This window comes from Burkholderia sp. YIM B11467, from assembly GCF_052952715.1.
In genome coordinates this window covers 1-55,127 of the sequence record NZ_JBQVSQ010000014.1, presented here as the reverse complement: position 1 = coordinate 55,127, position 55,127 = coordinate 1, and the positions used below count along the sequence as shown (strand labels likewise).

The following is a 55,127-nucleotide window of genomic DNA, read 5'->3' as shown; positions in this document are numbered from 1 at the left end:
CATCCGCCTCTTGCATCGCACCACGCATGCGCTGCGGCCGACCGAGGCCGGGCAGTTGCTGTACGGGCGCGCGACGCGGATGCTGGCCGAGCTGCGCGGCCTGCAGGAAGACCTGCACAGCCAGCACGACGAGCCGAGCGGCCTGCTGCGCGTCGACTGTCCGGCGCCGTTCGGCCGGCTGCACCTGATGGCCGCGCTCGCCGCGTTCATGCAGCATCATCCGGCGCTGCAGGTCGACCTGATGCTGACGGACAGCATGGTCGACCTGCAAGGCGCACGGCTCGGCTCCGACGTCGATCTCGCGGTGCGCATCGGCCCGCTCGAGGACACGCGTTTCGTTGCGACCGTGCTGGCGCCGCAGCGGCGCGTGCTGTGCGCGAGCGCGGCCTACCTCGCGCGGCGCGGCGAGCCCGATTCGCCCGACGCCCTCGCCGGGCACGACTGCCTCGCGTGGCAGGGCGCACCGCCGCCGGGCGCGTGGCACTTCGGCGACCGTCGGCACGCGCCGGCGCAGCCGCGGTTTCGCAGCAATCATTCGGAGGCGTTGCTTGAAGCCGCGATCGATGGTCTCGGGCTCGCGCACCTGCCGACCTGGCTTGCGGGCGACGCGCTGCGCGACGGACGGCTGCGCGCGGTGCTCCCGCAATACGCGGCGGTGCCCGAGCCCGCGACGATCCACGTATTGCGCCAGCAGGCGCGCGGCAGCGCCCGCGCATCGCGGCTCGTCGCGTTCCTGGCGACGTGGTTCGCGCAGCCGGCGTGGGACGCCGCATGGGCGTGACGGCGAGCGGGCGCGTGGGGCGCGGCGACGGGGCCGTGCGGAAATAAAAAAGGGCCTCGCTCGCGAGGCCCGTCAAAGGTCGGGGAGACTGGTACGCCGGCCGGCGCCGCAAGTTGGGCGGCACCGGCCGGGCGCAACCCGTTACTGCGTCACTACCTTGCGCGGCTTGAAGATGCCCTGGTATTGCAGTGCCGGGCGTTCCTTCGTCGTCGGCGCGATGCCGTCGAAGGTCGGCGTCTGGCGCAGCTTCATCGCGGCCGGCGAAGCGACCGAGCCGATCGACGTCGAGCGCGAAGCCGGCGCGAGGTTGTTCGCGACGAGCAGCGCGGCCTCGCTCTGCAGGTTCGACAGCAGCACCGGATCGGTCGAGCGGTTGACCTGCGTGAGCAGCCCGCTCCAGGCCGCGTCGCTGTAGTTCACGACGTAGTAGTCAAGCCCGCTCGGGTCCGCGACCACGCCCGTGCAGCCGTCGATCCGCGTCTGCGTCTGCGTATCCTTCAGCGCGAGCGTCGTGCGTTTCGCGAGACCCTGGCCATACGCGAGCGTGATCGGCACCGTCCACTGCAGGCCCGGATACGCGTTCTTGTTCGGGAACGGCTGCTGCTTCAGCGTGACGATCGTCTGGTTCTTCGTCAGGTCGCACTGTGTGTCGAGCGAGATCAGCGGCACGCCGGTCTGACGCACGTAGCTGTCGCCGATCGCGCCGATCGACTGGCCGCTCTCCTTCGACAGCGCATCCCACAGGCGCTTCGGCGTGCCGTTGCCGAACGAGTAGTCGACCAGGTACTGCTGCAGACCCTTGCGCAGCGTCTGTTCGCCGAGATAGTTCTCGAGCGTCTTCAGCACGTGGCCGCCCTTGTCGTACGTGAACGCGCTCGCGCTCAGCACGAAGTCGTTCGACGCCCAGCCGTTGAAGTTCGGCGCGACCGGGAACGCGTTCGGGCCGATGTCGCGATTGATCACGCGGTACTTGTTCTTCACCTGGTCGAGCCAGCTGAACTCGTTGGGGAAGAACTGGATCGTCGTCTTCGTCTCGAAGAACGTCGCGAACGACTCGTTGAGCCACACGTTGTCCCACCAGTCGGTCGTGACGAGATCGCCGAACCACTGGTGCGCGACTTCGTGCGTCAGCACCTCATTGCCGTAGTGCGACATCGGCTGGCCCGGCTGCGGCAGGATGTCGTCGGCGAACTCGAGGATCGACCCCCAGTTCTCCATCCCGCCGAAGTTCAGGTCCTTCTGCTCCTTGAACGCGTCGTTCGCGGCCACCGTGTCGAACTTCGTGAGCGGCAGCGCGATGCCCGTGTAGCGGTAGTAGAAGTCGAGCGCCTGCTTGGTGCGGTCCATCGCCGGCTTCGCCCAGTCGCTCATGCCCGGCGGCGTGAACACGCGCAGGTGCAGGCCGCCCTTGCCGCCCGGCAGCGGGCTGGTGAAGTCGTCCTCGTAGGTGTCGAACAGGCCGCCGCCGAAGAACAGCAGGTACGACGGCATCGGCGGGGTCTTGTCGAACTGCACGAGCTTGTAGCCGCCGCCGATGCTGGTCGACGGCTTCTCGGCCGCGTTCGACACGACGCGCCAGCTCTGCGGCACTTCGGCCGTCACTTCATAGGTCGGGCGGAATGCCGGCTCGTCCCAGCCGGGGAACCACTGGCGCGACAGGTTGGTTTCGCCCTGCGTGAGGATCGCGCCGCTCGTCTTGCCGTCGGTGCCCTTCAGGTCGACGCGGAAGATGCCTTCCGCGGCCGAGCAGCCCGGATACGGATCGTTGCCGCAGCTGCCGCCCGTTTTCGCGACGGGATCGTCATACGACTTGAAGTTGATGATGCCCGACCATTCCATGTGCAGCGAATAGGTGCCCGGCGAGATCGTGCCGCTCACGGGGCGCAGCTGGTAGAAGTCGCCCTTGTCCTGCGGCGTCGCGATCAGCTGGATGTTGCCCGGCTGCAGCGTGATGCGGCCGTTCGTGAACTTGATCCGGTGGCCGGCGATCACGATGTTGTTGACCGGCTTCAGCACCTTGATCTCGACGTCGGCGCGGCCGTCGAACGCGTTCAGCGCTTCGTTCGGGCGGAACCACAGCCGGTAGTTCACGGGCACCACGGTGTCCGGCAGCTCGACAGGCGATACGCTCTTGTCGACGTTGGATGCGCTCGGCGGCGCGGTGACGGCGGGCGACGAGCCCGGTTGCGGCGCGCCGGCGGAGCTGAGCGCGGAAGCCGAGCCCACGCCGCCATCGTCGCCGCCGCACCCGGCGAGCGCGAGTGCGGCAACGAGCGGCAGATAACGCATCTTGCGAATGTTGATCGACATGACTGAAACCTCGATTGTAGAAAGAATCGTTCAGTGCTGCGAAAGCGCCGGCAAAAGCAAGCCCCTCGCCGTTAATCAACAGCGAAGAAAATGCTAATGACGGATTATTCGAAAAGACGGCGGCCGACTACGTGTAGGTAATCATGGTTTACTGCCCCCTCTGGATTTCCGGATGTCGGTTAACTTGCCGGTTCAAAATGGCCGGACGCGTGTTGTACTGAATTGATTTCGCGCGCACGACACGGAGCCGCACGCCCGGCACGGGCGCGCAATCCCTTTGAATCGACGACCTACGGGGCTGGCCGGGCCCGGCCACCGGACGGCAGGAAGGCGTGTCGCCATTCCGTAAAATCACCGTCATGCGGCTTCAAGGTTTGTCGGCTTGCTCGAAGGATGCGTAAATATACTTGATGGTTTTAGGTAAAGGAAACGAAAAATTTAGAAAGTGCGCCTATTGATTTCTGCGCGCTTCATTGAATGCTGGAAGTCATTAATGCGCTTTCCGTTTAGCTGGTGATTTCGTAGTTTTAATCTATTAACGATCTTGCGCGGCTGCGAAAACTACGAATCCCGGCGCAGCGGGGCGTGCTCGGTACAATGCATCGACGATTCGATCACCGATTGCCGCGAGGAGGCCCTCCCATGTCACGTGCCCTGTTCCGTATCGCGCCGCTGCGCGCCGTGCTGCTGCTGTGCGCCGCGGTGTTCCTGCTCGGCGGTTGCGCGGCGCTGTCGCGCGACCCCGTGAGCGTGACGGTCGTCGGGCTCGACCCGCTCGTCGGGCAAGGGCTCGAGATGCGTTTCAGCCTGAAGCTGCGCGTGCAGAACCCGAACGATGCGCCGATCGAATACGACGGCATCTCGGTTGCGCTCGACCTGAACGGCACCGCGTTCGCGAGTGGCGTCAGCGATCGCTCGGGCACCGTGCCGCGTTTCGGCGAGGCCGTGCTCGACGTGCCGGTTTCCGTGTCGGCATTCGCGGCCGCGCGGCAGGCGTGGAACCTGCCCGGCGCGGCCGCGAACGGCGAGTTGCCGTATGCGCTGCGCGGCCGGCTCGCGGGCGGCGTGCTCGGCACCGTGCACTTCAACGACGCGGGGACGCTGCGCATGCCCGCGATGCCGGGGTGGGGCGGCTGAACGGCGCGCCCGGTCGCGGGCCCGTGCGCGCGCTTTGCCGCGCGGGCAAAGCGCGGTATGGTGTGAGCCGCGCGGCGCGACGCCGCCGCCTGTTGAAGCCAACCGTAACCGAGCTCGCGTGACCGATTTCCCCGTTTTCCACTGGACCGACGCCGACGGCGCCGATCATGCCGTGCGCTGGCGCTCCGAAGCCGGTGTGCAACCGCCGAAGCGCGCGGTGTCCGCCGACGACCGCGTCACCGCCGATGCAGCCTACCGCCTTGCCTGCGAGGGCACCGCGCTCGTCTGGCAGGGCGATTTCCAGAATGCGCGCCAGCTCGTGCAGGCGATGGCGCGCCGTGTCGAGCGCAAGCCGAAGAAGGCGAAAGAGGCGAAAGCCGTGGCCGGCGTCGACGCGTTCAACCTGCATCGTCTCGCGCAGTCGCAGCGGGCCCGCACGCTCGGGATGCTGCTGATCCCGCTCGACGCCGACTACACGATCCCGCTGCGCCGCGCGCCCGACGTGCGCGCCGCATGCGAGGAGGCGTACGGGCCCGGCGGCGCGCCGTCGGTCGTGTCGCTGCGGGAACTGCTCGGCCTCGTCGGCGCGCATGAATGGCGCAAGAAGGGCGTGCCGATCCCGGCGCTCGGCGGCGCGCCGATCCATCCGTACTACGGCGTGTTCTCGCCGGTGCGCGGCGAATACGTCGAACTCGTCGCGCGCGCGAAACTGCCGGCGACGTCGCTCGCGTTCGACATCGGCACGGGCACCGGCGTGCTCGCGGCCGTGCTCGCGTCGCGCGGCGTCGAGCGCGTCGTCGCGACCGACCAGGATGCGCGGGCGCTGGCCTGCGCACGCGAGAACGTCGCGCGGCTCGGTCATGCGGACCGGGTCGACGTGGTCGAAGCCGACCTGTTTCCGGCCGGCCGTGCGTCGCTCGTGGTTTGCAATCCGCCGTGGGTGCCGGCCCGGCCGAGCGCGCCGATCGAATACGCGATCTACGATCCCGACAGCCGCATGCTGCGCGGTTTCCTCGCGGGGCTCGCCGCGCATCTCGAACCGGGCGGCGAGGGCTGGCTGATCCTGTCCGATTTCGCCGAGCATCTCGGCCTGCGATCGCGCGACACGCTGCTGCAATGGATCGACGAAGCGGGCCTCGTCGTGCTCGGCCGCGACGATATCCGTCCCGCGCATCCGAAGTCGACCGATGCCGACGATCCGCTGCACGCGGCCCGCCGCGCCGAGGTCACGTCGCTCTGGCGGCTCGGCACCCGAGCCTGACCGCGTATTTTCGGTAAACTGTCGCCATTCCTCACGAATTCCCGCCGCCGGGCCGTGGTCGACCGACCGTGGCCCGGCGCCGCTTCCAGATGTCGAACAAGACCCACGAAATCCGTCCGGAGCAGTCCGTCGAGCTGCTGAAGGAACTGCACATCCTCACCCGCGACGGGAAGCTGAACCAGGACAGCCGCCGCAAGCTGAAGCAGGTCTATCACCTGTTCCAGTTCATCGAGCCGCTGCTCGCCGGCGTGCAGGCCGACAAGGGCAGCGTGACGCTCGTCGATCACGGCGCCGGCAAGTCGTATCTCGGCTTCATCCTGTACGACCTGTTCTTCAAGCAGCAGCCGGGGCACGGCACGCCGGCGTTCGCGTCGCACGTGTACGGGATCGAGACGCGCGAGGAGCTCGTCACGCGCTCGGCCGAGCTGGCCGCGCGGCTCGGGTTCGGCGGCATGTCGTTCCTGAACCTGTCGGTCGCCGATTCGATCACGTCGCCGCAGCTGCCCGAAACGGTCGACGTCGTCACCGCGCTGCACGCGTGCGACACGGCGACCGACGACGCGATCCGCTTCGCGCTCGCGAAGCGCGCGCAGCACATCGTGCTCGTGCCGTGCTGCCAGGCGGAAGTCGCGGGCGTGCTGCGCCGGAACAAGGGCAAGTCGCTCGCGAATGCGCTGACCGAGGTATGGCGGCATCCGCTGCATACGCGCGAATTCGGCAGCCAGATCACCAACGTGCTGCGCTGCCTGCAGCTCGAGGCGCACGGCTACCAGGTGAGCGTGACCGAGCTGGTCGGCTGGGAGCATTCGATGAAGAACGAGCTGATCATCGCGCAGTACAAGAACCTGCCGCGCCGGCGGCCCGGCGAGCGGCTGAACGAGATCCTCGGCATGTTCGGGCTGGCCGAACTGAACGCGCGCTTCTTCGTGCCGGAAGCCGCGGCGGCGGACGGCGACGCCGTCGAGCCGGTCGAGGGCTGACGCGCGGACGGACGGACGGCGCGGCGCGAGGCGCACGTTGCACGCCGCGTCAGACGTCGTCGCCCGGCCGGCGCATCCATTCGCGCCAGCCGTCGTGGCCGAGGCGGCGCAGCGTTTCCTGATTCCTTTCGTAGATCGCGGACGCGTCCGGGAACGCGGCGACCGCGCGCGCGATGCTGTCCTCGCGCAGCAGGTGCAGGATCGGATACGGCGCGCGGTTCGTATAGTTCTCGATGTCGTCGGGTTCGCTGCCTTCGAAGCGGTAGTGCGGATGGAAGCTCGCGATCTGCAGCACGCCGCCGAGCCGCAACTGCTGCACGAGCCGGTCGGCAAAGAACAGCGCATCGTTGTAGTCGACGAAATCGGCGAACGCATGCGGGAAGATCACGAGCGTCGTGTCGACCTGCTGCGGGTCCGCCGCGTCGAGCGCGCGCAGCTCGGTTTCGAGCTCGGCGAGCGCGTCTTCCAGCGTCGTCGCTGCGCTGATCGCGTAGCGCACCTGTTCCTTCACATAGACGCTTTTCGCGAACGGGCACAGATTGAGCCCGATCACCGCGCGCGCGAGCCAGTGCCGCGTGGCGGCGAGGATGTCGTCGTGCGATTCGGGGCGGGTGTCGGTCATCGTGAAATCAATCGGGCGGGAGAGCGAGGGCCGCATTGTAGCGGGCACGCCGGTGCCGGGCGTGCGCGGCGCGTCATGCGCACGCGGCTTCGATCAATTGCGTGACGAGCGCCGGCGCGGTGCCGATCGGCGTTTCGCCGTGCCGGTAGGTCTGGCTTGCCGCGTAGATACCTTCGACCACCAGCGCGAGCGCATCGGCGAGCGCCTTCGGCTGTCGCGCGCCGGCACCTTCGCATAGTGCGACGAGCCGTTTCATCAACTGTTCCTTGTTCTGCGCGACGCGCTCGCGGGCCGGGTGCGACGCATCCGGGAATTCGGCGGCGACGTTGACGAACGGGCAGCCGCGGTAGTCCTTCTGGGTTGCGCGCTCGGCAAGATCGACGAAATACTGGATCAATTGCGCCTTCGGCTGGCCCGGATGCTTCGCGGCGCTCGTATCGAGACGCTCGAAGAAGCACGCGTCCATCCGTTCGAGATACGCGAGGATCAGCTCGTCCTTCGACGAGAACTGGCGGTACAGGCTCATCTTGTTGACGCCCGCGCGCTCCACGACCGCCTCGACGCCGACCGTGCGAACACCTTCCTTGTAAAACAGCTCCTCGGCGGCGCGCAGCAGGTGCTCCTGCGCGGTGGCTCCGTCGATCGACCGGCGCGTGCGGCGCGCAAGCGGTTTGGCGATCTCGATGCCCGACATGATGACCCTCGACTGCGTGGTGAATTGCTTGACATGTTACCGACTGGTAACTACGATCGCAACACAGTTGTGACCGATCGGTAACAATGCCGGCCGGATCGACAGACAAATGCCAAGCATCGGCCCGGGTCAGCCGATGCGGTGTGCGGCGGAGGTGGCCTGGCTGGGTGGGGTGGAGCAGGTGCGATGGCGCCGGAGCCGCCAACGGGAGAGCATGAAGATGAATTGGGTGGTGACACGAATCAGCGGGCGCTTCCACTACGGATGGCTCGCGGCGGCGGTGGTATTCCTGATCCTGCTGGCGGCAGCCGGCACGCGCGCGACGCCGAGCGTGCTGATGGTGCCGCTCGAGCGCGAACTCGGCTGGAGCCGCGCGACGATTTCGCTGGCCATCTCGGTGAACATCGCGTTGTACGGCCTGACGGGCCCGTTCGCGGCCGCCGCGATGCAGCGTTTCGGGCTGCGCCCGACGATCCTCGCCGCGCTCGTGACGATGAGCGCGGGCGTTGCGCTGTCGTCGATGATGACGCACAGCTGGCAGATGGTGCTGATCTGGGGCCTGATGGTCGGCTGCTCGTCGGGCGTCGTCGCGCTGACGCTGTCCGCAACCTTCGTCACGCGCTGGTTCCATGCGCGTCGGGGCCTGATCATGGGCATCCTGACCGCGAGCACCGCCACCGGCCAGCTCGTGTTCCTGCCGATGCTGGCGGCGATCGCGCAGCACCATGGCTGGCGGCCGGTCGTGCTGGTCGTCGCGATTGCGGCCGCGATCGTGATTCCGCTGGTCGCGTTCCTGTTGCCCGAACGGCCGGCCGACGTGAAGCTGCGCCCGTACGGCGAGCCGGCGGATGCGCCGCCCGCGCCCGACACGACGAAGGAGAACCCGCTCGCGGTCGCGTTCCGCACGCTGCTGACGGCCAGCCGTTCGCGCGACTTCTGGCTGCTGTTCTTCAGCTTCTTCATCTGCGGCGCGAGCACCAACGGTTATGTCGGCACGCACCTGATCGCGATGTGCAGCGACTATGGGATGACCGAAGTGCAGGGCGCGTCGCTGCTCGCGGCGATGGGCGTGTTCGACCTGTTCGGCACGACGCTGTCGGGCTGGCTGTCCGACCGCTACGACAACCGCGTGCTGCTGTTCTGGTACTACGGGCTGCGCGGGCTGTCGCTGATTTACCTGCCGCACGCGTTCGGGATCGATTTCTTCGGGCTGCCGCTGTTCGCGATGTTCTACGGGCTCGACTGGATCGCAACGGTGCCGCCGACCGTGCGGCTGGCCACCGATGTGTTCGGCAAGGCAGCGGCGCCGGTCGTGTTCGGCTGGATCGTCGCCGGCCACCAGCTCGGTGCGGCGTTCGCGGCGCTTGGCGCGGGGATGCTGCGCGCGAGCCTCGGTACCTACACGATCGCGTCGATGATCTCGGGCGGGCTCTGCATCGTCGGTGCGCTGATCGTGCTGCGGATCAACCGCGGCCCGTCGCGTGCGGCCGCGCAGGCGGCCTGACCGCGGCGGCCCGGCTGGCCGTGCGGCCTGCGGCCGGCCTATGCAGGCACGATGATTTGCATAGCGCGGGAGGATCGGGCGCGTAATGGCTCAAGCGGGTATGCTTGCGGTTTGCCGGGGCGTTCGCGCCCCTTCATCGATGTCAGCGAGGAACCGCATGTCCGTCAAACCTGCTCCCACCACTGTTTCGATTCACGATCTGATCGCGGGCCGCTGGAGTCCGCGCGCGTATTCGGATGAGCCGGTCAGCGCCGGCGATCTGCACGCGGTGCTCGAAGCCGCGCGCTGGGCCCCGTCCGCGTACAACGCGCAGCCGTGGCGTTTCATCGTATTCGATCGCACGCAGGACGAAGACGCCTTCAAGCGCGCGTTCGCGACGCTGGTGCCGTTCAACCAGGGCTGGAATGCGCCGGCGCCCGTGCTGATCGCGGTGACCGCGCACACGCTCACGCCGAAGGGCGAGCCGGCGCCGACCGCGCTGTACGACGCGGGCGCCGCCGCGATGTCGCTGGTGCTGCAGGCGCACGCGCTGGGCCTCGCCGCGCACCAGATGAGCGGTTTCGACGCGAAGGCGTTCCGCGACGCGTTCGAGATCCCGGCCGACGTCGCGATCCCGTCGATTATCTCGATCGGCCACTACGGCAACGTCGACAAGCTCGATCCGGTGCTGCGCGATCGCGAGAAGGCGCCGCGTACGCGCCATGCGATCGGCGAGGTCGTGTATGCGAGCGCGTGGAAGAAGAGCTTCGACGCGGCAGCCTGATCCGCCAGGCGGACGGGTTGCGTCGTGCAACCCGTCCGCGCGTCTCCCCGGCGCGCCAGGCCGCGCGCCGGTGCCACCGAAGCCCGTTCCGCGGCACTGGTGGCTGGCCCGGTTGTGATCCCGCGGGCTTCATGTTAAAAAGCCGGTCCTTTCCGTTTTCGCGCCGGCCCTGCTGCGGCAACTTCCCATGACTTACTGCGCGATCGATTTCGGCACGTCCAATTCCGCCGTGGCGCTGCCCGACGGCGACGGCATGCGCCTCGCGCCCGTCGAGGGCGACCACCTGACGCTGCCCACCGCAATCTTCTTCAACAATGACGAAGAGACGGTCGAATACGGCCGTGCGGCGCTGGCCTCCTATATCGACGGTTTCGACGGCCGGCTGATGCGTTCGATGAAGAGCATCCTCGGCTCGCCGCTCGCGGAAACGACGACCGATCTCGGCGACGGCAGCGCGATCGCGTACACCGAAATCATCGCGCGCTTCCTGACGCACCTGAAGCGCAAGGCCGAAGCCCGCGCAGGTGCGCCGATCGGCCGCGCGGTGCTCGGCCGGCCGGTGTTCTTCGTCGACGACGATCCGCGCGCCGACCGCCTCGCGCAGGATCAGCTCGAGGCGGCCGCGCAATCGGTCGGCTTCGCGGACGTTCACTTCCAGTACGAACCGATCGCCGCCGCATTCGATTACGAATCGCGCCAGCAGGCCGAGCGCCTCGTGCTCGTCGCCGACATCGGCGGCGGCACGTCCGACTTCTCGCTGGTGCGCGTCGGGCCCGAACGGATGGCGCGGCTCGAGCGCAAGGACGACGTGCTGGCGCACCACGGCGTGCACGTCGCGGGCACCGACTACGACCGGCGCGTCGAGCTGGCGGCGATCCTGCCCGCGTTCGGCTACCGTTCGCTCGACCCGGAAGGGCGCGAACTGCCGAACAAGATCTATTTCGATCTCGCGACCTGGCACCTGATCAACACGGTCTACACGCCGAAGCGGGTCGGCGAGCTGAAGCTGATGAAGCACCTGTACCAGGATGCGCGACAGTACGACCGGCTCACGAGCGTGGTCGAGCAGCGGCTCGGGCATGCGCTGATGGCGCGCGCGGAAGAAGCGAAGATCGGTGTCGCGGCGGGCGGGGAGACGATGATCGACCTGAACGACGTGGAAGAGGACCTGCTGATCGCGTTCGATGCCGACCGCCTCGTCGATGCGAGCCACGACGACACCGCGCGCATCGTCGACGCCGCGCGCGAGACGGTGCGGCTTGCGGGCATCGCGCCGCGCGACGTCGGCGCGCTGTATTTCACCGGCGGCTCGACGGGCCTCGCGTTCCTGTCGGGCGCGCTCGCGGGCGCATTTCCGGAGGCGCAACCGGTGTTCGGCGATCGCCTCGCGAGTGTCGCGACGGGGCTCGGCATTCATGCGCAGCGGCTGTTTGGCTAAACGTAGGCGGTTGCATTACCGCCGTGCCGAATTAGCGCAGAAAAACAAAAAGCCCCGCCGAAGCGGGGCTTTTTTACACGAATTATCGCGCCAAGCTTAGACCGGACGGATGTTCGCAGCTTGCAGACCCTTCGGGCCCGTCTTCACTTCGAATTCAACCTTCTGGTTTTCTTGCAGCGTCTTGAAGCCTTCGACGCGGATTTCCGAGAAGTGCGCGAACAGATCGTCGCCGCCGCCTTCCGGGGTGATGAAGCCGAAGCCCTTTGCGTCATTGAACCACTTGACGGTACCGGTTGCCATGTTACTTGTTCCTAAAAAGATAAAACGGGGCCGAGGCCCATGGGGTGCGGAAAATCAAGGAAGGGGTAATAGGACCAACCGGAGTACCGTTGATGGGCGAACTACGAAAGAACCAATTCACTCGCCGCTTGAAATCCTGCGAAGTCCTTTATACGGCTAATCGATCGTATGGTCAACCGTATTTCCATGCTCTCAGGGTTATTGCGTAGATCAGGTTTACAAAGCTTGCAGGCCATGCGAATTTTTTGTAGGGGCCGAACGATTTTGGCGCCACGTTTCAGGTGCAACCGTTAAACTACGCGCCGCGTGGACGGGTTGCCCCGATCGGATGACTCGTCCCCCCAAGAATGCGTGCGCGGTGCTGTCCGAGCCGATCCCGGACCGCAGGCCGACCATGCTTTTTGAGACACAGGAGAGGATGTGAAGAGTTCTATTCAACGGAACATCGGCCCGTTTGCATTGATGCTGACGGGGCTGGGTTCGATTATCGGCTCGGGCTGGCTGTTCGGCGCCTGGAAGGCCGCGAAGATCGCCGGTCCGGCGGCGATCTGCGCCTGGATCATCGGCGCCGTCGTGATTCTCGCGATTGCACTGACGTATGCCGAACTGGGCGCGATGTTCCCCGAGTCGGGCGGCATGGTGCGTTATGCGCGCTACTCGCACGGTTCGCTGGTGGGTTTCATCAGTGCATGGGCGAACTGGATCGCGATCGTATCCGTGATCCCGATCGAGGCCGAAGCGTCGATCCAGTACATGAGCACGTGGCCGTATCCATGGGCGCACGCGCTGTTCGTGAACGGCGAGTTGACGACACCAGGCCTGTTGCTGTCGGCCGTGCTGGTCGTCATCTACTTCATGCTGAACTACTGGGGCGTGAAGGCCTTCGCGCGGGCGAACACCGCGATCACGATCTTCAAGTTCCTGATCCCCGGCCTCACGATCCTCGGCCTGATGCTGACGAGCTTCCACTCGGACAACCTCGGCACCGCATCCAATGCAAGCTTTGCGCCGTACGGCTGGTCGGCGGTGCTGACCGCGGTCGCGACGAGCGGCATCGTGTTCGCGTTCAACGGCTTCCAGAGTCCCGTGAACCTCGCGGGCGAAGCGCGCAATCCGTCGCGCAGCGTGCCGTTCGCGGTGATTACGTCGATCCTGATCGCACTCGTGATCTATGTGCTGCTGCAGGTCGCGTACATCGGCGCGGTGAATCCGACCGACATCGCGGCGGGCTGGTCGCACTTCAACTTCAAGTCGCCGTTCGCCGAACTGGCGATCGCGCTGAACCTGAACTGGCTCGCGATCATGCTGTACGTCGACGCGTTCGTCAGCCCGAGCGGCACCGGCACGACCTACATGGCGACGACGACGCGGATGATCTACGCGATGGAGCGCAACAACACGATGCCGAAGATGTTCGGCAACGTGCACCCGCTCTACGGCGTGCCGCGTCAGGCGATGTGGTTCAACCTGCTGGTCTCGTTCATCTTCCTGTTCTTCTTCCGCGGCTGGAGTTCGCTTGCGGCGGTGATTTCGGTCGCGACGGTGATTTCGTACCTGACCGGCCCGATCAGCCTGATGGCCCTGCGCCGTTCGGCGACCGACATCGAGCGGCCGCTGTCGATCCCGGGCATGAAGCTGATTGCACCGTTCGCGTTCGTCTGCGCGTCGCTGATCCTGTACTGGGCGAAGTGGCCGCTGACCGGCGAAATCATCCTGCTGATGATCGTCGCGCTGCCGGTGTACTTCTTCTTCCAGGCGAAGGCGGGCTGGACCGGTTGGGGTGAAGACCTGCGGGCCGCATGGTGGCTGGTCGCGTACCTGCCGACGATGGCTGTGCTGTCGCTGATCGGCAGCAAGGAATTCGGCGGTCACGGCGTCCTGCCGTACGGCTGGGACATGCTGATCGTCGCGGCAATCGCGCTGGTGTTTTACTTCTGGGGCGCGAAGTCCGGCTACCGGACCAAGTATCTCGACGAGCGCGAGTCGCACGACGAGATCCTCGAAGGGGTCGGTGCCTGACGCCTGATCTGTCGCCGGATTCGGCGGCGACGGAACGTGGCAAAAAAAGCCCGCCCGAGCAATGCTCGGGCGGGCTTTTTGTTTGCGGTCGCCGGTTGTCGCGTGACGCTCAGGCGGCCGCGCTGGCGAACACGTAATTCGTCATCGCGAGCACGCGCTGGTAGGTGCCGAGCGACTGGATGCCGAGCTGGTAGTCATCGTCCGCCGCGCCGAGCGCCGTGAATACCGGCAGCAGATGCTCGTCGGTCGGATGCATCAGCGCTGCATGCGGCGCCTGCCGGCGATAGTCGAGCAGCGCGTCGACGTCGCGCGCGGCAAGCTTCGCCTCAAACCAGTCGGTGAAGTCCTTGACGCGCGGGTCCGCATCCTCGGGCGCCGCGCCGAAATCGGCGGCACGCAGGTTGTGCGTGATCTGGCCCGAGCCGATCACCATCACGCCTTCGTCCCGCAGCGGCCGCAGCGCGCGGCCGAGCGCGAAGTGGTGGGCCGCATCCGCGCGCGGCTGGATCGACAACTGCGCGACGGGCACGTCGGCCTCCGGGAACATCAGCAGCATCGGCACCCACGCGCCGTGGTCGAGGCCGTGCTCGTTCGTCGCGGTCGCGATGCCGGCCGCGTTCAGCAGCGCGGCCGCGCGCTCGGCGACGTCGGGCGCGCCCGGCGCCGGGTAGCGGATCTCGTACAGCGCGCGCGGAAAGCCGTAGAAGTCGTGGATCGTTTCCGGGTGCGCGGCGACGCTCGCGACCGGATTCTGCGTGCCCCAATGCGCGGACAGCATCAGTACCGCGCGTGGGCGCGGCAATTCGGCACCGAGGTGCGTGAACGCACCGGACGGCAGCGACGGGTCGATCGGCAGCGTCGGCGCGCCGTGGGACAGGTAGAGCGAAGGCAAGCGGTTCATGGTGGTGGCCTGCAAAGGGATTTGCCTGTGACTATAGGCGCGCACCGCGTATTGATAAATCCACGCCGTGGAATTTGATTGACGCTTGTTTGTTGATAATCGGGGCGCTGCGACGCGTGCCGAAGCGGGTAGGCGTCCGTAGGCGTTAATTCGAATGAATTGCCGGTGGAATCGGCGAAGATGCGCGAAGAACGGGGCTGCGGCAGGCCGCTTATTGCGCGTGCCGGATGCCGGCCCACGGCGTGGTCAGCGGTGCGCTGAGCGCGAACAGGTCGAGTACGCGCGTGACGGTCTGGTCGACGAGTTCCTCGATCGTCTTCGGCATCGCGTAGAACGCGGGCAACGGCGGAAAGACGATGCCGCCCATTTCGGTGACGGCGGTCATGTTGCGCAGATGCGCGAGGTTGAACGGCGTTTCGCGCACCATCAGCACGAGACGGCGGCGTTCCTTCAGCGTGACGTCGGCCGCGCGCGTGATCAGGTTGTCGGACAGCCCGTGCGCGATGCTCGCGAGCGTCTTCATCGAGCAGGGCGCGATCACCATCCCGTCGGTCGCGAACGATCCCGATGCGATCGTCGCACCGACGTCGCGCACCGAATGCACGACATCCGCACGGCTTTCGACATCGGTCTTCGGCAGCTTCAGTTCGTGCTGGATGTTGAGCCAGCCGGCGTTCGAAATCAGCAGGTGCGTTTCGACGCCGCCGGCGGCGCGCAGCAGGTCGAGCAGCCGCACGCCGTAGATCGCGCCGGTGGCGCCGGTGATCGCGACGATCAGCCGGCGTGGCGGCGCGCTGGGAGATGCCATCGAACGGGGAGCGTTACGCGGCGGCGAACAGTTGCTGCAGTTCGCCCGACTGGTACATCTCCATCATGATGTCCGAGCCGCCGACGAATTCGCCCTTCACGTAGAGCTGCGGGATGGTCGGCCAGTTCGAGAATTCCTTGATGCCCTGGCGGATTTCGTCGTCCTCGAGCACGTTGACCGTCTTGAACTGGTCGACGCCACAGGCCTTCAGCACCTGCACTGCGCGGCCCGAGAAGCCGCACATCGGGAATTGCGCGTTGCCCTTCATGAAGAGCACGACCTGGTTTTCGTCGACGATTTGCTTGATACGTTGTTGGGTGTCCATGACTGACCTTGCGTGTTTGCGGGGCGTTAGATCGAAATGATAGCGGATTTCAACCGGGCGGGCCGGGCATCAGCCCGGCAGGCGGCCGCCGGTCGTGCGTTCGATCGCTGCCAGATCGGCGAGCGATTCGACCGCGACGAAGCCGTGTGAGACGAGCACCGCGCGTACGGCTTCGGCCTGGTCGTAACCGTGCTCGATCCAGAGCGTGCCGCCCGGTTTCAGATAGGTGCCGGCGCCCGCGACGATCGTGCGGATCGCGCTGAGGCCGTCGGCATCGTCGGTGAGCGCGCCGCGCGGCTCGAAACGCAGGTCGCCCTGCGCGAGGTGCGGATCGTGCTGCGCGATGTACGGCGGGTTGCTGACGATCGTGTCGAATGCGAGCGCCGGATCGAGCGCTGCGTACCAGTCGCTCTGCAGCCAGTGCAGCGGGCCGCCCGGGCGGCCCGCGTCGAGCAGCTTGTCCGCGTTGCGTTGCGCGACCGCGAGCGCGGCCGGCGAACGGTCGAGCGCCCACACGCGTGCATCGGGACGCTCGGCGGCGATCGACACGGCGATCGCGCCGCTGCCGGTGCCGAGATCGAGCACGGCCGGTTGCGGCAGCCCGTCGATCGCATCGAGCGCGGCGTCGACGAGCAATTCGGTTTCGGGGCGCGGGATCAGCACGTCGGGCGTCACGTCGAACGGCCGGCCGAAGAATTCGCGCATGCCGACGAGCTGCGCGACGGGCTCGCCGGCCACGCGGCGCGCTTCGAGCGCGCGGTAGCGTTCGACCGCGGCCGCGTCGAGCGGCGCGTCGCCGCGCGTGATCAGCTGCGTGCGGGTCCAGCCGAGCGCGTGCGCGAGCAGCACGCGCGCATCGACCGCGTCGAGCGGCGACGCGCGCAGCAGTTCGTCGGCGGTGGTGTCGGGCATCGCGGCCTCAGTCGGCTTCGCCGAGCGACGCGAGCAGTTCGGCCTGGTGCTCGGTGACGAGCACGCCGATCAGTTCGTCGAGATCGCCGTCCATGATCGCTTCGAGCCGGTACAGCGTCAGGTTGATCCGGTGGTCGGTCATCCGGCCCTGCGGGAAGTTGTACGTGCGGATCCGCTCCGAGCGGTCGCCGGAGCCGATCAGGCTCTTGCGCGTCGCGGCTTCCTTCGCGTGCTGCTCGTGATACTGCTTGTCCTTGATGCGCGCGGCGAGCACCTTCAGCGCGCGATCCTTGTTCTTGTGCTGCGAACGGTCGTCCTGGCATTCGACGACGATCCCGGTCGGGATGTGCGTGACGCGCACCGCCGAATCGGTCTTGTTGATGTGCTGGCCGCCCGCGCCGGACGCGCGGAACGTGTCGATCCGCAGGTCGGCCGGGTTGATCTCGACCTCGCCGATTTCATCGGCTTCCGGCATCACGGCGACCGTGCAGGCGGACGTATGGATGCGCCCCTGCGTCTCGGTCGCCGGCACGCGCTGCACGCGATGGCCGCCCGATTCGAACTTCAGGCGCGAATACGCGCCCTGGCCCGCGATCCGCACGATCACTTCCTTGTAGCCGCCGAGATCCGACGCGCTCTCCGACATCATTTCGACCTGCCAGCGCTGGCGTTCCGCGAAGCGCAGGTACATGCGCAGCAGGTCGCCGGCGAACAGCGCCGATTCGTCACCGCCCGTGCCCGCGCGGATTTCGAGGAAGATGTTGCGATCGTCGTTCGGATCCTTCGGCAGCAGCATCTTCTGCAACTCGACCTCGAGGCGGGTCATGCTTTCGCGTGCGCTGCGAATCTCGTCCTCGGCGAAATCGCGCATCGACGGATCGGTGAGCAGCTCCTGCGCGGCCGTCTCGTCGTTGCGCGACTGGCGCCACAGTGCGTACTGCTCGACGACCGGACCGAGTTCCGCATGTTCGCGGGTCAGCTTGCGGTACTGGTCGAGATCGGCCGTGACGTTTTCGCGGCTCAGCAGGTCGTTCAGTTCGGCCAGCCGTGTAGACAGCTGGTCGAGCTTGCGTTGCATGCTCGTCTTCATGGTGTGGAGCGGCGCTCCCGGGCAAGGGTATTCGGAAAGGATAGGCCGGCTCGCGGCCGGCGGCAGGGCGACTGGCCGGCGCTAGTGGCCGGATTGGTCGTTCGAGCGCGGTGCGTGCTGGTAGAAGCCGCGCATCAGGTCGATCAGCGAATCGCGGTCGGCGCCGTTCACGCGGTTGAGCGCGCTCGTCGGGCCGTGGATCAGCTTGTTGGTCAGCGCCTGCGACAGCGCTTCGAGCACGGCGGCCGGATCGTCGCCGCGCGCGAGCAGCTTCTGCGCCTTGTCGACTTCGGCGCGGCGCAGCGCGTCGGCCTGCGTATGCATGTGACGGATCACCGGCACGACGCTGCGCGTGTCGAGCCATTGCATGAAATTCTGCACGCGCGTCTCGATGATCGACTCGGCCTGCGCGACCGCGGCCTGGCGCGATGCGTTGCCTTCGCGCACGATCGCGCCGAGATCGTCGACGGTGTAAAGGAATACGTCCTTCAGCTTGCCGACTTCGGGCTCGATGTCGCGCGGCACCGCCAGGTCGACCATGAAGATCGGCCGATGGCGGCGCGCCTTCACCGCGCGCTCGACCGCGCCGAGGCCGATGATCGGCAGCGTCGACGCCGTGCACGACACGATGATGTCGAATTCCTGGATGCGGGCCGGCAGATCCGCGAGCGGCATCGCGCGGCCGTTGAAGCGTTCTGCGAGGCGCTGGCCGCGTTCGGCCGTGCGGTTCGCGACGACGAGTTCGCGCGGGCCTTGCGCGGCGAAGTGCGTCGCGCACAGCTCGATCATTTCGCCGGCGCCGATGAACAGCACGCGCTGATCGGACACCTTTTCGAAGATCCGCTGCGCGAGGCGCACCGCGGCGGCAGCCATCGACACCGACTGCGTGCCGATCTCGGTCGTGCCGCGCACTTCTTTCGCCACCGCGAACGTGCGCTGGAACAACTGGTTCAGATAGGTGCCGAGCGCACCGGCTTCCGTCGCGGTGCGGACCGCATCCTTCATCTGGCCCAGAATCTGGGTTTCGCCGAGCACCATCGAATCGAGGCCGGACGCGACGCGGAACGCGTGCCGGACCGCTTCAGACTGCGGCAGCGCATAGACGTGCGGGGCGAGTTCGTCGACCGGAATCCGGTGATACTCCGACAGCCAGCGGATCGCGCCCTCGCGTGCCGCGCGATCATCGGTCGCGCAATACAGTTCGGTGCGGTTGCAGGTGGAGAGGATCGCCGCTTCGGGCGTATTGGGTGCCTGGGGGCCGAGAAACACGTTCTTGAACGTGACGAGAGCCGGCTTGATTTGCTCGAGCGGAAACGCCACGCGTTCGCGCAGGGCGACAGGCGCAGTGTGGTGATTGATTCCGATCGTGAGGAGTTGCATATCGAGGGCTATCGTTTAGCCCCATATTATAGCGTTTCAGCGATTTCCTCACTCGACGCATACCGGGCATCAGCGTGCCGGGGGCGAGAATTTGGGGGCTCGATCGGCACGCGATCGAGCTGATAACCGTAGCCGTAAAGCGGCAACAGCCGGTAGCCGCGCTCCGGAAGCAACCGCAACTTGCTGCGCAGCCGGGACGCGTGCGTATCGAGCGTGCGCGACTTCATGTCGCGGCGGCATGCCCACACCGTTTCGAGGATATGGGCGCGCGACACGGGCCGCGACAGGTTCGCGAACAGCAGTTGCGCGAAGCGGAACTCCTTGGGCGTGAGTGAAACGATTGCGTCGCCGAAGCGCACGAGGCCGTGCGTGGCGTCGAACGCGTATTCCCCATACATTTCGCGCGAGCGGGTCGGCGGCCGGCGCACGCCCGCGCGCCGGCTCAGCGCGTTGACGCGCGCGAGCAGCTCGGGCCCGCTCACGGGGCGCACGAGGCAATCGTCGGCACCCGCGTGCAGGCACGATACGATTTCGCTTTCGCGCGGCAATTGCATCACGGCGATGGCCGGCAGCCCGGGCAGGATCGTCTGCGCGCGCGGAATGACTTCCTCGGCCGGCTGGTCGCCGGCCCAGTTGCCGGTGATCAGCATGTCGCAGGTGTCGGTGGCGAGCCATTCGAAGAACGCCGTACTGGACGAAAACGCGTGGCACACATGACCGCCTGCAAAGAGCAGGCGATTCAGGAGTGCGGCATGACGCGCCTCCGGATCGATCAGAGCGATTCGCATGAGAATTTCTTCATTACGGCGGCCGGTGTGCGCTTGCCATAACGTCGAGTCGGCCCCTACACTCGAATGTTGGCGGCACCCGGCTGGTCTCGGGTTCGATGGATGAATCGATGCTAGCCGCTGGCAACGTTCACGCCTATGGGACGAATCCGAATTTATCGAAGGCGTCGAATGAACTGGTTTGGAATCCTTGTCCTGGGAGCGGCCGTCGGGCTGTTCGGCCGATGGCTGCATCCGATGCGGCGCACGAGCCGGCCGGCATGGTGGATCGCGGTGCTCGTCGGCATCGCGGGCGCGGCCGCCGCCCGAATGGCCGGCAATCTCTCGGGACTGTTTTACGATGGCGAGACGCTCGAATGGCCGGTCTGCACCGGCGTCGCGTTCCTCGCCGTAGCCGTGACGGTCGCACTGTCGGCCCGTCGCTGAATGCTCTCAGGTGAAATCATGAATGCCCGTCTCCCCGAAGTCTCGTCGGTGCCGGCCCGCCTCGCGCTGCTGCGCGGCGCCATGGCCCGCGAGGGCCTGGCCGCCTATCTCGTGCCGTCCGCCGATCCCCACCTGTCCGAGTACCTGCCCGAACGCTGGCAGGCCCGCCGCTGGCTGTCCGGTTTCACGGGCTCGGTCGGCACGCTGGTCGTGACCGCGGATTTCGCGGGGCTGTGGGTCGACAGCCGCTACTGGGTGCAGGCCGACGCCGAGCTGGCCGGCACGGGCGTGCAGTTGATGAAGATGACGGGCGGGCAGCAGAGCGCGCCGCACGTCGACTGGCTCGCGCAGAACGTGGCGGCGGGCGCGACGGTGGGTGTCGACGGCGCCGTGCTCGGTGTCGCGGCCGCGCGCGGGTTGACGGCCGCGCTGAGCGCACGCGGCATCGCGCTGCGCACCGATCTCGACCTGCTCGACGCGATCTGGCCCGAGCGGCCGGGGTTGCCCGGCGATGCGGTGTTCGAGCATGCCGCGCCGCAGGCCGACACGACGCGCGCGAGCAAGCTGGCCGAAGTGCGCCGCGCGATGCGCGCGCAGGGCGCGCAGTGGCATTTCGTGTCGACGCTCGACGATCTCGCATGGCTGTTCAACCTGCGCGGCGCCGACGTCAACTTCAATCCGGTGTTCGTTGCGCACGCAATGATCGGCGCCGATCGCGCGACGCTGTTCGTCGCCAGCGGCAAGGTGTCGCCGGCGCTGGCCGCGTCGCTCGCGCAGGACGGCGTCGACGTTCGTGCGTACGACGCCGCGCGCGCATCGCTCGCGGCCTTGCCCGACGGCGCGACGCTGCTGGTCGACCCGCGCCGCGTGACGTTCGGCACGCTCGAGGCCGTGCCGGCCGGCGTGAAGCTCATCGAGGCCGTGAATCCGTCGACGTTCGCGAAGTCGCGCAAGACGTCCACCGAGATCGAGCACGTGCGCGTGACGATGGAGCACGACGGCGCCGCGCTCGCGGAGTTCTTCGCGTGGTTCGAACAGGCGGTGAACCGCGAGACGATCACCGAGCTGACGATCGAGCAGAAACTCACGGCCGCGCGCGCACGGCGCCCCGGTTACGTGTCGCCGAGCTTCGCGACGATCGCCGGGTTCAACGCGAACGGCGCGATGCCGCACTACCACGCGACGGCTGAGTCGCACGCGACGATCGCCGGCGACGGCCTGCTGCTGATCGATTCGGGCGGGCAGTACACGACGGGCACGACCGACATCACGCGCGTCGTGCCGGTCGGTACCGTCAGCGACCTGCAGCGGCGCGATTTCACGATCGTGCTGAAATCGATGATGGCGCTGTCGCGCGCACGCTTTCCGCGCGGCATCCGCTCGCCGATGCTCGACGCGATCGCGCGCGCGCCGATGTGGTCGGCCGGGCTCGACTACGGCCACGGCACCGGGCATGGCGTCGGTTACTTCCTGAACGTGCACGAGGGCCCGCAGGTCATCTCGCACTACGCGCCGGCCGAGCCGCACACGGCGATGGAAGAGGGCATGATCACGTCGATCGAGCCGGGCGTATACCGCCCCGGTCAGTGGGGTATCCGGATCGAGAACCTGGTCGTGAATCGCGCGGCCGGGCAGACCGAGTTCGGCGATTTCCTTGCGTTCGAGACGTTGACGCTGTGCCCGATCGACACGCGCTGCGTGCTGATCGAGATGCTGCACGACGAAGAGCGCGCGTGGCTGAACACGTATCACGCGACGGTGCGCGAGCGCGTCGGCCGGCACCTGAGCGGCGATGCCAGGGCGTGGCTCGACGCACGCACGCAGCCGATCTGACGCAACGCGCTTCAGTGGCCGGGCGACGGCCGGACAACAACAGCGAGGGCAACACATGGCGGACACCGCAGTGATCGTGGTCGACATGCAGCGCGGGCTGGTGGAGCGGGCGCAGCCCGCTTACCGGCTCGACGACGTGGTGTCGGGCATCAACCGGTTGACGGCGGCGGCACGCGCGGCGAACGCGCCCGTATGCTTCGTGCAGCACGACGGCGACGCGGACGACGACATCGTGCCCGGCACGTCGGGCTGGGAGCTGCATGCGGGGCTGGTCGTCGGGAGCGACGACTGGCGTGTGCGCAAGCAGGCGAGCGACTCGTTCCACGACACGCCGCTCGCGGCGCAGCTCGAGCGCCACGGCATCCGTTCGGTGCTGATCTGCGGTTATGCGACCGAGTTCTGCGTCGATTCGGCCGCGCGCCGTGCGGCGCTGCTCGGCTACCGGACGACCGTCGTGTCCGACTTGCACACGACGAACGAGCGTGCGCACCTGTCGGCCGCGCAGATCGTCGCGCACCACCACTTCATCTGGCAAAACAATTCGCTGTCGGGCAACGCGGTGACGCCGCGTCCGCTCGCGGACGTGCTGGCCACGGAGTTCGCATGACGATCAAGGCTGTGGTGTTCGATTTCGGCGGCGTGCTGATCGACTGGAGCCCCGAGTACCTTTACCGGGAACTGATTCCCGACGACGCCGAGCGCCGCTGGTTTCTCACGCACGTTTGCGCGATGGACTGGGTGATCCGCCAGGACGGCGGGCAGACGATCGAGGAAGGTACGGCCGAACTCGTCGCGAAGTTTCCCGGGCACGAGGCGCTGATCCGGGCGTTCTACGCGCGCTGGCACGAGATGATCGGCGGCGTGCTCGACGAAGGCGCCGCGCTCGTCGACCGGCTCGACGCGCAGGGGATGCCGCTGTTCGGGCTGACGAACTGGTCCGCGCAGACGTTTCCGTATGCGTGGGAAAACTTCCCGGTGCTGCGGCGTTTCAAGGACATCGTCGTGTCGGGCCGCGTGAAGCTCGTGAAACCCGATCCGGCGATCTACCGCGAGATGCACGCGCGGATCGACCCGCACCTGCCGGGTATCGCGCCGCACGAACTCGTGTTCATCGACGACAACGCGAAGAACGCGGCGGCCGCGACGGCGCTCGGCTGGCACGGCATTCACCACACGAGCGCGGCGGCGACCGAAGCGCGGCTGCGCGAACTGGGCGCGCTCGCCTAGGCGGAGGGCGAGCGGCGGTCGAAAAAAAAGCGGGCCACGGGCCCGCTTTTTCGTTTTGCCGATCCGGAAGCGGCCGCCTTCGGCGACCGGCCCCGCGTTGCCGCAGTGCCGGGCGCCCGGGCCGCGACGTTCAGCGGCTGATCGGCTTGTAGCGCAGCCGCTTCGGCTTCGCGGCTTCCTCGCCGAGGCGCGCACGCTTGTCCGCTTCGTATTCCTGGTAGTTGCCGTCGAAGAACGTGACCTGCGAGTCGCCTTCGAACGCGAGGATGTGCGTCGCGATCCGGTCGAGGAACCAGCGATCGTGCGAGATCACCATCACCGAGCCCGCGAATTCGAGCAGGGCATCTTCCAGCGCGCGCAGCGTTTCGACGTCGAGGTCGTTCGACGGTTCGTCCAGCAGCAGCACGTTGCCGCCCGAGATCAGCGTCTTCGCGAGGTGCAGGCGGCCGCGTTCACCGCCCGACAGGTTGCCGACGATCTTCTGCTGGTCGCCGCCCTTGAAGTTGAAGCGGCCGATGTACGCGCGCGACGGCGTTTCGTACTTGCCGACCGTCAGCACGTCGGCGCCGCCCGAGATTTCCTCGAACACCGTCTTCGAGCCGTCGAGCGCGTCGCGGCTCTGATCGACATACGCGAGCTTCACCGTCGGGCCCATCACGACCTCGCCCGAATCCGGCTGTTCCTTGCCCGTCAGCATCCGGAACAGCGTCGACTTGCCGGCGCCGTTCGGACCGATGATGCCGACGATCGCGCCCGCCGGGATCTTGAGGTTCAGGTTGTCGATCAGCAGGCGGTCGCCGAACGCCTTGCTGACGTTCTTGAACTCGATCACTTCATTGCCCAGGCGGTCGCCGACCGGGATGAAGATTTCCTGCGTCTCGTTGCGCTTCTGGTATTCCTGACTGTTCAGCTCCTCGAAGCGCGCGATACGCGCCTTCGACTTCGCCTGACGGCCCTTCGGGTTCTGGCGCACCCACTCCAGTTCCTTCTTGATCGCCTTCTGGCGCGCCGACTCCGACGCTTCTTCCTGCTTCAGGCGTTCTTCCTTCTGGTCGAGCCAGCTGCTGTAGTTGCCCTTCCACGGAATGCCGTGGCCGCGGTCGAGTTCGAGAATCCACTCGGCCGCGTTGTCGAGGAAGTAGCGATCGTGCGTGACGGCGACGACGGTGCCCGGGAAGCGCACCAGGAACTGCTCGAGCCAGTCGACCGATTCGGCGTCGAGGTGGTTGGTCGGTTCGTCGAGCAGCAGCATGTCGGGTTTTTCGAGCAGCAGCTTGCACAGCGCGACGCGGCGCTTTTCGCCGCCCGACAGGTGTTCGATCTTCGCGTCCCACGGCGGCAGGCGCAGCGCGTCGGCGGCCACTTCGAGCTGCTGCTCGGGGCTGCCGCCGTCGCTCGACGCGAGGATCGCCTCGTACTTCGCCTGTTCGGCCGCGAGCGCGTCGAAATCGGCGTCCGGCTCGGCATAGGCCGCGTAGATTTCCTCGAGCTTCTTGTTGGCCTGGAACAGGTCGCCGAGACCGTCCTCGACGGCTTCGCGCACCGTCTTCGTCGGGTCGAGCTGCGGTTCCTGCGGCAGGTAGCCGATGTTCAGGTTCGGCATCGGCGTCGCTTCGCCTTCGATGTCCTTGTCGACGCCCGCCATGATGCGGATCAGCGTCGACTTGCCCGAGCCGTTCAGGCCGAGCACGCCGATCTTCGCGCCGGGAAAGAACGACAGCGAGATGTCCTTCAGGATCTGGCGCTTGGGCGGCACGATCTTGCCGACCCGGTTCATCGTGAAAACGTATTGGGCCATTTGGGTGTGAAAGTCAGAAATGGTTGAGACTGCCGCGCAGCGCGCTGGCGTGGCGGCGTCGGGTGATTCGGTACGGAGCGTGCCGCGCGGGGCGCGGCGGCGTCGCCTGGTGTCGGCGGCGCGAGCGGCTATTGTACTTCGCCGCCAGCTGCCGCTGGCGCGGCGCAGGCATTCGGGCGTGCCGCGCTCACAGCCACGCGGCGACGCCGCCGTGCCCCGAGCACGTGCCGCGCCGATGGCGGCTGAAGCTGTACGTGTCGTCCCGGCAGCGCGCGCTCGCGCCTTCGGGCACGCGGCCCGATCTGGAATGCGCGGGCGCATGCACGGTCTCGCCGTCGCGGTTGCGATACGTGTCGTGACGGTCGAGATCGGCTTCGTTGCCGTAGCCGGGCGGTGCGCGGTATGCGTGCGCCGGAACGGGCACGGTGGCGCATGCGACGAAGAGCGCGGCCGACAGGGTCGCGATGTGCGTCGCGCGGCGCAGCAGGGCAGGCATGGTCTCTCTCTCGGTCGGTATGTTGTTGTCGATGTCGGGCCGCCGGCCCGCGCCGCATGTTAGCCGATCGGTTCCGGATCGGCGTCGGCGCTGCGGAACAGAGCGACGTTACGCCGCGCCGGACATCGACGCCGCGCCGTCGGCCTGCGCGGCATCGAGAATCCAGCGGCGGAACGCGGCCACCTTCGGCCGCTCCGCGTGATGCGGCGGGTAGACGAGGTAGTACGCGAAATCGTCGAGCCACGCGACGTCGGCGAGCTGCACGAGCCGGCCGCTTGCCAGCTCGCCGCGCACCATCGCCGCCGGCAGCAGCCCGGCGCCCTGACCGGCGGCGATCGCCTGCAGCAACAGGCCCGAGTCGTCGAACGCGGGGCCGCGCGGCGGGCCGAAATCGTCGATCCGCTGCGCGCCGAACCAGATGTGCCAGCCCTTGCGCTCGGCGTCGTGCAAGTGCGGCCAGCCGACGAGATCGGCCGGCGTCGCCGGCATGCCGAGCCGCGCGACGAGGTCGGGCGACGCAAGGGCCACGATCTCCACCGTCAGCAGGCGCTCGCTGCACAGCCCGATGTAACGCCCGAGGCCGTGACGGATCGCGACGTCGACGCCGTCGCGCGAAAAATCCGCCAGCGCGTGGCTCGTGACGACCTGCAGGTCGACGTCCGGGCAAGCCTCCCGGAACTGCGCGAGGCGCGGCACGAGCCATGCGGACGCGAAGAACGGCGTGACGCTCACCGTCAGCACGCCGCTGTCGGCGGCGCCCGACACACGCTGCGACGCATCGGCGATCTGCCGGAACGCGTTGCGCACCGGCGGCAGGTAGTCGCGGCCGGCGGCCGTCAGCAGGATGCCGCGGTTGACGCGCTCGAACAGCTGCACGCCGAGATGCGTCTCGAGCGTGCGGATCATCTGGCTCACCGCGCCGGGCGTGACCGACAGTTCCTCGGCCGCCGATTTCACCGACAGGTGGCGGGCGGCCGCTTCGAATGCGCGCAGCGCGTTGAGGGGCGGCAGGCGGGAACGATTCATTCAGTTTTTCTAAAGCGAAAGGCCGACGAAATATCGTTTGAGGCGATGCGTACGCGCGAGTACCGTTGTCGCGTCGGATCACATTGTTTGTGGCTGCCTGTCGGCGGCCGATGTGATCAACATAGTTCAACTATATCCATGAGGCAATCCGGACGCCGCTCGGCGGCCGGTGCGACCTGAGAGGAGCATCGTCATGAACCGCCCGGGCGCATCGCGCCTCTTTTATGGCTGGTACGTGGTTGCGGCTGCGTTTGCCGTCACGTTCGTCGGGTTTGGCAGCGCCTATACGTTCAGCGCGTTCGTCGAGTCGCTGCAGCGGGATTTCGCCGCATCGCGCGGGCAGATCTCGCTCGTGTTCTCGCTCGCCGGCTTCCTGTATTTCGGTTTCGGCATTGTCAGCGGGCCGCTTGCCGATCGCTTCGGCTCGCGGCGCCTCGCCGTCGCCGGGATGCTGCTGACGGCCGCCGGGCTCGCGGCCGCCGGCGCCGCGCACACGCTGGTGCAGGTTTATGTCGCGTACGGGCTGGGTGTCGGTCTCGGCGTTGGCTGCGCGTATGTGCCGGCCGTCGGCGCCGTGCAGCGCTGGTTCGTGCGCCGGCGCGGCTTTGCATCGGGGCTCGCGGTCGCGGGGATCGGCGTCGGCACGCTCGTGATGCCGCCGCTCGCGTCCGCGCTGATCGCGCATGTCGGCTGGCGCGGCGCGTATTTCACGCTGGCCGTGATTGCGGTGGTGGTGGGGGCTGGCATGTCGCTGCTGATCGAGAACGATCCGCGCGGGCGTGGACTGTTGCCCGACGGCGATGTCGCCGGCGACGGCGGCCGGAACGCCGGTGCGGCGGCGGCCGCCGCGACCGTGCATGCCGGCGCGACGGTGCGCGAAGCCGTCACGTCGCGGCCGTTCGCGAGCCTCTACGCGGCATGCCTCGTGTGCTCGTTCGGCGTGTTCGTCCCGTTCGTTCACCTCGTGCCGTACGCGCTCGATCATGGCGTCGCGCCATCGACGGCCGTGCTGCTGCTCGGCGCGATCGGCGTCGGCAGCACGGCCGGCCGCTTCTTCCTCGGCGGCCTCGCTGACCGCTTCGGCCGCCGCGCATCGCTGCTCGCGATGTTCGCGGGCATGGCCGTCGCGCTCGTTGCGTGGGCGGGCGCCGGCACCGTCGCGACGCTTGCCGCGTTCGCACTCGTGTTCGGCGTGTTCTACGGCGGCTGGGTCGCCGTGCTGCCGGCAGTCGTGATGGACTACTTCGGCGGGCGCAACGTGAGCGCGATCATCGGCATCCTGTATACGAGCGTCGCGTTCGGCACGCTGATCGGGCCGGCCGCCGCCGGCTTCATCTACGACGCGGGGGGCGGCTATCTCGTGCCGATCCTCGCGAGCGCCGTCGCGAATGCGATCGCATTCGCCATCGTCGCGACCACCGGACGGGCGCCGGCAGCCGCGCGTGCGGTCCGCGGATAAACACATCCGGCTGGGCGCGCCGGACGATTTCCGGTAGGGTGGCCGGACCGTCAACCATCGACGAACGGTCGGGGAGGCATCGTGACATTCGACGAAGTCCGGCAGATCGCGCTGGCGTGGCGCGGTGTCGAGGAGGGCACGTCGTACGGCACGCCCGCACTCAAGGTGAAGGGCAAGATGCTCGCGCGGCTGCGCGAGGACGGCGACACGCTCGTCGTGAAGGGCGTCGGCCCCGACGAGCGCGCGTGGCTGATCGAATCGGAGCCCGACGTGTATTACGTGACCGATCACTATGTGGGCTGGCCGATCGTGCTGGTACGGCTGTCGGCCGCGCATCCCGACGCCGTGAAAAACCTGCTTCTGCGAGAATGGCACGCCATCGTACCGGCCAAGTGGCGCGACGAAGCGGCGCGCGGCTCGAACTGAGCGTTCGGCGCGCCACGCTGCCGACATACCTTTGACGCAAGCGATCCGACGGCTCGCAAGCCGGCGTCGCACCGGACCAAGCGTTGCATCGGTTCGCATCGATGCAACAAGTGGTTCCATCGAAGTTCTTCAATTGGTTCTTAGTGAAGAACCGTTTGATGCTTACACTCCTTCGCTTCGAAGGCGGCTGACGAAAGCCGATGGAAAGGGCGCACGCGATGCGCCGGCACCCTGCGTGCCGCATCGCACCCACAGCTTCGCAGACTGCGCGGCGCACCGACCCGACCGGCCCCGTCCGACCTCATGCCCGCGTGCGATGCACGCGCGGCCGTAGCCGGACTCAAGAACGACAACTCCCCGCGCCGCCTTCATGCGACTCCCGGTCGAACCGGAACCGTTTTTTGGAGAGAGACAGATGAGTGGAAGCAACACAGGCCTCGGCACGGGTCTGAAGCAGCGTCACGTGACGATGATGTCGATTGCCGGCGTCATCGGCGCGGGCTTGTTCGTCGGCTCCGGCCACGCGATCGCGGAAGCCGGTCCGGCGTCGATACTCGCGTATGCGATCGCGGGTGTATTGGTCGTCCTGGTGATGCGCATGCTCGGCGAGATGGCCGTCGCACATCCCGACAGCGGGTCGTTCTCGACCTATGCCGATCGCGCGATCGGCCACTGGGCCGGCTTCACGATCGGCTGGCTGTACTGGTGGTTCTGGGTGCTCGTGATCCCGATCGAGGCGACGGCCGCCGCAACCATCCTCAATGCCTGGTTCCCGGGCGTCGCGACCTGGATCTTCGCACTCGGCATCACACTCCTGCTTACCATCACCAACCTCTTTTCCGTCAAGAACTACGGCGAATTCGAATTCTGGTTCGCGCTGATCAAGGTCGTCGCGATCGTCGTGTTCCTGTGCATCGGCGGCGCGGCGATCGTCGGCATCGTGCCGGCGCCGGCCGTATCGGGCGTGTCGAACCTGTTCGCGCATCAAGGCTTCATGCCGAACGGCGCCGGTGCGGTGCTGGCAGCGATGCTGACGACGATGTTCTCGTTCCTCGGCACCGAGATCGTGACGATCGCGGCCGCCGAATCGGACAACCCGCAACGCCAGATCGTGCGTGCGACCAACTCGGTGATCTGGCGCATTACGCTGTTCTATCTCGGCTCGATTCTGGTCGTCGCGGCCATCGTGCCGTGGAACGATCCGCTGCTGCCGACGCACGGCTCGTATCAGCGCGCGATGGAGCTGATCGGCGTCCCGAACGCGAAGGCGATCATCGACGTGATCGTGCTCGTGTCGGTCGCGAGCTGCCTGAATTCGGCGCTGTACACGGCGTCGCGCATGCTGTTCTCGCTGTCGAAGCGCAACGACGCGCCTGCGTTCCTGCATCGTACCGATTCGACCGGCACGCCGCGGGCGGCCGTGCTCGCGTCGACGGCCTTCGGCTTCGTGACCGTGATCGCGAACTATCTGATGCCGGAGCACGTGTTCGGCTTCCTGCTCGCGACGTCGGGCGCGATCGCGCTGCTCGTGTACCTCGTGATCGCGATCTCGCAGCTGCGGATGCGCAAGACGCTCGAATCGAGCGGCGCCGACCTGACGCTGCGGATGTGGATGTTCCCGTGGCTCACGTGGGCCGTGATCCTGTTCATCTGCGGCACGTTGACCGTGATGTTCGTCAGCGAGGATCACCGGATGGAAGTGGGTGCGACGGTCGTGCTGGCGTTGCTTGTGCTGCTTGCGTCGTGGCTGAACAAGCGAGGTCGCGATGCGCAGGCGAATGCGGGGCGGCGGGTGTCGGCGATGTGAGGACGCGATGGCGCGGCGGCGAACCGAGTGTCCGCCGTCGGCGGGCGGGGAGATTTCCGTCATGAAAAATGGCCTGACCGGCAAAGCCGGTCGGGCCGTTTTTTTGAGGGGACAAGTGGATACCGCTTGCCGGGGGCGACACGGGGTGCTCGGCAACAGCGTGCGGCATTGGAATTTGCCGTCAAAAAATCGAACTCGTCTGATTTCGTTGGCGGCAACAACTTAATACATTGATCACTTCGATAACCGGGGTGAATCGATGAGCAAATCGATTGAGAATCCTTTGTTATGCGGCCAAATTCAGAAACTGGGCCGCAGGTTCGTTTCCGGATTCAGCACGTGTCTTTGCGTGTTCACCGTATCGAGACCAGCGCAATGAGCAGGTCGCCGATATCCCGTGTGCGCGTTGCATTTCATGCCCGCGACGGGTTCCCGTTGGAAGGCACATATTTTCCGTCGACTTCAGGCGCTTGCTTTCCCGTACTCATTTGTCCCGCGACAGGCATTCGTCAATCCTTTTATTTTCCGTTCGCAGATTGGCTGCGTGCCACCGGGTATCCAGTATTCGTATTCGATTACCGGGGGATGGGGGCGTCGCTCGACGTGCGTCATGTTCGCCAGTCGCGTGCACGCAAACAGGACTGGGGGCAGCTCGACATGCCCGCCGCGCTTGATTGGCTTCTCGGAGAGACCGGTGCGAGCGAAGCGCATCTGATCGGTCATAGTGCCGGCGCGCAACTGGTCGGCCTGATGCCGAATCACGCGTCGATCCGTTCGCTATGCGCGATTTCAGCGTCATCAGGATACGTCGGCAACATCCTGTGGCCGAATCGAATTATTGCGTTGTTGCTGGCGAATTTCTACGTCCCGGTTACTGCACGCCTGCTCGGTTATGTGCCGGCCAGGATGCTCGGTTGGGGCGACGATCTGCCCGCGCACGTCGGGCTTCAGTGGGCGCGATGGTGCCGCCATCCCGGGTACATGGCGAACGAGTTCGGGGTCGGCGTTGAGCACCACTATTACAACGAATTCTCCGCTCCGGTCACGGTAGTTGCAGCAACCGACGACCCGCTCGCAACGCTGGCCAACATCGAAGACTGGCTACGATGGTTGCCGCAAGCCAGAAGCGCTCTCCATTTCATCAGCCCGGAAAACTGCGATGGCCGAGCAATCGGTCACGTCGGCATGTTCCGCCGCCAGCATTCGTCGCTGTGGCCGGAACTCACCAGAGGATTGCGGAGCTGACGCTCAGGCGTGCTCGGGTCCTCGTACCAGGAGACCAGGATGGACGATTCGATCGGCATGAAGGCGCGCTTCAAAGCAGTCAGAAACGAGGCAAAGGAGACACGCGCGTCGCTTTACCATCTCACGAATCAATGCAACCTGCGCTGCAAGGGGTGCTGGTTCTTCGAAAACGAATTCGACGTCGCGTCGGATGAGTTGAGCGATACGTCACGTCTCGAGGCGCGTGTGAAGGATGAGGCCGAGCGCGGGATCAATGCACCATTGTTGATAGGCGGCGAGCCAGCGTTGTATCTGGATCGGATAAGCGTATTCAGGAAATACATGCCGAAAGTGTCCGTGTCGACAAACGGCCTTCGACGAATTCCATACGAGGGTTTCGAAGATGTCACCATTGCGGTCTCCGTGTTCGGTGGCGGGCCGCTGGACGACGAACTGCGCGCGATCGGACCGAACGGGAAGCGTTTCACCGGCCTGTTCGACAAAGCGTTGGCGAACTATCGCGACGACGAGCGTGCTGGATTTGTCTACGCTGTATCGATCGACGGAATTGCTTATATCGAAGAAACGGTGCGCAAGATCCGGGATAACGGAAATCGTCTGCTGTTCAACTACTACAGTCCATACGATGTTGCCGGACCGCTTCGTCGACGTGGCGAGGAGCAGCTCCTGAGCGTATTGCTCGAATTGAAAGTCAAATACCCTGAAACCGTGGCAAGCCATCCGTACTATCTGGCTGCACTCATGCGCGGGGAGACCGCATGGGGAACGTTCGGTCATTCCAGTTGCCCGAGTGTCAGCGAAGGTCATTCGCAGAACGCGGAACGGTTCGCTTCGGGGTGGCCTGCGTTGCCGAAATTCAATGCGTATTGCGCTGACCTGCATACGCTGGCTCGCTGCTGTACTTCAGGAGACTGTGCGAAATGTCGCGACAGCCAGGCAGTGATGTCGTGGTTGCTGGTCAACGCGAGGCATGTGCTGCAGGAAGACGATGGACTCAGGACGTGGACGGAGGTCGCGGAGAGTTATTTCAGCCAATTCGTCTGGTCAAGTTACCATCCGCGCAACCGCGTTGGGCGTACATTGGATCGCACAGCGCAGTAGCGCGGCGACTTAGCTCGAATTGAAAAGAAAAAAGCCCGCAAACGCGGGCCTTTTACACGGATACTGAAGCTACGCTCAGACGTTGAACAGGAAGTTCATCACGTCGCCGTCGTGCACGACATATTCCTTCCCTTCCGCGCGCATCTTGCCGGCTTCCTTCGCGCCTTGCTCGCCCTTGTACGTGACGTAGTCGTCGAACGCGATCGTCTGCGCGCGGATGAAGCCGCGCTCGAAGTCGGTGTGGATCACGCCGGCCGCCTGCGGGGCCGTATCGCCGATATGGATCGTCCACGCGCGCACTTCCTTCACGCCCGCGGTGAAGTAGGTCTGCAGGCCGAGCAGCTTGAAGCCCGCGCGGATCACGCGATCGAGGCCCGGCTCTTCCATGCCCATGTCGGCGAGGAACGCTTCCTTGTCCGCGTCGTCGAGATCGGCGATTTCCGCTTCGATCGCCGCGCACACGGCAACCACCGGCGCGTTTTCGCTTTCCGCGTACTTGCGCACCACGTCGAGGTGCGGATTGTTCTCGAAGCCGTCGTCCTTCACGTTGGCGACGTACATCGCCGGCTTTGCGGTGATCAGGCAGAACGGCTTGATCAGCGCCTCTTCGTCGTCCGACAGCGCGAGGCCGCGCACGGCCTTGCCCTGATCGAGTTGCGCGCGCACCTTGTCGAGCACCGCGACGAGCTTGCCCGCTTCCTTGTCGTTACCCGACTTCGCGGCCTTCGAATAGCGCGCGAGCGCCTTTTCGACGGTGCTCAGGTCGGCGAGTGCGAGTTCGGTGTTGATCACTTCGATGTCGTCGATCGGGCTGACCTTGCCGGCGACGTGAATGACGTTCTCGTCTTCGAAGCAGCGCACGACGTGCGTGATCGCGTCGGTTTCGCGGATGTTCGCGAGGAACTGGTTGCCGAGGCCTTCACCCTTGCTCGCGCCCGCGACGAGGCCGGCGATGTCGACGAATTCGACGACGGCCGGCACGACACGCTCCGGCTTGACGATCTCGGAGAGCGCGTTCAGGCGCGTATCGGGCACTTCGACGATGCCGACGTTCGGCTCGATCGTGCAGAACGGGTAGTTCTCGGCGGCGATGCCGGCCTTGGTCAGCGCATTGAACAGGGTGGACTTGCCGACGTTGGGCAAGCCGACGATGCCGCATTTGAGGCTCATGGAATCCTTCGGACGGGTAAAGCGGCGCGGCCGGACAGGGCACGGCGGCGCGGGAAAAAAGGGCGGCCGGCGCTTGGGGCGCGGCGGGCCGACGGTCAAAAGCGCTATTGTACCGTGCCGACGCCCCGGATTCCGGGCTTGCGCCGAACGGCAGATGCGGCGGGCCGCCGCGCCGCCGCATCCACCCGCGATTCTGCTGATTTCCCGCAAAGTCCGGCCGCGTAAGGGTTTGGCCCCGCGGCTATAATGCCCGCCATGACTGCCCACCACACCTTCGATGTCGCCGTGGTCGGCGGCGGGCTCGTCGGCAAGACGGCCGCGCTCGCGCTGACCCAGTCCGGCTACAAGACTGCCTTGCTCGCCCAGCCGGCCACGCCGCGCCCCGCCGATCTCGCGTTCGACACGCGCGTCTATGCGCTGTCGTCCAGCTCGCAGGCCTTGCTCGAGCGGCTGCGGGTCTGGCAGGCGCTCGACCACGGCCGGCTTGCGCCCGTCTACGACATGCGCGTGTACGGCGATGCGCACGCGGAACTGCATTTCTCTGCGTACCAGGCCTCCGTGCCGCAGCTCGCGTGGATCGCCGAATCGTCGCTGGTCGAGACGTCGCTGGACGCCGCGCTGCGGTTCCAGCCGAACCTCACGTGGTTCGATGCGCGCGCACAGGGCTTCGACGTGCGCGACGATGCGGCCGTGCTCACGCTGTCGTCGGGGCAGGTGCTGGAAGCGGATCTCATCGTCGGCGCCGACGGTGCGCATTCGTGGGTCCGTTCCCAAATGGGGGCCAAAGTCGAGCGGCGCGACTACCGGCAGACGGGCGTCGTCGCGAACTTCAAGGCGTCGCTGCCGCACCGCGAAACGGCTTACCAGTGGTTCCACGAAGGCGAGATCGTCGCGCTGCTGCCGCTGCCGGACGGTCACGTGTCGCTCGTGTGGTCCGCGCACACCGCCCATGCAGACAAACTGCTCGCGCTCGATCCGGCGCAGCTCGCGGCGGAGGTCGAGCGCGTGTCGCACGGCCAGGTCGGCGCGCTCGAATGCGTGACGCCGGCTGCCGGTTTCCCGCTGGCGCTGCAGACGGTCGACAAGCTGATCGCGCCGCGCGTCGCGCTCGTCGGCGATGCCGCGCACCTGATCCACCCGCTCGCGGGGCAGGGGATGAATCTCGGGCTGCGCGACGTCGCGGCGCTCGCCGACGCGATCGCGGGCAAGGAAAGTTTCCGCAACCTCGGCGATACGGTGCTGCTGCGCCGCTACGAGCGTTCGCGGCGCGAGGACATCCGCGCGCTGATGGTCGCGACCGACGGCCTGCAGCGGCTGTTCGCGGTGCCGGGCCCGCTCGCGAAGGCCATACGCAATGCGGGCATGGCATTCGTCGGCGCGCAGCCGCTCGTGAAACGCTGGCTCGTGTCCTCCGCGCTCGGTTGAGCGAACCTTCGGCCGTATCGCAGGTCGGACTCGGTTCCGTTACGGCGTACACTGTGCCGTGCACTCCGATTGAGCTGAAGGAAGATTTCGATGAAAAAAACGATCCGCATCGCGTCGCTGGCGCTGGCCGTCACGATGGCGACGCTGGGCTGCACCGCGCAGGCCGACCAAACCACCGACAAGCTGAAAGCGACGCTGCAGGCCCGTCTCGGCAACGACGCGCCGATCAAGAGCGTGTCGAAATCGCCGGTCGCGGGCCTTTACGAGGTGAACCTCGGCTCGCAGATCATCTATAGCGACGCGGCGGGCGACTACGTGCTGCTCGGCGATCTCGTCGACACCAAGACGCACAAGAACCTGACCGACGCCCGCCTGTCCGAAATCAACAAGATCGACTTCGCGAGCCTGCCGTTCGCGAATGCAATCAAGGTCGTCAAGGGCAACGGCGCACGCAAGATCGCGGTGTTCTCCGATCCGAACTGCCCGTACTGCAAGAAGCTCGAGACGACGCTGCAGTCGATCGACAACGTCACCGTCTACACGTTCCTGTACCCGGTGCTGTCGCCGGATTCGACCGTGAAGTCGAAGGCGATCTGGTGCGCGACCGACCGCGCGAAGACGTGGCAGAGCTGGATGCTCGACCATCACGCGCCGTCCGGCGCCGGCACCTGCGATACCAGCGCGCTCGACAAGAACCTCGCGCTTGGCCGCGGGATGAACGTCACGGGCACGCCGACGATCTTCCTGCCGGATGGCCGCCGCCTGCCGGGCGCGGTATCGGCCGATCAGCTCAATCAGGCGCTCGCCTCGAGCAAGTAACCGACCGACACGCCGGGCCGCATGGCCCGGCCAGCGAGGGGCGCCCGCATTATCTGCCGGCGCCTCTCTTCGTTTTCGCCGCCGTATTCGACCGATTGCCACGATGACCCAGCCGATCCGCTATTCGATTGTCCCGAAAGATCTTGCCGCGCACCTGTTCGAGGTGACGGTGACGGTCGCCGATCCCGATCCCGAAGGCCAGCGCTTCTCGCTGCCGGTGTGGATTCCGGGCAGCTATCTCGTGCGCGAGTTCGCGCGCAACATCGTGACGCTCGGCGCGTTCAACGACGCGGGCCGCAAGGTGCGGATCGCGAAAACCGACAAGCACACGTGGCAGGCCGCGCCCGTGAACGGCGCGCTGACGCTGCGCTACGACGTGTATGCGTGGGACCTGTCGGTGCGCTCCGCGTATCTCGATGAATCGGGCGGTTTCTTCAACGCGACGGCCGTGTTCCTGAGCGTCGCCGGCCGCGAGGATGTGCCGTGCGAAGTCGACATCGCGAAACCGGCCGGCGCGGCGTTCCGCACGTGGCGCGTCGGCACCGCGCTGCCCGAGGTGCGCGGCACGAAGCGCTACGGCTTCGGCGCGTATCGCGCGTCGAACTACGACGAGCTCACCGACCATCCGGTGACGATCGGCGAATTCGCGCTCGCGACGTTCGACGCGCACGGCGTGCCGCACGACATCGTGGTCGCGGGGCGCGTGACGCAGCTCGACCTGGAGCGGCTGCGTACCGACCTGAAGCGCGTGTGCGAAGCGCAGATCGCGCTGTTCGAGCCGAAATCGAAGAAGGCGCCGATGGACCGCTATGTGTTCATGACGCTCGCGGTCAGCGATGGCTACGGCGGCCTCGAGCATCGCGCGTCGACCGCGCTGATCTGCAACCGGACCGACCTGCCGGTGAAGGGGCGGCCCGAAACGACGGAAGGTTATCGCACGTACCTCGGCCTCTGCAGCCACGAGTACTTCCACACGTGGAACGTGAAGCGCATCAAGCCGGCGGCGTTCGTGCCGTACGACCTGACGCGCGAGAACTACACGTCGCTGTTGTGGCTGTTCGAAGGCTTCACGTCGTATTACGACGACCTGATGCTGGTGCGCAGCGGGCTGATGTCGCAGGACGAATATTTCGCGGCGCTCGGCCGCACGGTCGGCGGCGTGCTGCGCGGCACGGGCCGGCTCAAGCAGAGCGTCGCGGAAAGCTCGTTCGACGCGTGGATCAAGTACTACCGGCAGGACGAGAATGCGACCAACGCGATCGTCAGCTACTACACGAAGGGTTCGCTCGTCGCGCTCGCATTCGACCTCGCGATCCGTGCGCAGACGCGCAACCGGAAGTCGCTCGACGACGTGATGCGTCTGCTGTGGCAACGCTACGGCCGCGATTTCTACCGCGGCAAGCAGGCAGGCGTCGAGGAAAACGAAGTCGAGGCGCTGATCGAAGAGGCGACGGGTGTCGCGCTCGGCCGCCTGTTCGCCGACGCGGTGCACGGCACGCGTGACCTGCCGCTCGCCGAGTTGCTCGCGCCGTTCGGCGTGACGCTCGCGCCCGATGTCGCGATCGGCGCGGCCGCGAAACCGACGATCGGCGCGCGCCTGCGCGGCGGCGCGGACTGCACGTTCGCGGCCGTGTACGAAGGTGGCGCCGCGCATCGCGCGGGGCTGTCTGCCGGCGACACGCTGATCGCGGTCGACGGGCTGCGCGTCACGGGCACGAACCTCGACGCGCTGCTCGCGCGCTACCGGCCGGGCGACAAGGTCGAGGTTCACGCATTCCGCCGCGACGAGCTGCGCACCGCAAAGCTGAAGCTCGACGGTCCGGAAGTGACGCGTTACCGGCTGACGGCCGCTGCCAAGCCGGCGGCATCGCTCAAGGCCCGCGAAGCTTGGCTGAAGGGTTGACGACGCGAAGGCGGGAATCGGGGCGCGATCTGTAATTGTTCTGCTGTTGCAACAATCCGTCGCCCTGAACCCGCTTTTTCGCGCTCATGTGGCCACGCACAATGGCGTCACTCGCGCTACCGAAGCGCAACCCAACCGGAGCATGACATGACGACCATTCTGCAAATCAATTCCGCGGCGCGTTCGCAAGGCGCGCAATCCACGCTGCTGGCCAACGAACTGACGGCAAAGCTGCAACAATCGAACCCCGGCGCGAAGGTCGTGGTTCGCGATCTGCTGGCCGATGCGCTGCCGCACCTCGACGAATCGGTGCTCGGCGCGTTTTTCACGCCGGCCGAGAACCGCACCGCGGAGCAGAATGCGATCGTCGCTAAGAGCGATGCGCTGATCGCCGAACTGCAAGCCGCCGACACCATCGTGATCGGCGCGCCGATGTACAACTTCGGCATCTCGTCGCAACTGAAGACGTACTTCGACTGGATCGCCCGTGCAGGCGTCACGTTCCGCTACACCGAGAATGGTCCGGAAGGCCTGATCAAGGGCAAGAAGGTTCACGTGGTGACGGCTCGCGGCGGCAAGTACGCCGGTACGCCGAACGATAGCCAGACGCCGTACCTGCGCACGTTCCTCGGCTTCGTCGGCATGACCGACGTGAGCTTCATCTTCGCGGAAGGCCTGAACCTCGGGCCGGATGCGCAGAGCGCCGCGCTGGCCAGCGCACGCGAAGCGATCGCCGCTGCGTAAGGTCGACGCGGGTGCGACGCACCCGCTGGATCGTCCGATAAAAAAACGCCGCGTCCCCGAAGGGGCGCGGCGTTTTTGCATGCCGGCCGGCGAAACAACCGGCTTGGCCGTTACGCGAGCGTTTCGGCCACTTCCGGCAGGCGCCAGTCGATCGGTTCGCGGCTGGCTTCGACCAGATAGTCGTTCGCGAGCGCGAAATGGCGGCAGCCGAGGAAGCCGCGGTGTGCGGACAGCGGCGACGGATGCGGTGCCTCGAGCACGCAATGCGCGCTCGCGTCGAACAGCGCGCGCTTCGCCTGAGCGTGCGCACCCCACAGCATGAAGACGAGCCCGCGATGGCGGCCGGCGAGTTCGCGGATCAGCGTGTCCGTGCATTGCTCCCAGCCGCGCTTCGCGTGGCTCGCGGCCGCGCCGCGCTCGACCGTCAGCACGGTGTTGAGCAGCAGCACGCCCTGGCGCGCCCAGGTGTCGAGGCAACCGTGGCGCGGCGTTTCGTGACCGAAGTTCGCGGCGATTTCCTTGAAGATGTTGCGCAGCGACGGCGGCGTGCGGACGGCCGGCGGCACCGAGAACGCCAGGCCGTGTGCCTGCGGCGTGCCGCGATCGTCGCCGTGGTACGGGTCCTGGCCGAGGATCACGACCTTCACGTCGTCCGGGCTCGTCAGGCGCAGTGCGCGGAACACGTCGGTCGGGTAGACCGTCTTGCCGGCCGCACGCTCGTCGTCGACGAAGCGGCACAGCGGCGCGTATGCGTCGCTGTCGGTGAAGGGTTTCAGCACGTCGCGCCAGACGGCCGGCAGCGCGTCGAATTGCGCGGCGAGGTGCGGAACGTCGGCGGCAGCAGGCTGCGGCGCCGCGGCGGCCGGGGCAGCGGCTTTCTTTGCGGGCTTGCGGCCGGCCGCGGGCGACGCGGAAGCCGGGGACGGGGTTTCGGCCGGTGCCGTTTCCGGCACGGGATCATCGAATAGCGACGCCTGTTGCGGCGCGCGGGAAGTCTTGCGGGTTGCCATGCGTGATGCGGGTTTATTGCGCGCGCAGCCGATAGCCACGCTGCGCCTTGCTGATGTTTTCGGGAGCGAGGCCCGGCAGCGCCTGCTGCAGTTCGCCGGCGAGCGTCGCGAGCGCCGCTTCCGGGCCGTCGATCAGTTCGAGTTCGATTTCGCTGATCGGTTCGCGGCGCGTTTCGTGTTCCGCCTGGACGACGATCTCGCCGAGGTCCACCGCGGCTTCGACGGTTGCGCCGCCGATTGCGATGCGCCACAGCGTACGCGAAAAATCCGTGCGGAACAGCGCGTGCAGCGCGCCGGCCGCGTCATTCAGCGCGGCGGCGGCTTCCGGCACGTCGCAGGCCGCGACGAGCGCATCGATCTCGAGCGCGTCGCCGGCGACGGGCAGTTCCCATTCGTGGCGGCGATGCAGGCCGCCTTCCGCGCTGCCGACCGTCTTGAAGGTCTGCAACCAGCCATGCGGCGCGCGGCGCACGCGCACCGCGCTCTTCGAGCGGGCCAGCGCGAGATCGGGCGTGTCGTAATAGACGTTCGCGAGCGCGATGTCGTGACCGGGTTCGCCGGTCAGCGTCTCGAAGAAGTGCCGCGCGTCGTCGGCCTGGCCGGCCGGCAGCGCGAGCTTGATTTCCTTTTCGATCGCCATCAGAAGAACATCCGCGCGAGTTCCTCGCCCGGCTGGTCGGCGCGCATGAATGCTTCGCCGACGAGGAACGTGTTGACGTTCGCCGCGCGCATCGTGTCGACGTCGGTGCGCGACAGGATGCCCGATTCGGTCACGACGATCCGGTCCTGCGGAATCATGTCGAGCATGTCGAGCGACGTCTGGATCGACGTCTCGAACGTGCGCAGGTTGCGGTTGTTGATGCCGAGCAGCGGCGTCTTGAGCGTCAGCGCCTGTTCCATCTCGTTGCGGTCGTGCACTTCGACCAGCACGGCGAGGCCGAGCGAGTGCGCATACGCCTCGAGGTCCTGCATCAGCGGCGTGTCGAGCGCGGCGGCGATCAGCAGGATCGCGTCGGCGCCCATCGCGCGCGCTTCGAGGATCTGGTACGCATCGACGATGAAGTCCTTGCGCAGCACCGGCAGCGTGCAGGCCGCGCGCGCCTCTTCGAGGTAACGAACGCTGCCCTGGAAGAATTGCTCGTCGGTCAGCACCGACAGGCACGCGGCGCCGTGCGCCGCATACGAGCGCGCGATGTCGGCCGGCACGAAATGCTCGCGCAGCACGCCCTTCGACGGGCTTGCCTTCTTGATTTCGGCGATCACGGCAGCGTTGCCGGCCGCGTGCTTCGCACGCAGCGCGCCGACGAAGTCGCGCAGGTCGCGCGCGGATGCTTCCAGTTTCAATGCCTCGAGCGGCGTGCTGCGCATGGCCGCCGCGACTTCTTCGCGCTTGACGGCAATGATTCGGTCGAGAATGTCGCTCATGTGGGTTCCTGCTTGATTCGTAAAGGGAGTCAGCGCTTGAACTGCTGCGTGAAGCGCACGAGTTCGTCGACCTTCGCGCGCGCCTTGCCGCTCGCGATCGCTTCGCGGGCGAGCTGGATGCCGTCCGCGATCGATTCGGCGACGTTCGCCGCATAGAGCGCGGTGCCCGAGTTCAGCGTGACGATCTCGCGCGCGACGCCCGGCTGGTTGTCCAGCGCACCGAGCAGCATCGTGCGCGATTCGTCGGCATTTTCCACCTTCAGCGTGCGGTTCGACACCATCTGCAGGCCGAAGTCCTCCGGATGGATTTCGTATTCGTGCACCTTGCCGTCGCGCAATTCGCCGACGAGCGTCGCGGCGCCGAGCGATACCTCATCCATCCCGTCCTTGCCGTACACGACGAGCACGTGCTGCGCGCCGAGGCGTTGCATCACGCGCACCTGGATGCCGACGAGGTCGGGGTGGAACACGCCCATCAACTGGTTCGGCGCGCCGGCCGGATTGGTCAGCGGGCCGAGGATGTTGAAGATCGTGCGCACGCCGAGCTCGCGGCGCACGGCCGCGATGTTCTTCATCGCCGGGTGATGGTTCGGCGCGAACATGAAGCCCATGCCCGTTTCGGCGATCGACGCGGCCACCTGGTCGGATTGCAGGTCGATGTTCACGCCGAGCGCCTCGAGCACGTCGGCACTGCCGGACTTGCTCGACACGCCGCGGTTGCCGTGCTTCGCGACCTTCGCGCCGGCCGCCGCCGTGACGAACATCGACGCGGTCGAGATATTGAACGTGTGCGAGCCGTCGCCGCCGGTGCCGACGATGTCGACGAAGTTCGAGTTGTCCTGCACCTCGACGTGGTTCGCGAATTCGCGCATCACGGTCGCGGCGGCGGCGATCTCGCCGATCGTCTCCTTCTTCACGCGCAGCCCGGTGATGATCGCGGCGGCCATCACGGGCGACATGTCGCCGCGCATGATGAGCCGCATCAGGTGCAGCATCTCGTCGTGGAAGATCTCGCGGTGCTCGATCGTGCGCTGCAGCGCTTCCTGCGGGGTAATCGTCATCGTGAGGCTCCGGTCAGGCGGCGTGCGCGGCCGCGGCGCGAACCTGCTTCAGGAAATTCTCGAGCAGCGCATGGCCATGCTCGGACAGGATCGATTCCGGGTGGAACTGCACGCCTTCGACCGGCAGCGTCTTGTGGCGCACGCCCATGATTTCGCCGTCGTCGGTCCATGCGGACACCTCGAGGCAGTCGGGCAGCGACTCGCGCTCGATCGCGAGCGAGTGGTAGCGCGTGACGTCGAAATGCTTCGGCAGGTCGGCGAACACGCCGCGGCAGTCGGTTTCGATCCGGCTTACCTTGCCGTGCATGATGGTCGCCGCGCGCACGACGCGGCCGCCGAATGCTTCGCCGATCGCCTGGTGGCCGAGGCAGACGCCGAGGATCGGTTTCTTGCCCGAAAATTCGCGCAACACGTCGAGCGTGATGCCCGCGTGCTGCGGGTTGCTCGGGCCCGGCGACAGGCAGATCGCGTCGGGATTCAGGCGCGCGATTTCGTCGAGCGTGATTTCGTCGTTGCGGTACGTACGTACGTCCTCGCCCAGTTCGCCGAAGTACTGGACCAGGTTGTAGGTGAACGAGTCGTAGTTGTCGATCATGAGCAGCATGGTCAGTCTCCGGTCAGAAGTCGCTATCGAGGCCGTCCTGGACCTGTTCGGCCGCACGCAGCACCGCGCGCGCCTTGTTCTCGGTCTCTTGCCATTCGGATTCGGGCACCGAATCTGCAACGACGCCGGCCGCCGCTTGCACATACAGGTTGCCGTTGTGGATCAGGCCCGTGCGGATCGCGATCGCGAGATCCATCTCGCCCGAGAACGACAGGTAGCCGACCGCACCGCCGTACAGCCCGCGCTTGATCGGCTCGAGTTCGTCGATCAGCTCCATCGCGCGCACCTTGGGCGCGCCGGACAGCGTGCCGGCCGGGAACGTCGCGCGCAGCACGTCGTAGTTCGTCATGCCCGGCTTCAGCTTGCCTTCGACCGAGCTGACGATGTGCTGCACGTGCGAGTACTTCTCGATGACCATCTTGTCGGTCACCTGCACCGAGCCGATTTCCGCGATGCGGCCGACGTCGTTGCGCGCGAGGTCGATCAGCATCACGTGCTCGGCGATCTCCTTCGGATCGTTGAGCAGTTCGGTCGCGAGTTCCGCGTCGCGCTCGGGCGTGTTGCCGCGCGGGCGCGTGCCGGCGAGCGGGCGAATCGTGACGATCTGGTCTTCGCCACGCTTTTCCTGGCGTACGAGGATTTCCGGCGACGCGCCGACCACGTGGAAATCGCCGAAGTTGTAGTAATACATGTACGGCGACGGATTCAGCGAACGCAGCGCGCGATACAGCGACAGCGGATTGTCGCGGTACGGCTTCGTTAGCCGCTGGCCGACCTGGATCTGCATCAGTTCGCCGGCCGCGATGTATTCCTTCGCCTGGCGCACGGCGGCCAGATAGTCTTCCTTCTTGAACTCGCGGAACGTCTCGGTGCGCACGCTCGCCGACGTGACGGGCGGCTGCACGGTCGTGCGCAGGCGCTGCTTCAGTTCGCGCAGGCGGTGTTTCGCCTTCGCGTACGCCTCCGGCTGGCCCGGGTCTGCGTAGATGATCAGGTACAGCTTGCCGGCGAGGTTGTCGATCACCGCGACTTCCTCGGTCAGCAGCAGCTGGATGTCGGGCAGGCCGAGATCGTCGCGCGGCGCGGTGTTCGCGAGTTTCTTCTCGATGTAGCGCACCGCGTCGTAGCCGAAATAACCGGCGAGGCCGCCGCAGAAGCGCGGCAGGCCCGGGCGCTGCGCCACCTTGAAGCGCGCCTGGAACGATTCGATGAATTCGAACGGGTCGCCGTCATGCGTCTCGACCACCTGGCCGTCGCGCACGACTTCCGACACGCCGTTGCGAGTGCGGATGAGCGTGCGTGCGGGCAGGCCGATGAACGAGTAGCGGCCGAAGCGTTCGCCACCGACCACTGATTCGAGCAGGAACGAGTTGGCGCCCGCGCGTTCGGGTTGGGCCAGCTTCAGGTAGAGCGACAGCGGCGTTTCGAGATCGGCGAGGGCTTCCGCGATCAGCGGGATGCGGTTGTAGCCTTCGTTCGCAAGCGATTGGAATTCGAGTTCGGTCATGTTCCGGTCCTGTTCGGGACGAGCGGCGGCGTGCGCCAGGGATCACTTGACGCTGCGCGGGCTGCCGTCGGCGAAAGGGCGGTCGATCGAGAAGTGCCTGTTGCCGGCCGGCACTCCGGGCGTGAACGTCGCGAGCCTGCGACCGATCCTGAACGCAAGCGTTCGGACACGGTGGAACTCGAGGTGGTGCGACGATCGGCGCGCGGATGCGCAGCGAGATAAAAAACGGCGCTGAAGACGTGCTTCAGCGTACCTCATCGAAGAGGTTAGCGCGACCAGCGACGCCAGGGCCAGGCTCCCCGGTCGATGCTGCTCAGACTCCGTTTTTTATTCAGAAACATGCGGATGGAAGAAATAATCAGAGGGTTGGCCGGCCGGCGTTGTGCGCGGAGATCGCGCGGGCTGCGACCAGCAACGAATCGACTATACCATCCGAATTTATCGTTTGTATAGCCTTGCCGTGGTTGTAGCCGTACGGCACCGTCAGCGTCGCCATCCCGGCCGCGCGGCCTGCCAGCGCGTCGTTTTCCGAGTCGCCGATCGCGACCGCCGCGTCCGGCGCGACACCGAGCGCGTCGCAGGCCGTCAGCATCGGCAGCGGGTCGGGCTTCTTGCGTGCGACGCTGTCGCCGCCGAGCACGATGCCGAAGCAATCAGCCAGCCCGTATTGCTCGAGCAGCTCGACCGCGAAGCGGTGCGGCTTGTTCGTCACGCACGCGAGCCGGATGCCGGCCGCGCGTAGCGCGTCGAGACCGGCCACGACCTCCGGATAGAGGCGCGTGTGGCGGCCGTTGATCTTCGCGTATTCGGCCTGGTAGATCGCCAGCGCGTCGTCGAAGCGCGCATGCGCTTCGTCGGAGGAGAAGCGCGGCTTCAGCACGCTCTGGATCAGGTGTTCGGAGCCCTTGCCGACGTAGCCGATCACCTCGTCGCGCGACGTGGCCGGCGCGTCGAGTTGCGCGAGCATCCCGTTCAGGCCGGCCGTGAAATCGTCGGCCGTGTCGACCATCGTGCCGTCGAGATCGATCAGCGCCGCGTCGATGCGCGGCGCGGCGAAGCGGATCGGGGCGGCGTCCGTTGCGGCCCCGGCCGGCGCGTGCCCGGCGAGCGGCGACTCGGCCATGGCGTCAGCTCTGCTTGACGGTGGCGAGCGCGGCGCGCATCTCGTCGATCACCTTGCGGTAGTCGGGCTTGCCGAAGATCGCCGAGCCCGCGACGAAGGTGTCGGCGCCGGCCGCCGCGATTTCCGCGATGTTGTCGGTTTTCACGCCACCGTCGACCTCGAGCAGAATCTCGCGGCCCGTGCGCTCGGTGTAGGCGTCGATGCGCGCGCGGGCTTCGCGCAGCTTGTTCAGCGTTTCCGGAATGAACGACTGGCCGCCGAAGCCGGGGTTGACCGACATCAGCAGCACGAAGTCGAGGCGGTCCATCACGTGGTCGAGGTAGTTCAGCGGCGTGGCCGGGTTGAACACGAGGCCGGCCTTGCAGCCGTGGTCACGGATCAGCGACAGCGTGCGGTCGATGTGATCGGAGCCTTCCGGATGGAAGCTGATCAGGTTCGCACCGGCCTTCGCGAAATCGGGCACGATCCGGTCGACCGGGCGCACCATCAGGTGCACGTCGATCGGCACCTGCACGTGCGGGCGGATCGCTTCGCACACGAGCGGGCCGATCGTCAGGTTCGGCACATAATGGTTGTCCATCACGTCGAAGTGGATCCAGTCGGCGCCGGCGGCGACGACGTTGCGGACTTCTTCGCCGAGCCGTGCGAAATCGGCCGACAGGATGCTGGGAGCGATGCGGAATTGGGTCATGGCAGGGGAACGGGGACGTTGCGGCGCAAAACCGACATTCTACCGCCCGGCGGCCGGGGCGCGGCGGCGGGCCGTGCGGTTGCAGCCCGATTCCGCATCAAGCAGAATGCCGAACCAAAGCGGCGCGTCCGCGGCCCCGTCGCCCATGCCGGCACGGGCAGTCACACTCCAGCGGAACCATCATGAGTCAGTATCAGTTCACCGTTTCGGTGAAAACCAGTTACTTGCCGGAACAATCCGACCCCGATCGACGTCAATACGCATTCGCGTACACGCTGACGATCCGCAACACGGGGCAGGTCGCGGCGCAACTGATCGCGCGTCACTGGATCATCACGGACAGCGAGAGCCACGTGCAGGAAGTGAAGGGGCTCGGCGTCGTCGGGCACCAGCCGCTGCTGCAGCCGGGCGAGCAGTTTGAATACACGAGCTGGGCCGTGATTGCGACGCCGGTCGGTACGATGCGTGGCGCGTACTTCTGCGTGGCGGAGGACGGCGAGCGTTTCGACGCGCCGGTCGACGAGTTCGCGCTGCACATGCCGCGCACGCTGCATTGAGCCGAGTGTCCGGAGCGCGTCAGCGTGGCTGGCGGTCGTTGTTGCGGGCGTGCCTCTTTCTTCCCGACGACGTCCAGACGACGATGAAGATCAGCAGGGCAAGCGCTACGAAGGCTTCGAGCGCGAAGATGAGCATCGGATATTGGTCGAGAAAATCTGACATGGCGGTTTCCATCAAGAACGAACATTGTATGTGGTTTGGGCCCCGGTTGGCCGGCTGGATTGCGGCGGCCGCGGCGGCGGCGCTCCTTGCCGCGTGCGGTGGCGCGCCGACGCGGACGTCTGCGCTGAAGCCGCCGACCGGCACGGCGATCGTGCCGGGGCAGGTTGCCGCGAAGCGGCTCACGCCGGTCGCGTGGCAGCAGGTGCCGGGCTGGCAGGACGATTCGCTGCTCGGCGCGACGGCCGCGCTGCGGCAGAACTGCGTGCGACTCGCGCGCCAGCCGGCCTGGCAGCGCGCTTGCGCGGCCGCCGACCGGCTCGACGAGCTCGACGTCAGCAGCTCGCGCGCTTTCTTCGAAGCGTATTTCACGCCGTTCCAGCTCGCGAACACCGATGGCACGCTCGACGGGCTCGTGACCGGCTATTACGAGCCGCTGCTGCATGGTTCGCGGGTGCGCCGCGGCCCGTATCAGTACGCGCTCTATCGCTGGCCGGCCGGTTATCGCGCGGGCTCCGCGCTGCCGGCGCGATCGCAGCTCGAGCGCGCCGGCATCCTGAACGGCAACGAGCTCGTATGGGTCGACGATCCGATCGAGGCGTTTTTCCTGCAGGTGCAGGGCTCGGGGCGCGTGCTGCTCGACGATGGTTCGGTGATGCGGGTCGGCTTTGGCGGCACCAACAACCAGCCGTACCGCTCGATCGGCAAGTGGCTGCTCGATCGCGGCGAGCTGACGCCCGCGCAGGCGACGATGCAGGGCATCAAGGCGTGGGCGAAGGCGAACCCGAACCGCGTCGACGCATTGCTCGACACGAATCCGCGGTTCGTGTTCTTCCGCGACATGCCGACCAAGGAAGACGCGCCGCACGGCGGCGCGGACGGCCCGATCGGCGCGCTTGGCGTGCCGCTGACGCCGGAGCGTTCGATCGCGGTCGATCCGTCGTCGATCCCGCTCGGCACGCCCGTGTTCCTGCAGACCACGCGTCCGCTGACGAATACGCCGATGAACCGGCTCGTGTTCGCGCAGGATACGGGCTCCGCGATCAAGGGCGGCGTGCGGGCCGACTATTTCTGGGGGCTCGGTGACGACGCAGGCGACCAGGCCGGCCGGATGAAGCAGGTCGGCCGGATGTGGCTGCTGTTCCCGAATTCGTGATGCACGGCGGTGCCGGCTGCCCGAGCGCAGCGGCGCCGGTGTTTCATCCGACGTGCTTGATGTGACGTGATGCGACGGGCCGTGCCTGAGACGAAACAGCCCGATCGGTTTTGGCCGATCGGGCTGTTTCTTTTTTGGCGCAGCGGGATTGCCGCGTCGCGCGGCCGACGCGCCGTGCGTGGCGCGTTGCGTCAGCCCTTGCGCTTGTCGATGACGCGGCGGGCCTTGCCGACGGATCGCTCGATCCCGTTCACGGGCAGCACGTTGATCACGGCCGTTACGCCGATCAGCGACTTGATGTCGTAAGCGAGCGCCTGTTTCGCCGCGTGGATCGCCGCCGTATCCGGCGCGGTCTCGGGGCACGGCTCGACGTTGAGCGTCAGCACGTCGAGCGGGCCTTCCTTCGTCAGCACGATCTGATAGTGCGGCGCGAGCGCGCGTTGCTTGAGCAACTGCTCCTCGATTTGCGTCGGGAACACGTTGACGCCGCGCACGATCATCATGTCGTCCGAGCGGCCGGTGATTTTTTCCATCCGGCGCATCGTACGAGCGGTGCCGGGCAACAGGCGCGTGAGGTCGCGTGTCCGGTAGCGGACGATCGGCAACGCTTCCTTCGTCAGCGACGTGAACACGAGTTCGCCGAGTTCGCCGTCCGGCAGCACTTCGCCGGTTTCGGGATCGATGATTTCCGGATAGAAGTGGTCTTCCCAGATGGTCGGGCCATCCTTGGTCTCGACGCATTCGGACGCGACGCCGGGGCCCATCACTTCCGACAGCCCGTAGATGTCGACCGCGTCGATGCCCATTCGCTGTTCGATCGCGACGCGCATGTCATTGGTCCATGGTTCCGCGCCGAAGATGCCGATGCGCAGCGAACTCTGCACGGGATCGAGGCCCTGGCGCTCGATTTCGTCGGCGATCGACAGCATGTAGCTCGGCGTCACCATGATGATGTCGGGCCGGAAATCCTGGATCAGTTGTACCTGCTTCTCGGTCTGGCCGCCGCCGAACGGGATCACGGTCAGTCCCGCGCGTTCGGCGCCGTAGTGCGCGCCGAGCCCGCCCGTGAACAAGCCGTAGCCGTAGCTGACGTGCACCTTGTCGCCGCGGCGTGCGCCGGCGGCGCGGATCGAGCGTGCGACGAGATTCGCCCACGTGTCGATGTCGCCAGCCGTATAGCCGACGACTGTCGGCTTGCCGGTCGTGCCCGATGACGCGTGGATGCGCGAGATCTGGTCCTGCGGCACCGCGAACATCCCGAACGGGTAACTGTCGCGCAGGTCGCTCTTGGTCGTGAACGGGAAGCGCGACAGGTCGGCGAGCGTCTTCAGGTCGTCGGGATGGACGCCCGCATCGTCGAACTTGCGACGATAGACGGGGGAGTGGTCATACGCATGCCGGAGCGACCACTTGAGGCGTTCGAGCTGCAGCGCGGTCAGCTCGTCGCGTGAGGCGGTCTCGATCGGCTCGAGCGGTAGCGGGGTAGTCATGCATGTCTCCAGTACTTGTTATGTGCGAGCCGTCGGCGTCAGCGGTCTTCCGGGATGACCGTGCCCTTGATCTGGGCGGATTTGCCGCGAAACATCGCGACGGTTTCGCCGGTCTGGTTCGTGACGCGGATGTCGTAGATGCCGTGGCGGCCGGCGCGCGCCTGTTCGATCGCCTCGGCGGTCAACACGTCGTTGCCGTGCACGGGGCGCAGGAATTCGATCGAGCAGCCGGCCGCGACCGTGTTCAGGTTGTACGAGTTGCACGCGAACGCGAACGTCGAATCGGCGAGCGTGAAGATGATTCCGCCATGGCAGGTCTGGTGCCCGTTCAGGAATTCGGGCCGCACGCGCATCTGCAGGCGTGCGTAACCGGCGCGTACTTCGGCGATTTCCATGCCGAACGCGCGGCTGCATGCGTCCGCGTCGTACATGGCCTGCGCGGTGGCGCGGGCGAGCGAATCGGGGTCGAGCGTGGCGGTGGCGTTCGTCATGTCAACGCCCCTCGAAGCGAGGCGCCCGCTTCTCGATGAATGCCTTCACGCCTTCCGCATAGTCGTGCGACTGGCCAAGCTTGCGCTGCAGGTCGCGTTCCAGGTCGAGCTGCTGGTCGAGCGTGTTCGTGACGCTGTCGCGCATCGATTGCTTGATCGATGCGATCGCGAGCGTTGGCTGTTGCGCGAGCTGGGTCGCGAGCTGGCGGGCCGACGCGACGAGTGCGTCGTCGTCGACCGCGCGCCAGATCAGGCCCCATTGCTCGGCCTGTTCGGCGCCGAGCTTGTCTCCGGTCAGCGCGAGCCCCAGCGCGCGTGCCATGCCGACGCGTTGCGGCAGGAACCACGTGCCGCCCGAATCGGGTACGAGCCCGATCTTGACGAAGGCCTGGATGAAACTGCTCGAGCGTGCGGCGAACACGAGATCGCATGCAAGCGCGAGATTTGCGCCGGCGCCGGCCGCCGTGCCGTTGACGGCGGCGATCACCGGAATCGGCAGGCGCTGCAAGCGGCGGATCAGCGGATTGAAGTGCTCGTCGATCAGCGTGCCGAGATCGGTGGATGCCCCCGGCGTGAAGTCGAGGTCGGCCAGGTCCTGGCCCGCGCAGAAGCCGCGCCCCGCACCCGTCAGAATCAGCGCGCGTGCGCCGGCCGCCTCGACTTCATCGAGTGCCGACTGCAGTTCGCGATGCATCGCCCGCGTGAAGCTGTTGAGCTTGTCGGGGCGGTTGAGGGTAATCGTGGCCACGCACGCGGCCTGATCGATATCCAGCTGGATCGCCTGATAGGACATGCAGTGTCTCCTTCATGACTTCGTTATAGGCGCGCGGCGCGGCGGTTACACGCGTTCGATCGCGAGTGCGATGCCCTGGCCGACGCCGATACACATCGTACAGAGCGCAAAGCGGCCGCCTGTACGCTCGAGTTGATAGAGCGCCGTGGTGATGAGCCGGGCGCCCGATGCGCCGAGCGGATGGCCCAGTGCAATCGCACCGCCGTTCGGGTTCACGCGCGGATCATCGTCGGCCACGCCGAGCATGCGCAGCACCGCGAGACCCTGCGACGCAAACGCCTCGTTCAGCTCGATCACGTCGAACTGGTCGATGGTCATGCCGAGCTGGCGCAGCAGTTTTTGCGTGGCCGGCGCGGGCCCGATACCCATCACGCGCGGCTCCACGCCGGCGGTCGCCATGCCGATGACGCGCGCGCGGCGGCGCAGGCCATACTGGTCGGCTGCCTGCGCATTGGCAAGCAGCAGCGCGCACGCGCCGTCGTTGACGCCCGATGCGTTGCCGGCCGTCACCGAACCATCCGCACGCACGACGCCCTTCAGCTTCGCGAGCGCTTCGAGCGACGTCTCGCGCGGATGTTCGTCGCGCGACACGATCACCGGATCGCCCTTCTTCTGGGCAATCGAGACCGACACGATTTCCTCGGCGAGCGTGCCGTCTTGCTGCGCACGCGCGGCCTTCTGCTGGCTGCGCAGTGCGAACAGGTCCTGGTCGGCACGGCTGATGTTGTAGTCGACCGCGACGTTCTCGGCCGTCTCCGGCATCGAATCGACGCCGTGCAGTTGTTTCATCAGCGGATTGACGAAACGCCAGCCGATCGTCGTATCGAAGATGTCGGCCTGGCGCGCGAACGCGCTCGCGGCCTTGCCCATCACGAACGGTGCGCGCGTCATGCTCTCGACGCCGCCCGCGATCATCAGGCGCGCCTCGCCCGCCTTGATCGCGCGCGCAGCCGTGCCGACCGCGTCCATCCCGGAGCCGCACAGCCGGTTCAGCGTCGTGCCCGGCACGGCGGTCGGCAGGCCCGCGAGCAGCGCCGACATGCGCGCGACGTTGCGGTTGTCTTCGCCGGCCTGGTTCGCGCAGCCGTAGATCACGTCATCGATTGCCGTCCAGTCGACGTCGAGGTTGCGCTCGATCAGCGCCTTGAGCGGCACCGCACCCAGGTCGTCGGCACGGACGTCTTTCAGGGCGCCGCCGTAGCGGCCGATGGGGGTGCGAATCGCATCGCAGATGTAGGCGTCTGTCATGGGCGTATCGATGAGCAACGAACCCGCCGGGTGGCGGATTCGTTCATGGTAGAGAACGTGGCGGCGTTTGCACGTCGGCCATTCGGGTTATGCCGGTTGGCCAGCTTCCGCAGGTACCGCCTTCGGGGCAACATGGACGCGGCTTTGCACCACACGGAACCGGTTGGCGACGAACGCCGGGTCGGCCAGCGCCGCGTTGGCTGCCGGATTCGCGCCCGTGCCGTGGAAGTCGGAGAAGGCGGCCGACTGGTTCACGAACACGCCGCCCGTCAGATTGATCGACAGTGCGACACCGCCGCGCACCGCTGCGTCGTGTGCGGCGTCGAGGATTGCTTCATCGGTGCTGTAGACGGAGAGGGTCAGCGCGCCATGTTCCGCCGCGATTTCGCCGGCGAGATCGAGCGACTGCGCGGTCGAGTCGGTCGCGATCACGAACGAGATCGGGCCGAACCACTCCTGCGTGAATTTCTCGCGATCGGCCACGTCGAGTTGCAGCACGAGCGGCGTGCGCACGCGAGCATCGGGGAATGCGGGGTGCTGGAGTGTCAGGCTGTCGGCGAGCACGCGGCCGAGCTGGCGGGCGCCGTCGATGCGTGCGGTCACGCCATCGTTCTGGATTGCGCCGATCAGTTCGACCGAGCGTGCCGGGTCGCCGGTGAGCTTTTGCACGGAAACGGCGATTGCCTGCGCGACTTCGTCGAAGCTCGCATGGCCGTCCGCCGTGCGGATGCCGTCGCGCGGCACGTAGATGTTTTGCGGGGCCGTGCACATCTGGCCGGAGTACAGCGCCAGCGAGAACGCGATGTTCTTGGCGGCGGCCTTCAGGTCGTCGGTCGAGTCGATCACGATCTGGTTGACGCCTGCCTTCTCGGTATAGACCTGTGCCTGATGGGCATGGCGTTCGAGCCACGTGCCGTTCTGCGTGCTGCCGGTGAAGTCGATCAGCTTGATCTCGGGGCGCAGCGCGAGGTCCTGAACGAGGGCGCCGTCGTTGGGCTCGGTCGCGAGGAGCGTGACGACGTTCGGATCGAATCCGGCTTCGCGCAGGACGTCACGAGCGATCCGCACCGTGATCGCGAGCGGCAGGATCGCGCCCGGATGCGGTTTGACGATCACGGTGTTACCGGTTGCCAGATCGGCGAACAGGCCCGGGTAGCCGTTCCAGGTCGGGAACGTGCAGCAGCCGAGCACGAGCCCCGTGCCGCGCGGGACGACCGTGTAACGCTTGTGCATCGCGAGCGGCGGGTTCTTGCCTTGCGGCTTTTCCCAGTGCGCTTCAGCCGGGATGCGGCGCAGTTCGTCCCATGCATAGGCAACTGCCTCGAGCGCGCGATCCTGCGCGTGCGGGCCGCCGGCCTGGAACGCCATCATGAAGGCCTGCCCGGTGGTGTGCATCACGCTGTAGGCGATCTCGAAGCTCGCCCGGTTCAGGCGCGCGAGGATTTCGAGGCTGACGCCGACCCATGCGCTCGGGCCGGCTTCGCGCCACGTGCGTTGCGCGGCGGCCGCGGCGGCGATCAGGGCGTCGGGCGTCGATTTCGGATACCGGATGCCCAGTGCGATGCCGTACGGCGAGCGCTCCGCGCCGACCGTTTCGCCGGACGCCGGCTGGTCGAGTGCGAACGTCTTGTCGAGGTGCGACTTGAACGCGGCTTCGCCGTCGGCGCTCGCGCTTTCCCCGTACACTTTGGGACTCGGCATTTCGGCGAACGGGCTCCAGTACCCGCGGCTCTCGATGGCGGCGAGTGCGTGCTTCAGCGTGTCTTCGTGCTTCGTGAACAGTGCGTGGGTCATGGCGGCAGCCTGATGAACGTTGAGAGGGATTGGATCGATTAATTAACCGACCGGTTGGTCGGAGAATGGTAGCATCAAATTATTCGCATGTGCGAGGCGTTTCTCATTTCATTGATCGAGGAGAAATAGATGGCTTACGAGAACATCCTGGTGGAGACCCGGGGGCGTGTCGGGCTGGTTACGCTGAACCGTCCGAAGGCGCTGAATGCGCTGAACGATGCGCTGATGGATGAGTTGGGCGACGCGCTGAAGGCATTCGACGCGGACGACGACATCGGCGCCATCGTCGTGACCGGGAGCGAGAAGGCGTTTGCGGCCGGCGCGGACATCGGCATGATGGCGACCTACTCCTATATGGATGTTTACCGGGGCGACTACATCACGCGCAACTGGGAGACGGTCCGCGAGATCCGCAAGCCGATCATTGCGGCGGTCGCGGGCTTTGCGCTGGGCGGCGGCTGCGAGCTCGCGATGATGTGCGACATCATCTTCGCGGCGGACACCGCCAAGTTCGGCCAGCCGGAAATCAAGCTGGGCATCATGCCGGGTGCGGGCGGCACCCAGCGTCTGCCTCGTGCGGTGTCGAAGGCGAAGGCGATGGACATGTGCCTGACCGCGCGTTTCATGGACGCCGCCGAAGCGGAGCGCGCGGGGCTCGTGTCGCGCGTGCTGCCGGCCGACAAGCTGCTCGACGAGGCGATTGCCGCCGCGACGACGATCGCCGAGTTTTCGCTGCCGGCGGTCATGATGGTCAAGGAGTCGGTGAACCGCGCGTACGAGACGACGCTGGCCGAAGGCGTCCACTTCGAGCGCCGGTTGTTCCACTCACTGTTCGCGACCGAAGACCAGAAGGAAGGGATGGCGGCATTCGTCGAGAAACGGAAGCCGGCGTTCAAGAACCGCTGATTGGGCTGCACCGCAGCGGGTGTCGGCGACGGGTTGGTACCGATTGCCGGCATGATTGCCCGGTCCTTTCTATCAAGAGCCTCCGTGCGCGGCAGCGCACGGAGGCTTTTTCAAACTTTCTTCACAAAGGGGCTTGCGCGAACGGGGCGGGGTGCATAGAATCACGCCTCTTTCGCGCTAACGGAAACACGGC

General features: G+C 66.6%; 53 protein-coding genes (1 of these 53 running past the window's edge). 24 read left to right on the top strand and 29 right to left on the bottom strand.

Features of this window, described 5'->3' with window-relative positions:
- Positions 1-781: the 3' portion of a LysR family transcriptional regulator gene (locus ACTRWB_RS33315; protein ID WP_446904402.1), read on the top strand. 140 nt of this gene lie to the left of the window's left edge; the window shows 781 of its 921 coding nt (coding positions 141-921); its start codon lies off the left edge, out of view; the stop codon is at positions 779-781.
- Positions 782-922: 141 nt separating this feature from the next.
- Here ACTRWB_RS33315 and ACTRWB_RS33310 read toward each other — a convergent pair whose 3' ends face one another.
- Positions 923-3,091 carry a M1 family metallopeptidase gene (locus ACTRWB_RS33310; RefSeq protein ID WP_129513591.1) on the bottom strand — a complete coding sequence of 723 codons (2,169 nt, stop codon included), beginning with the start codon at positions 3,089-3,091 and terminating at the stop codon, positions 923-925.
- 642 nt (positions 3,092-3,733) lie between these two features.
- On the opposite strand from ACTRWB_RS33310, the gene ACTRWB_RS33305 reads away from it, so the two are divergent.
- From ACTRWB_RS33305 to ACTRWB_RS33295, 3 genes are all read left to right on the top strand, one after another.
- Entirely contained in the window at positions 3,734-4,228 is a 495-nt protein-coding gene (locus tag ACTRWB_RS33305) for an LEA type 2 family protein (RefSeq protein WP_446904401.1), read from the top strand.
- Between the two features lie 118 nt (positions 4,229-4,346).
- A complete protein-coding gene (locus ACTRWB_RS33300; RefSeq protein ID WP_446904400.1) occupies positions 4,347-5,489 on the top strand; it encodes a methyltransferase in 1,143 nt (380 codons plus the stop codon).
- Between the two features lie 89 nt (positions 5,490-5,578).
- Positions 5,579-6,469, top strand: a complete 891-nt coding sequence (locus ACTRWB_RS33295; protein ID WP_343494140.1) for a class I SAM-dependent methyltransferase — start codon at positions 5,579-5,581, stop codon at positions 6,467-6,469.
- A gap of 49 nt (positions 6,470-6,518) precedes the next feature.
- On the opposite strand, the gene ACTRWB_RS33290 is transcribed toward ACTRWB_RS33295, so the two are convergent.
- Positions 6,519-7,091, bottom strand: a complete 573-nt coding sequence (locus tag ACTRWB_RS33290) for a DUF1415 domain-containing protein (RefSeq protein ID WP_446904399.1) — start codon at positions 7,089-7,091, stop codon at positions 6,519-6,521.
- Between the two features lie 73 nt (positions 7,092-7,164).
- A complete protein-coding gene (locus tag ACTRWB_RS33285) occupies positions 7,165-7,785 on the bottom strand; it encodes a TetR/AcrR family transcriptional regulator (RefSeq protein ID WP_446904398.1) in 621 nt (206 codons plus the stop codon).
- Between the two features lie 220 nt (positions 7,786-8,005).
- Here ACTRWB_RS33285 and ACTRWB_RS33280 point away from each other — a divergent pair, with 220 nt between their 5' ends.
- The 3 genes from ACTRWB_RS33280 (at position 8,006) to ACTRWB_RS33270 (ending at position 11,490) form a co-directional block, all read left to right on the top strand.
- On the top strand, positions 8,006-9,289 hold the full coding sequence (locus tag ACTRWB_RS33280; RefSeq protein ID WP_446904448.1) for an MFS transporter: 1,284 nt from the start codon (positions 8,006-8,008) through the stop codon (positions 9,287-9,289).
- A 157-nt stretch (positions 9,290-9,446) separates the two neighbouring features.
- Positions 9,447-10,052 carry a nitroreductase family protein gene (locus ACTRWB_RS33275; protein ID WP_446904397.1) on the top strand — a complete coding sequence of 202 codons (606 nt, stop codon included), beginning with the start codon at positions 9,447-9,449 and terminating at the stop codon, positions 10,050-10,052.
- Between the two features lie 187 nt (positions 10,053-10,239).
- Entirely contained in the window at positions 10,240-11,490 is a 1,251-nt protein-coding gene (locus tag ACTRWB_RS33270; RefSeq protein ID WP_048251010.1) for an Hsp70 family protein, read from the top strand.
- Between the two features lie 96 nt (positions 11,491-11,586).
- Here ACTRWB_RS33270 and ACTRWB_RS33265 read toward each other — a convergent pair whose 3' ends face one another.
- Complete coding sequence (locus ACTRWB_RS33265) at positions 11,587-11,790, bottom strand: cold-shock protein (RefSeq protein ID WP_006477070.1); 204 nt, start codon at positions 11,788-11,790, stop codon at positions 11,587-11,589.
- A 420-nt stretch (positions 11,791-12,210) separates the two neighbouring features.
- Between ACTRWB_RS33265 and ACTRWB_RS33260 the strand changes: the two genes are divergently transcribed.
- A complete protein-coding gene (locus ACTRWB_RS33260) occupies positions 12,211-13,809 on the top strand; it encodes an APC family permease (protein ID WP_129513599.1) in 1,599 nt (532 codons plus the stop codon).
- Positions 13,810-13,918: 109 nt separating this feature from the next.
- On the opposite strand, the gene ACTRWB_RS33255 is transcribed toward ACTRWB_RS33260, so the two are convergent.
- The 7 genes from ACTRWB_RS33255 to ACTRWB_RS33225 all read right to left on the bottom strand — a co-directional run bounded on the left by ACTRWB_RS33255 (position 13,919) and on the right by ACTRWB_RS33225 (position 20,013).
- On the bottom strand, positions 13,919-14,710 hold the full coding sequence (locus ACTRWB_RS33255) for a DODA-type extradiol aromatic ring-opening family dioxygenase (RefSeq protein WP_446904396.1): 792 nt from the start codon (positions 14,708-14,710) through the stop codon (positions 13,919-13,921).
- A 211-nt stretch (positions 14,711-14,921) separates the two neighbouring features.
- A complete protein-coding gene (locus tag ACTRWB_RS33250) occupies positions 14,922-15,518 on the bottom strand; it encodes a UbiX family flavin prenyltransferase (RefSeq protein ID WP_446904395.1) in 597 nt (198 codons plus the stop codon).
- A 13-nt stretch (positions 15,519-15,531) separates the two neighbouring features.
- A complete protein-coding gene (grxD, locus tag ACTRWB_RS33245; RefSeq protein ID WP_006753626.1) occupies positions 15,532-15,843 on the bottom strand; it encodes a Grx4 family monothiol glutaredoxin in 312 nt (103 codons plus the stop codon).
- Positions 15,844-15,912: 69 nt separating this feature from the next.
- Complete coding sequence (prmC, locus tag ACTRWB_RS33240; RefSeq protein ID WP_446904394.1) at positions 15,913-16,755, bottom strand: peptide chain release factor N(5)-glutamine methyltransferase; 843 nt, start codon at positions 16,753-16,755, stop codon at positions 15,913-15,915.
- Between the two features lie 7 nt (positions 16,756-16,762).
- On the bottom strand, positions 16,763-17,845 hold the full coding sequence (prfA, locus tag ACTRWB_RS33235; RefSeq protein WP_129513602.1) for a peptide chain release factor 1: 1,083 nt from the start codon (positions 17,843-17,845) through the stop codon (positions 16,763-16,765).
- An 81-nt stretch (positions 17,846-17,926) separates the two neighbouring features.
- Positions 17,927-19,225 (bottom strand): glutamyl-tRNA reductase, encoded by a 1,299-nt coding sequence (gene hemA / locus ACTRWB_RS33230; protein ID WP_048251004.1) that lies wholly within the window; start codon positions 19,223-19,225, stop codon positions 17,927-17,929.
- A gap of 26 nt (positions 19,226-19,251) precedes the next feature.
- Positions 19,252-20,013 carry a response regulator transcription factor gene (locus ACTRWB_RS33225; RefSeq protein WP_193097551.1) on the bottom strand — a complete coding sequence of 254 codons (762 nt, stop codon included), beginning with the start codon at positions 20,011-20,013 and terminating at the stop codon, positions 19,252-19,254.
- Positions 20,014-20,184: 171 nt separating this feature from the next.
- On the opposite strand from ACTRWB_RS33225, the gene ACTRWB_RS33220 reads away from it, so the two are divergent.
- The 4 genes from ACTRWB_RS33220 to ACTRWB_RS33205 are packed head-to-tail and all read left to right on the top strand — an operon-like array spanning position 20,185 to position 23,499.
- Positions 20,185-20,439 carry a hypothetical protein gene (locus ACTRWB_RS33220; protein ID WP_048251002.1) on the top strand — a complete coding sequence of 85 codons (255 nt, stop codon included), beginning with the start codon at positions 20,185-20,187 and terminating at the stop codon, positions 20,437-20,439.
- An 18-nt stretch (positions 20,440-20,457) separates the two neighbouring features.
- The gene (locus ACTRWB_RS33215; protein WP_446904393.1) at positions 20,458-22,272 is read left to right on the top strand and encodes an aminopeptidase P family protein; all 1,815 of its coding nucleotides are present in this window, start codon (positions 20,458-20,460) and stop codon (positions 22,270-22,272) included.
- 55 nt (positions 22,273-22,327) lie between these two features.
- The gene (locus ACTRWB_RS33210) at positions 22,328-22,879 is read left to right on the top strand and encodes a cysteine hydrolase family protein (protein ID WP_446904392.1); all 552 of its coding nucleotides are present in this window, start codon (positions 22,328-22,330) and stop codon (positions 22,877-22,879) included.
- Positions 22,876-23,499, top strand: coding sequence for an HAD family hydrolase (locus ACTRWB_RS33205; RefSeq protein WP_129513605.1), 624 nt, complete (start codon positions 22,876-22,878; stop codon positions 23,497-23,499). The genes ACTRWB_RS33210 and ACTRWB_RS33205 overlap by 4 nt, the downstream gene beginning before the upstream one ends.
- Positions 23,500-23,629: 130 nt before the next feature.
- On the opposite strand, the gene ettA is transcribed toward ACTRWB_RS33205, so the two are convergent.
- From ettA to gcvA, 3 genes are all read right to left on the bottom strand, one after another.
- Positions 23,630-25,297: an energy-dependent translational throttle protein EttA gene (ettA, locus tag ACTRWB_RS33200; protein WP_048249762.1), complete on the bottom strand. Its 1,668-nt coding sequence runs from the start codon at positions 25,295-25,297 to the stop codon at positions 23,630-23,632.
- A 187-nt stretch (positions 25,298-25,484) separates the two neighbouring features.
- Positions 25,485-25,793 (bottom strand): DUF3761 domain-containing protein, encoded by a 309-nt coding sequence (locus ACTRWB_RS33195; RefSeq protein ID WP_446904391.1) that lies wholly within the window; start codon positions 25,791-25,793, stop codon positions 25,485-25,487.
- A 108-nt stretch (positions 25,794-25,901) separates the two neighbouring features.
- Positions 25,902-26,819 (bottom strand): transcriptional regulator GcvA, encoded by a 918-nt coding sequence (gene gcvA, locus ACTRWB_RS33190; RefSeq protein ID WP_343494150.1) that lies wholly within the window; start codon positions 26,817-26,819, stop codon positions 25,902-25,904.
- A 193-nt stretch (positions 26,820-27,012) separates the two neighbouring features.
- Between gcvA and ACTRWB_RS33185 the strand changes: the two genes are divergently transcribed.
- The 5 genes from ACTRWB_RS33185 (at position 27,013) to ACTRWB_RS33165 (ending at position 32,857) form a co-directional block, all read left to right on the top strand.
- Positions 27,013-28,278, top strand: a complete 1,266-nt coding sequence (locus tag ACTRWB_RS33185; protein ID WP_446904390.1) for an MFS transporter — start codon at positions 27,013-27,015, stop codon at positions 28,276-28,278.
- An 81-nt stretch (positions 28,279-28,359) separates the two neighbouring features.
- Positions 28,360-28,704 carry an MmcQ/YjbR family DNA-binding protein gene (locus ACTRWB_RS33180; protein WP_193097558.1) on the top strand — a complete coding sequence of 115 codons (345 nt, stop codon included), beginning with the start codon at positions 28,360-28,362 and terminating at the stop codon, positions 28,702-28,704.
- A gap of 415 nt (positions 28,705-29,119) precedes the next feature.
- Positions 29,120-30,511, top strand: a complete 1,392-nt coding sequence (gabP, locus tag ACTRWB_RS33175; protein WP_446904389.1) for a GABA permease — start codon at positions 29,120-29,122, stop codon at positions 30,509-30,511.
- 375 nt (positions 30,512-30,886) lie between these two features.
- Positions 30,887-31,756, top strand: coding sequence for an alpha/beta hydrolase family protein (locus tag ACTRWB_RS33170; RefSeq protein WP_446904388.1), 870 nt, complete (start codon positions 30,887-30,889; stop codon positions 31,754-31,756).
- A gap of 39 nt (positions 31,757-31,795) precedes the next feature.
- Entirely contained in the window at positions 31,796-32,857 is a 1,062-nt protein-coding gene (locus tag ACTRWB_RS33165) for a radical SAM protein (protein ID WP_446904387.1), read from the top strand.
- Between the two features lie 75 nt (positions 32,858-32,932).
- On the opposite strand, the gene ychF is transcribed toward ACTRWB_RS33165, so the two are convergent.
- The gene (gene ychF / locus ACTRWB_RS33160; RefSeq protein ID WP_193097559.1) at positions 32,933-34,027 is read right to left on the bottom strand and encodes a redox-regulated ATPase YchF; all 1,095 of its coding nucleotides are present in this window, start codon (positions 34,025-34,027) and stop codon (positions 32,933-32,935) included.
- Between the two features lie 246 nt (positions 34,028-34,273).
- Here ychF and ACTRWB_RS33155 point away from each other — a divergent pair, with 246 nt between their 5' ends.
- The 4 genes from ACTRWB_RS33155 to ACTRWB_RS33140 all read left to right on the top strand — a co-directional run bounded on the left by ACTRWB_RS33155 (position 34,274) and on the right by ACTRWB_RS33140 (position 38,918).
- Complete coding sequence (locus tag ACTRWB_RS33155) at positions 34,274-35,452, top strand: UbiH/UbiF family hydroxylase (RefSeq protein ID WP_446904386.1); 1,179 nt, start codon at positions 34,274-34,276, stop codon at positions 35,450-35,452.
- 90 nt (positions 35,453-35,542) lie between these two features.
- Positions 35,543-36,271 (top strand): DsbC family protein, encoded by a 729-nt coding sequence (locus ACTRWB_RS33150; protein WP_129513613.1) that lies wholly within the window; start codon positions 35,543-35,545, stop codon positions 36,269-36,271.
- A gap of 103 nt (positions 36,272-36,374) precedes the next feature.
- The gene (locus tag ACTRWB_RS33145; protein WP_446904385.1) at positions 36,375-38,174 is read left to right on the top strand and encodes a M61 family metallopeptidase; all 1,800 of its coding nucleotides are present in this window, start codon (positions 36,375-36,377) and stop codon (positions 38,172-38,174) included.
- Between the two features lie 147 nt (positions 38,175-38,321).
- Positions 38,322-38,918, top strand: a complete 597-nt coding sequence (locus ACTRWB_RS33140; RefSeq protein WP_193097562.1) for an FMN-dependent NADH-azoreductase — start codon at positions 38,322-38,324, stop codon at positions 38,916-38,918.
- A gap of 110 nt (positions 38,919-39,028) precedes the next feature.
- Here the strand turns inward: ACTRWB_RS33140 and ACTRWB_RS33135 are convergent, their stop codons facing one another.
- The 8 genes from ACTRWB_RS33135 to rpe form a co-directional block, all read right to left on the bottom strand.
- A complete protein-coding gene (locus ACTRWB_RS33135) occupies positions 39,029-39,928 on the bottom strand; it encodes a uracil-DNA glycosylase (RefSeq protein WP_446904384.1) in 900 nt (299 codons plus the stop codon).
- Positions 39,929-39,941: 13 nt separating this feature from the next.
- Positions 39,942-40,568, bottom strand: coding sequence for a CYTH domain-containing protein (locus ACTRWB_RS33130; RefSeq protein ID WP_129513617.1), 627 nt, complete (start codon positions 40,566-40,568; stop codon positions 39,942-39,944).
- Complete coding sequence (trpC, locus tag ACTRWB_RS33125) at positions 40,568-41,353, bottom strand: indole-3-glycerol phosphate synthase TrpC (protein ID WP_129513618.1); 786 nt, start codon at positions 41,351-41,353, stop codon at positions 40,568-40,570. The genes ACTRWB_RS33130 and trpC overlap by 1 nt, the downstream gene beginning before the upstream one ends.
- A 29-nt stretch (positions 41,354-41,382) precedes the next feature.
- Positions 41,383-42,414 (bottom strand): anthranilate phosphoribosyltransferase, encoded by a 1,032-nt coding sequence (gene trpD / locus ACTRWB_RS33120; RefSeq protein WP_048249744.1) that lies wholly within the window; start codon positions 42,412-42,414, stop codon positions 41,383-41,385.
- Positions 42,415-42,427: 13 nt separating this feature from the next.
- The gene (locus ACTRWB_RS33115; protein WP_048249743.1) at positions 42,428-43,018 is read right to left on the bottom strand and encodes an aminodeoxychorismate/anthranilate synthase component II; all 591 of its coding nucleotides are present in this window, start codon (positions 43,016-43,018) and stop codon (positions 42,428-42,430) included.
- Between the two features lie 13 nt (positions 43,019-43,031).
- Complete coding sequence (gene trpE, locus ACTRWB_RS33110) at positions 43,032-44,525, bottom strand: anthranilate synthase component I (RefSeq protein ID WP_129513619.1); 1,494 nt, start codon at positions 44,523-44,525, stop codon at positions 43,032-43,034.
- A 358-nt stretch (positions 44,526-44,883) separates the two neighbouring features.
- Positions 44,884-45,648, bottom strand: a complete 765-nt coding sequence (locus ACTRWB_RS33105) for a phosphoglycolate phosphatase (RefSeq protein WP_446904383.1) — start codon at positions 45,646-45,648, stop codon at positions 44,884-44,886.
- Between the two features lie 4 nt (positions 45,649-45,652).
- Entirely contained in the window at positions 45,653-46,339 is a 687-nt protein-coding gene (rpe, locus tag ACTRWB_RS33100) for a ribulose-phosphate 3-epimerase (protein ID WP_129513621.1), read from the bottom strand.
- 182 nt (positions 46,340-46,521) lie between these two features.
- Between rpe and apaG the strand changes: the two genes are divergently transcribed.
- The gene (apaG, locus tag ACTRWB_RS33095; RefSeq protein WP_048249739.1) at positions 46,522-46,896 is read left to right on the top strand and encodes a Co2+/Mg2+ efflux protein ApaG; all 375 of its coding nucleotides are present in this window, start codon (positions 46,522-46,524) and stop codon (positions 46,894-46,896) included.
- A gap of 19 nt (positions 46,897-46,915) precedes the next feature.
- Here apaG and ACTRWB_RS33090 read toward each other — a convergent pair whose 3' ends face one another.
- Positions 46,916-47,059, bottom strand: a complete 144-nt coding sequence (locus ACTRWB_RS33090) for a hypothetical protein (RefSeq protein ID WP_446904382.1) — start codon at positions 47,057-47,059, stop codon at positions 46,916-46,918.
- Positions 47,060-47,087: 28 nt separating this feature from the next.
- Between ACTRWB_RS33090 and mltA the strand changes: the two genes are divergently transcribed.
- Positions 47,088-48,212, top strand: a complete 1,125-nt coding sequence (mltA, locus tag ACTRWB_RS33085) for a murein transglycosylase A (RefSeq protein ID WP_446904381.1) — start codon at positions 47,088-47,090, stop codon at positions 48,210-48,212.
- Positions 48,213-48,403: 191 nt separating this feature from the next.
- Here mltA and paaK read toward each other — a convergent pair whose 3' ends face one another.
- The 5 genes from paaK to paaN form a co-directional block, all read right to left on the bottom strand.
- A complete protein-coding gene (gene paaK / locus ACTRWB_RS33080; RefSeq protein ID WP_129513623.1) occupies positions 48,404-49,702 on the bottom strand; it encodes a phenylacetate--CoA ligase PaaK in 1,299 nt (432 codons plus the stop codon).
- Positions 49,703-49,740: 38 nt separating this feature from the next.
- Positions 49,741-50,193, bottom strand: coding sequence for a hydroxyphenylacetyl-CoA thioesterase PaaI (paaI, locus tag ACTRWB_RS33075; RefSeq protein WP_048249737.1), 453 nt, complete (start codon positions 50,191-50,193; stop codon positions 49,741-49,743).
- A 1-nt stretch (position 50,194) separates the two neighbouring features.
- Positions 50,195-50,986, bottom strand: a complete 792-nt coding sequence (gene paaG / locus ACTRWB_RS33070; protein WP_446904380.1) for a 2-(1,2-epoxy-1,2-dihydrophenyl)acetyl-CoA isomerase PaaG — start codon at positions 50,984-50,986, stop codon at positions 50,195-50,197.
- Positions 50,987-51,031: 45 nt separating this feature from the next.
- Entirely contained in the window at positions 51,032-52,234 is a 1,203-nt protein-coding gene (gene pcaF, locus ACTRWB_RS33065) for a 3-oxoadipyl-CoA thiolase (protein WP_446904379.1), read from the bottom strand.
- 87 nt (positions 52,235-52,321) lie between these two features.
- Positions 52,322-54,028 carry a phenylacetic acid degradation protein PaaN gene (paaN, locus tag ACTRWB_RS33060; protein ID WP_446904378.1) on the bottom strand — a complete coding sequence of 569 codons (1,707 nt, stop codon included), beginning with the start codon at positions 54,026-54,028 and terminating at the stop codon, positions 52,322-52,324.
- A gap of 129 nt (positions 54,029-54,157) precedes the next feature.
- Between paaN and ACTRWB_RS33055 the strand changes: the two genes are divergently transcribed.
- Positions 54,158-54,934: an enoyl-CoA hydratase gene (locus ACTRWB_RS33055; protein WP_129513627.1), complete on the top strand. Its 777-nt coding sequence runs from the start codon at positions 54,158-54,160 to the stop codon at positions 54,932-54,934.
- The last annotated feature ends 193 nt before the right edge of the window (positions 54,935-55,127 follow it).

What these genes read in the sequence shown, in the direction of transcription:
- ACTRWB_RS33055 (WP_129513627.1), top strand. Translation starts at nt 54,158, where the DNA reads ATGGCTTACGAGAACATCCTGGTGGAGACCCGGGGGCGTGTCGGGCTG.
- ACTRWB_RS33115 (WP_048249743.1), bottom strand. Translation starts at nt 43,018, where the DNA reads ATGCTGCTCATGATCGACAACTACGACTCGTTCACCTACAACCTGGTC.
- ACTRWB_RS33275 (WP_446904397.1), top strand. Translation starts at nt 9,447, where the DNA reads ATGTCCGTCAAACCTGCTCCCACCACTGTTTCGATTCACGATCTGATC.
- ACTRWB_RS33310 (WP_129513591.1), bottom strand. Translation starts at nt 3,091, where the DNA reads ATGTCGATCAACATTCGCAAGATGCGTTATCTGCCGCTCGTTGCCGCA.
- grxD (WP_006753626.1), bottom strand. Translation starts at nt 15,843, where the DNA reads ATGGACACCCAACAACGTATCAAGCAAATCGTCGACGAAAACCAGGTC.
- ACTRWB_RS33195 (WP_446904391.1), bottom strand. Translation starts at nt 25,793, where the DNA reads ATGCCTGCCCTGCTGCGCCGCGCGACGCACATCGCGACCCTGTCGGCC.
- rpe (WP_129513621.1), bottom strand. Translation starts at nt 46,339, where the DNA reads ATGACCCAATTCCGCATCGCTCCCAGCATCCTGTCGGCCGATTTCGCA.
- pcaF (WP_446904379.1), bottom strand. Translation starts at nt 52,234, where the DNA reads ATGACAGACGCCTACATCTGCGATGCGATTCGCACCCCCATCGGCCGC.
- apaG (WP_048249739.1), top strand. Translation starts at nt 46,522, where the DNA reads ATGAGTCAGTATCAGTTCACCGTTTCGGTGAAAACCAGTTACTTGCCG.
- ACTRWB_RS33185 (WP_446904390.1), top strand. Translation starts at nt 27,013, where the DNA reads ATGAACCGCCCGGGCGCATCGCGCCTCTTTTATGGCTGGTACGTGGTT.
- ACTRWB_RS33165 (WP_446904387.1), top strand. Translation starts at nt 31,796, where the DNA reads ATGGACGATTCGATCGGCATGAAGGCGCGCTTCAAAGCAGTCAGAAAC.
- gabP (WP_446904389.1), top strand. Translation starts at nt 29,120, where the DNA reads ATGAGTGGAAGCAACACAGGCCTCGGCACGGGTCTGAAGCAGCGTCAC.
- ACTRWB_RS33155 (WP_446904386.1), top strand. Translation starts at nt 34,274, where the DNA reads ATGCCCGCCATGACTGCCCACCACACCTTCGATGTCGCCGTGGTCGGC.
- ACTRWB_RS33265 (WP_006477070.1), bottom strand. Translation starts at nt 11,790, where the DNA reads ATGGCAACCGGTACCGTCAAGTGGTTCAATGACGCAAAGGGCTTCGGC.
- mltA (WP_446904381.1), top strand. Translation starts at nt 47,088, where the DNA reads ATGTGGTTTGGGCCCCGGTTGGCCGGCTGGATTGCGGCGGCCGCGGCG.
- ACTRWB_RS33250 (WP_446904395.1), bottom strand. Translation starts at nt 15,518, where the DNA reads ATGGCATCTCCCAGCGCGCCGCCACGCCGGCTGATCGTCGCGATCACC.
- ACTRWB_RS33295 (WP_343494140.1), top strand. Translation starts at nt 5,579, where the DNA reads ATGTCGAACAAGACCCACGAAATCCGTCCGGAGCAGTCCGTCGAGCTG.
- ACTRWB_RS33105 (WP_446904383.1), bottom strand. Translation starts at nt 45,648, where the DNA reads ATGGCCGAGTCGCCGCTCGCCGGGCACGCGCCGGCCGGGGCCGCAACG.
- ACTRWB_RS33090 (WP_446904382.1), bottom strand. Translation starts at nt 47,059, where the DNA reads ATGTCAGATTTTCTCGACCAATATCCGATGCTCATCTTCGCGCTCGAA.
- ychF (WP_193097559.1), bottom strand. Translation starts at nt 34,027, where the DNA reads ATGAGCCTCAAATGCGGCATCGTCGGCTTGCCCAACGTCGGCAAGTCC.
- ACTRWB_RS33305 (WP_446904401.1), top strand. Translation starts at nt 3,734, where the DNA reads ATGTCACGTGCCCTGTTCCGTATCGCGCCGCTGCGCGCCGTGCTGCTG.
- ACTRWB_RS33205 (WP_129513605.1), top strand. Translation starts at nt 22,876, where the DNA reads ATGACGATCAAGGCTGTGGTGTTCGATTTCGGCGGCGTGCTGATCGAC.
- paaK (WP_129513623.1), bottom strand. Translation starts at nt 49,702, where the DNA reads ATGACTACCCCGCTACCGCTCGAGCCGATCGAGACCGCCTCACGCGAC.
- prfA (WP_129513602.1), bottom strand. Translation starts at nt 17,845, where the DNA reads ATGAAGACGAGCATGCAACGCAAGCTCGACCAGCTGTCTACACGGCTG.
- ACTRWB_RS33130 (WP_129513617.1), bottom strand. Translation starts at nt 40,568, where the DNA reads ATGGCGATCGAAAAGGAAATCAAGCTCGCGCTGCCGGCCGGCCAGGCC.
- ACTRWB_RS33290 (WP_446904399.1), bottom strand. Translation starts at nt 7,091, where the DNA reads ATGACCGACACCCGCCCCGAATCGCACGACGACATCCTCGCCGCCACG.
- ACTRWB_RS33150 (WP_129513613.1), top strand. Translation starts at nt 35,543, where the DNA reads ATGAAAAAAACGATCCGCATCGCGTCGCTGGCGCTGGCCGTCACGATG.
- paaN (WP_446904378.1), bottom strand. Translation starts at nt 54,028, where the DNA reads ATGACCCACGCACTGTTCACGAAGCACGAAGACACGCTGAAGCACGCA.
- ACTRWB_RS33220 (WP_048251002.1), top strand. Translation starts at nt 20,185, where the DNA reads ATGAACTGGTTTGGAATCCTTGTCCTGGGAGCGGCCGTCGGGCTGTTC.
- ACTRWB_RS33255 (WP_446904396.1), bottom strand. Translation starts at nt 14,710, where the DNA reads ATGAACCGCTTGCCTTCGCTCTACCTGTCCCACGGCGCGCCGACGCTG.
- ACTRWB_RS33170 (WP_446904388.1), top strand. Translation starts at nt 30,887, where the DNA reads ATGAGCAGGTCGCCGATATCCCGTGTGCGCGTTGCATTTCATGCCCGC.
- trpC (WP_129513618.1), bottom strand. Translation starts at nt 41,353, where the DNA reads ATGAGCGACATTCTCGACCGAATCATTGCCGTCAAGCGCGAAGAAGTC.
- trpD (WP_048249744.1), bottom strand. Translation starts at nt 42,414, where the DNA reads ATGACGATTACCCCGCAGGAAGCGCTGCAGCGCACGATCGAGCACCGC.
- ACTRWB_RS33215 (WP_446904393.1), top strand. Translation starts at nt 20,458, where the DNA reads ATGAATGCCCGTCTCCCCGAAGTCTCGTCGGTGCCGGCCCGCCTCGCG.
- paaI (WP_048249737.1), bottom strand. Translation starts at nt 50,193, where the DNA reads ATGACGAACGCCACCGCCACGCTCGACCCCGATTCGCTCGCCCGCGCC.
- paaG (WP_446904380.1), bottom strand. Translation starts at nt 50,986, where the DNA reads ATGTCCTATCAGGCGATCCAGCTGGATATCGATCAGGCCGCGTGCGTG.
- ACTRWB_RS33280 (WP_446904448.1), top strand. Translation starts at nt 8,006, where the DNA reads ATGAATTGGGTGGTGACACGAATCAGCGGGCGCTTCCACTACGGATGG.
- ACTRWB_RS33140 (WP_193097562.1), top strand. Translation starts at nt 38,322, where the DNA reads ATGACGACCATTCTGCAAATCAATTCCGCGGCGCGTTCGCAAGGCGCG.
- ACTRWB_RS33225 (WP_193097551.1), bottom strand. Translation starts at nt 20,013, where the DNA reads ATGCGAATCGCTCTGATCGATCCGGAGGCGCGTCATGCCGCACTCCTG.
- hemA (WP_048251004.1), bottom strand. Translation starts at nt 19,225, where the DNA reads ATGCAACTCCTCACGATCGGAATCAATCACCACACTGCGCCTGTCGCC.
- ACTRWB_RS33145 (WP_446904385.1), top strand. Translation starts at nt 36,375, where the DNA reads ATGACCCAGCCGATCCGCTATTCGATTGTCCCGAAAGATCTTGCCGCG.
- ettA (WP_048249762.1), bottom strand. Translation starts at nt 25,297, where the DNA reads ATGGCCCAATACGTTTTCACGATGAACCGGGTCGGCAAGATCGTGCCG.
- ACTRWB_RS33210 (WP_446904392.1), top strand. Translation starts at nt 22,328, where the DNA reads ATGGCGGACACCGCAGTGATCGTGGTCGACATGCAGCGCGGGCTGGTG.
- gcvA (WP_343494150.1), bottom strand. Translation starts at nt 26,819, where the DNA reads ATGAATCGTTCCCGCCTGCCGCCCCTCAACGCGCTGCGCGCATTCGAA.
- ACTRWB_RS33270 (WP_048251010.1), top strand. Translation starts at nt 10,240, where the DNA reads ATGACTTACTGCGCGATCGATTTCGGCACGTCCAATTCCGCCGTGGCG.
- trpE (WP_129513619.1), bottom strand. Translation starts at nt 44,525, where the DNA reads ATGACCGAACTCGAATTCCAATCGCTTGCGAACGAAGGCTACAACCGC.
- ACTRWB_RS33135 (WP_446904384.1), bottom strand. Translation starts at nt 39,928, where the DNA reads ATGGCAACCCGCAAGACTTCCCGCGCGCCGCAACAGGCGTCGCTATTC.
- prmC (WP_446904394.1), bottom strand. Translation starts at nt 16,755, where the DNA reads ATGCCCGACACCACCGCCGACGAACTGCTGCGCGCGTCGCCGCTCGAC.
- ACTRWB_RS33285 (WP_446904398.1), bottom strand. Translation starts at nt 7,785, where the DNA reads ATGTCGGGCATCGAGATCGCCAAACCGCTTGCGCGCCGCACGCGCCGG.